Origin of the sequence: Empedobacter sp. UBA5036 (assembly GCF_002415215.1) — a bacterium.
Taxonomy (GTDB): domain Bacteria; phylum Bacteroidota; class Bacteroidia; order Flavobacteriales; family Weeksellaceae; genus Empedobacter; species Empedobacter falsenii_B.
In genome coordinates, this window is record NZ_DICC01000051.1 from 1 (window position 1) to 57,671 (window position 57,671).

The following is a 57,671-nucleotide window of genomic DNA, read 5'->3' on the forward strand; positions in this document are numbered from 1 at the left end:
AAGTTGTGAGACGGATTCTTTGCTTTATAATTCTTTAAAAATCTCAAAACTATCTTTGTGATCGCACCAAAATTCATCCAAATTAATCATTCGATCTTTTAGGAACGGAATAATTTGCGGCCAATCGGTTTCTCTAAAAATACTAATGTTTTCTAAACGTATTTTTATTGTCGAAATCATTTTTCCGTCTTCGTCATAATCTTCTTTTGTCCAAATCCATTTTTCGCCAAGATAATTTTCCAAAACATTTTCATATTCCTCAAACTGTTCATAGATCATCAGTTGAACTGACGGATCTGGATGCGAAATTTCAATCGAAACCTCTGCAAACTTGCGTTCGACATCCGTTCTAAAATAAACACCTTTTATATCCGTTTTGTAATTTATCCAATTAATACGCGTTCCTTCGGCATTCATCTGCAATTTCATATACGTTCCATACGAAATCCAAAAATCCTTTTTTATGCGATAAGCATCTTCTTTTGAAAACAAATTGATTATTTTTTTACAAAAATCGGTTTAATATTCTATTCAACAAAATTTCGAGAAAAATAGCTTGGATTGATTCTTGTTCTATTACATTTGAACAAATATTTTTAAAAAGTAAATATGAAACTATTTTCTTTCCTTGGTTTAATGGGAATTTTGGCTTTTTCTACTGTAAATGCACAATCTGTAGAAACTGTAAAATATGAAGCTTTGCACGAAAAAATAGCAAATTATAAAGATCAAATTGTGGTGGTTAACTTTTGGGCAACGTGGTGCGCACCTTGTGTAGAGGAGATTCCTGCGTTTATGGAAATTAATGAAAAATACAAAGACAATCCAAATTTCAAGATGTTGTTGGTTTCGTTGGATCGACCAAAAATTATCGATAAAGTAAAGAAATTTATGGTTGACAATAAGATAAATGCAGAAGTTGTTTTGTTGGATGATACCAAACGGATGAATGAATGGATTCCTTCTTTCGATTCCAAGTGGGGTGGAAATATTCCTGTTACAATTATTTACAATAAAGGAGAAAAAGTTGTTTTTCATGATCAAGCCATGACCAAATATGAACTGGAGGATGAAATCAATGAAATTCTTCCATAAAATCAGATGTGATATTTTTTCAATTTAACTTCCATTCTTGCAAACTATTATGTACCTGTAATTGTTTCTATTGTTAAAATATGATTTTATTCATGTTTTTAATAAATATTATTGTATTTTTAGTAGACACTAATTAAATAACACTAATTAAATAACAATAATATGAACAAACTTATCTTTACATTAGCTACACTTGCTGTATTCACAGCTTGTAGTGATGACACTAAAAACGAAATGGATCCTCAAGCAGAATCTGCTAATCAAAAAGTTGCAAGTCGAACGTGCGCTTCTGATGAAGTTTTAAAATTACAGCTATCAGAAAATCCTAATCTGGCCTCAAAAATGGCAGATATTGAAGCCCATGCCCAAAACTTTGAAAAAATGCAAGGAAAACTAGTCAATGGAACTATTGTTATCCCTGTTGTTGTAAATGTTTTGTATAAAACGGCCGCTGAAAATATTTCTTTAGCTCAGATTCAATCTCAAATTGATGTTTTAAATAAAGATTTCAATGCACAGAATGCTGATTTTTCACAGGTACCCGCTTTGTTTTCAAATGTAAAAGCAAATGTTGGGATTAAATTTGAATTAGAAACGGTGAACAGAAAACAAACAACAAAAACTTCTTGGGGAACAAATGATGCCATGAAGAAAAGTACAGGAATTCTGCCAACTTCCCCTACAACAAAACTTAATTTATGGGTTTGTACAATCGGAAGTGGTATTCTGGGTTATGCACAATTTCCCGGGGGTAGTTCTGCAACAGACGGAGTGGTAATTGATTCAAGATATTTTGGAAATACAGGAACAGCAACTTACCCGTTCAATTTAGGGAGAACAGCTACTCATGAAGTTGGGCACTGGATGAATTTACGTCACATTTGGGGAGATGGTGGTGGATGTCTAACAGATTATGTGAACGATACGCCTTATCATAATGCACCAAACTATGGTGTCCCTGCATACCCTCATTATAGTACATGTTCAGGATCTCCTGTCGAAATGACCATGAATTATATGGATTATAGTGACGATAGAGGATTATATATGTTCTCTGAAGGACAAAAAAGTAGAATGTTATCTATTTTCAGTCCGGGAGGTGCACGCTATAGCTTCGCTCAATAACATCAGGATAATTAAATATAGTAGTAAAAAACTCTTGAATGAATAGTTCAGGAGTTTTTTATTTTTTGTAAGTTTATCTAAACTTAAAACTACAAAAATGAATAAAAAACATATCAGAAAAGATGTCATTCAGCATCTTATTCAACTTAAACAAGATGAAATAAACGCCTTAAAAGAATCGGAGCGAATTTATACTGAAAGTGCTGATTTAGATGAAGAATCGAGTTTAGAGCTTGATGATTTTGCACAACAAAGTCAGTCGACAGATTCCGCCAGAAATTTACAAATAAGAATTAATCAAGCAACAGAAGATTTAAATAACTTCAGAGTACTTCGCCCTGAGTTGATTGATGAAATAACGGAAGGAAATGTTGTTTTGACTGACAAAGTTAATTTTGTTATTGGTTTATCTTTCAAAGATTTCGAATGGGAAAATAAAAAGTTTGTAGGAATTAGTACACAAGCACCTATTTTTGAAGCGTTGGTTGGAAAACGAGCCGGCGATAAAATAGAATTTAATGGAATAAAATATACCATAGAAGAAATATTATAGCATGCCAAAAATACATACAATAGACCTGAATTTTCAAAATGAAAAGGAAGCTATCGCAACTTATTTAATCGAAACAGAACAGGGACCGGTTTTAGTCGATCCGGGCCCATACTCCACTTTCGAAAATCTGAAAACAGGAATAGAAGCTTTAGGTTGGCGGGTAATCGATATTGAAAACATATTAATTACACATATTCATTTTGATCACGCTGGTGCTGCATGGAAATTTACAGAACATGGCGCAACAATTTTTTTAAATCCGATTGGTTTACCGCATCTGAAAAATCCTGAGAAATTGTGGGAATCTGCAAAAATGATTTATGGTGACGATATGGATCGTTTGTGGGGAGAAATGAAACCAATTGACGAAGAATATTTGGTTGGTTTGGCAGATGGACAAAGTGTGGAGTTTGGTGATGCTGTTTTTCAGACTGTTTATACGCCTGGACATGCTGTTCATCACAATGCTTATGTGTTGGACGATGTTATTTTTACAGGTGATGTAGCGGGGGTGAAGATAGAAAATGGACCTGTTTCGCCTCCTTGTCCGCCGCCAGATATTAATATTGAATTGTGGAAAGAATCGATTGCTAAATTGAGAAAAATTAATGCAAAAGGAATTTATCCGACGCATTATGGTTATCACGAAGATTTAGAAAATCATTTTGATCAATTAGAAAAAGCTTTAGATGATTGGTCAAATTATATCAAACCGATGTATGATGATAAAATTCCGACCGAAGAAATTGTCCCTGTTTTTGTCGATTATGTCACAAAAAACTATAAAGACTTAGGTTTAACAGAAGATCAAATTCAGGTGTATGAATATGCCAATCCATGCTGGATGTCTGTTAATGGACTAATGCGTTATTGGAAATTAAAAGAACAAGGAAGATTATAAAACGAAAAGCTGTCAAAAATTTTTGACAGCTTTTTTATAGTGTTTAAAACTGAACGATGATTATAATCGAATTAATTTATCTTTTGCAACTTGATAATCTACTAATAAATCGTCGAAAACTTCTGCAACTGTCGGAATAGAATCGATTAATGACGAAACTTGACCAATTTCTAATTCTCCATTTACCAAATCGCCTTCAAACATTCCTTTCTTAGAACGTCCTCTACCCAAAAGTTCTTTCAAATCTTCTGCGGTTGTGCCTTGTTGATATTTTTCTTGAACTTGATTATAAAACTCATTTTTAATCAATCGAACAGGAGCCAATTCTTTCAATGTAAGTTGCGTGTCACCTTCTTGCGCATTTACAATCACATCTTTGAAAGCTTGATTAGCAGAAGATTCCTGAGTTGCAGCAAAACGAGAACCAATTTGTACTCCATCTGCACCTAATGCAAATGCTGCTAAAATTTGAGAACCTGTTCCAATTCCTCCAGCAGCAATTAATGGAATATCGATTTGACGTTTCACATTCGGAATAAGACAAAGTGTAGTGGTTTCTTCTCTGCCATTATGTCCGCCAGCTTCAAAACCTTCTGCCACGACAGCATCCACTCCTGCATCTTGAGATTTTAATGCAAATTTGGCACTACTGACAACATGTGCAACAGTTATTCCTTCTTTTTTTAAAGTTTCTGTCCACGTTTTTGGATTTCCGGCAGAAGTAAAAACAACTTTTACACCTTCCTCCACAATAATTTGCATAATTTCTTCAATATTCGGATAAAGCATTGGAACATTAACGCCAAAAGAATGATTTGTAGCAGCTTTACACTTCTTTATATGCTCGCGTAAAACATCAGGATACATGCTTCCAGCACCTATTAAACCTAGTCCTCCAGCATTACTTACAGCTGACGCTAATCGCCAACCACTATTCCAAATCATACCACCTTGAATAATTGGATATTTTATTGCAAATAATTTTGTTATATTCGTGTCCATTTTCGTTATATTTAGGCATAAAATTAAATAAATATAGAGAACGAAAAAATTTAATTTTAACATAAATACTGACAGTTTGACTTTGGCAGATTATTTGATTTGCAAAAAATCAAATTTTAGAAAATAAATTAGAGTTTAATTGTCTCTACTAATAATAAAAAATATAAGCTATGTATTGGACTTTAGAATTAGCATCTTATTTAAGTGATGCACCTTGGCCAGCAACAAAAGATGAATTAATTGATTACGCAATTCGTACTGGTGCACCTTTGGAAGTTGTAGAAAACTTACAATCTATTGAGGATGAAGGAGATTCTTACGAAAGCATTGAAGAAATTTGGGCTGACTATCCAACGGATGACGATTTCCTTTGGAACGAGGACGAATATTAAAAATAAAAAAGCCCAAATTGGGGCTTTTTTCGATTCTATAATCTATAACTAACATAGTTAACGTATATTTGCATCTTAATTAGTCTCAAATATATTGTGGCTAATTTTGACGAAGAACGCAGAAAAATATGAATATTTTAAACAAAATTTTACAAGGTTTCTTAGGTGATAAGAATGCCAAAGATGTAAAAGAATTACGAAAATATGTTGACTTAGCGAATGAAGCTGGTCAAAAGCTTAGTTCATTATCAATTGATGAATTAAGAGGGCAAACTTTAGAGTTTAAAGCTAAATTAGCTGATGCGACTAAAGATTTCAAAACTCAAATTGAAGAGTTAAAAAAACAAGTTGAGGAAACAGAAGATTTTGGTGTAAAAGAAGATTTATACGCTAAAATTGATAAAATCAATAAAGAAGCATACGAAGTAGAAGAGAAGATTTTATTAGAAATCTTACCAGAAGCTTTTGCTGTAATGCGCGAAACAGGGAAACGTTTTACTGAAAACGAAACGTTAGAAGTGACAGCTTCTGAGTTTGATAAAGTTTTGGTAAATCGTGGACACGATTTCGTTTCTCTTAAAGATGATAACACTGCAATCTGGAAAAACTCTTGGGATGCAGCTGGTCGTCAAGTAACATGGGATATGTCTCATTACGATGTTCAGTTTATTGGTGGTACGGCTTTACACTTAGGTCGTATTGCGGAGATGCAAACAGGGGAAGGTAAAACGTTGGTTGCAACTTTACCAATTTACTTAAATGCATTAACTGGTCGTGGAGTTCACTTAGTAACGGTGAATGATTACTTGGCAAAACGAGATATGGCGTGGATGCGTCCAATTTTCTCTTTCCATGGTTTATCAGTAGATTGTATTGATAATCACCAACCAAACTCTCCAGGTCGTCGTGATGCGTATGCATCTGATATTGTTTATGGAACAAATAACGAATTTGGTTTCGATTATTTACGTGACAATATGGCAAACACGCCAGATGCTTTGGTGCAACGTGAATTAAATTTTGCGATTGTCGATGAGGTCGATTCAGTTTTAATTGATGATGCTCGTACACCATTGATTATTTCTGGTCCAGTTCCACAAGGAGATCGTCACGAATTTGATGTATTAAGACCAAAAATTGATCGTTTATATCAAATGCAACGTGAGATGTTAGGAAAAACATTAAACGAAGCAAAAACATTATTCAAACAAGGAGATTTAAAAGAAGGTGGTTTCAAATTATACCAAGTTTACCGTGGTTTACCAAAATATAAACCATTAATCAAATTCTTATCTCAAGATGGTATTCGTGCTCAATTACAAAAAACAGAAGCGCATTTTATTCAGGATAATAACCGTGAAATGCCAAAAGTTGACGAGCATTTATACTTTGTTATTGATGAAAAACAAAATCAATCAGATTTAACAGATAAAGGAATCGAGTATTTGTCTAAAGGAATGGAAGATGAAAATTTCTTCATTTTACCAGATGTTTCGACAAATATTGGAGCGATCGAAAATTCAGGAAAAACTAAAGAAGAAATTCTTCAAATGAAAGAAGAATTTTTCCGTGATTTCTCAATCAAATCTGAGCGTATCCATACTTTAAGCCAATTGTTAAAAGCATATACATTATTCGAAAAAGATATCGAGTATGTTGTGGTTGAAGGTGAAGTAAAAATCGTTGACGAATCGACAGGTCGTATTATGGATGGTCGTCGTTATTCGGATGGATTGCACCAAGCAATTGAAGCGAAAGAGAATGTAAAAATTGAAGCAGCTACACAAACGTTTGCGACAATTACATTACAAAACTATTTCCGTATGTACAATAAGTTAGGAGGTATGACTGGTACAGCGGAAACTGAGGCAGGTGAGTTCTGGGAAATTTACAAATTAGATGTTGTTTCTATTCCAACAAACCGCCCAATTTTACGTAACGATAAAAACGATATTGTTTTCAAAACAAATCGTGAAAAATATAAAGCAGTAATCGAGGAAATTGTTCGTTTATCTCAAGATGACAAACGTCCAGTTTTAGTTGGAACAACTAATGTTGAGATTTCTGAGTTATTATCAAAAGCATTAAAATTACGTGGAATTAATCACAATGTTTTAAATGCAAAATTACACAAAAGCGAGGCTGATATTGTAACAGAAGCTGGTAAACCAGGAGCTGTAACAATTGCAACGAATATGGCTGGTCGTGGTACCGATATTAAATTAACGAAAGAAGTAAAAGAATCTGGAGGTTTAGCAATTATTGGTACTGAACGTCACGATTCTCGTCGTGTAGACCGTCAGTTACGTGGTCGTGCTGGTCGTCAAGGAGATCCAGGATCATCTCAATTCTTCGTTTCATTAGAAGATTCATTAATGCGTTTATTCGGTTCAGAAAGAATTGCAAAATTAATGGACCGTATGGGACACAAAGATGGTGATGTGATTGAACATTCTATGATTACAAAATCTATCGAGCGTGCACAGAAAAAAGTAGAAGAAAATAACTTCGGTATTCGTAAACGTTTGTTAGAGTATGATGATGTAATGAATAAACAACGTGAAGTAATTTACAAACGTCGTCACAATGCATTGTTCGGAGATCGTTTGGAAGTTGATATTGCAAATATGATTTATGATGTTGCGGCTTCTGTTGTAAAATCTAACAAAGATTTCGAAGATTTTGATCAATATGAATTAGATTTAATTAAATTCTTTACAATGGGAACTCCTGTTACTGAAGATGAATTTAGATCTAAATCAATCAAAGATTTAACAAATATTACGTACGACGCAGCAATTGAAGATTACAAAGCACGTATGAAATATGTTGCAGAAACAGCTTTCCCAGTAATTTCGAATGTTTTCGAGAATCAAGGACATATGTTCTCTCGTATTCAAGTACCATTTACAGACGGAATTCGTCAAATGACAGTTGTTTGTGATTTGAAAGAAGCATACGAATCTCAAGGTAAAACTTTAATAAAAGATTTCGAAAAATCAGTTGTATTAAGTTTGATTGATGATAACTGGAAAGAGCATTTACGTGATGTTGATGATTTACGTAAAACGTCTCAAAATGCGGTTTACGAGCAAAAAGATCCGTTGGTTGTTTACAAACAAGAATCTTTCCATATTTTCCAAAGAATGTTGGATACAGTGAACAAAGAAATTATTTCGTTCTTGTTCAAAGGAGAATTACCAAATACTCAAAAAGAAGAATCTGTAGAGGAAACTGAATCAGTAAACTAAAAAGATTTTTTTATATAACTTTAACCCTTTCTGAAATTTTCTGAAAGGGTTTTTTAGTATTTTTACATTAACTACTGAAAGTTTTCAGTATCAAATTATTAAAATTTTAAACAAATGAAATTTGCATACTTACACGGCTACCAAGGTTTTGTAACAGATGAAAAGAGAGAATATTTAGATTCTTTGGGAGAATGTTATGCACCATCAATTGATTACGATAATGCTCCAACTTTGATTCAAGATTTGATTGAACATTTTACAAAGGAACCAATCGAATTTATTGCAGGGACAAGTTTAGGCGGAATGATAAGTTATTATTTGGGATTATTGTTAAATGTTCCAGTTTTGATGTTTAATCCTGCTGTAATAGCGGTAGAACGTTTAAAACCTTTTTTGCCAGAACAATTATTAAAAGGAGTTCCAACAAAATCAAATTTAATTTTTACAGGATTAAAAGATGATGTGATCGAACCAAAATTTCAGATTGAATTTGTAGAAAATCTTCAAAAACAAAACGGAAATATCGAACAGATTTTTGATGCTGAAATGACACATTTAATCACATTAGAAGAATTCGAAAAAGCTTTTGAAACTTTTTTGGAGAACAAAAAGTAGATAAAAAATCCCAATAAATTAATTTATTGGGATTTTTAAATTTTATTTATACAAACGCGCTAAATCCTGTGATAGATCGACCTACAATAAGCGAATTGATTTCTTTTGTGCCTTCGTAGCTGTAAATGGCTTCGGAGTCGGCAACAAAACGAGCGACGTCATGCTCTAATAATATTCCATTTCCGCCCATTACTTCTCGTGCTCGTGAAACGACATCGCGTGTTCTCATTGTACAAAAAACTTTAGCTAAAGATGCGTGTTCGTCTAGTAAAATTCCCTCGTCTTGCATTTCAGATAAGCGAAAAACTAAAGTTTGCATTGCTGTTAAATTAGATAACATTTCTACCAAATGTCCTTGTATCATTTGAAAAGAAGCAATTGGTTTTCCAAATTGTTTTCGATTTCGAGTGTAATCCAAAGCGCTTTCATATGCTCCACGAGCGCATCCAGTTGCCATCCAAGCAACTCCAGCTCTCGTCATTCGCAATACTTTTGCCGTGTCTTTAAATGAATTAGCATTTTGTAAACGATTTTCTTCTGTAATTAAACAATCTTTCAGAGTAATCAAGCCATTCTGAACAATTCGTAAAGCCATTTTTCCTTTAATTTTTTCTACAGAAAAGCCAGGATTATTATTCTCGACAATAAAACCTTTTACTTCACCATCATCTAAATCCCTTGCCCAAATAATCACTAAATCTGCAAAAGTCGCATTTCCAATCCATTTCTTTTGACCGTTTAAAATCCAACCTTCTTCTGTTTTTTTACACGTTGTTGTTAAACCTCCTGCCGCACTAGAACCAACTTCGGGTTCAGTTAATCCAAAAGCTCCAACTTTATCAAATTTTTGCATTTGTGGTAACCATTTTGCTTTTTGTTCTTCCGATCCACACATATAAATTGATCCCATAGACAAACCAGATTGTACGCCAAAAAAAGTTGCAATCGAAGCATCTACACGAGCCATTTCCATAGCCAAAACGCCTTCCATAATAAAAGGTAAATTTGGACAACCATAACCATCATAAGTGACGCCACAAATGTTGAGTTCTTTAAATTTTGGAATTAATTCAAAAGGAAATTGATCGCGAAGCCAATAATCATTAACAATTGGTTTAACTTCTTTTTCCATAAAAGCTCTTACTTTTAATTGTAATTCACGCTGTTCTGGAGTTAAAGTGTGAAAAACATCGTAGAAATCACCATCAATTGGAGGAAGTTCTTTGTGTTTTTTATTTGGATTTAACATTTTCATCATTCCTTGAAGTTGTTTATCATCAAGTTTAGAAAAGTTTTCCATTAAAAGAGGTAAATCTACTTTTTGAGAAATTTTATTTAATTGCTCTAAATTAACAGATTTTAGTAGATGGACGATATTTTTTAAATTAGAAAATGCTCCTGACATATTTTGTGGTTTTTTAACCAAAAATTATCAAAGAGCATTCCTAAAATATTGTATTGTAAGAAAAAATTAAGCTTTACCTAATTTTATTTTCAAATTGTCTAACATTGTAGTTGTCATTTTATCGATATCAAATTTTGGTTCAAATCCCCAATCTGCTTTTGCAACAGAATCATCGATAGAAGACGGCCAAGAATCTGCAATAGCTTGACGGAAATCTGGTGCATAATCGATTGTGAAATTTGGAATATGTTTTTTGATTTCTGCTGCTAAATGTTCTGGTGCGAAGCTTAAACCTCCTAAATTATAAGATTTAAATTCACCTAATTGTTTTGGATCAGCAGACATTAATTCAATAATGGCATTTATTGCATCATCCATATACAACATTGGTAAATAAGTTCCTTCTTTCAAGAAAGAAGTATATTTTCCATCTTCAATTGCTTTGTAATAAATATCAACTGCATAATCTGTAGTTCCACCTCCAGCAGGAGTTTTCCAAGAAATAAGACCAGGAAAGCGAACAGAACGAACGTCTACATTATGATTTTGTTGGTACCATTTGCACCAATATTCTCCTGACAATTTGGAAATGCCATAAACTGTAGAAGGAGTTTGAATTGTATTTTGTGGTGTATTGTCTTTTGGTGTATCTGGACCAAAAACACCAATAGAAGAAGGCCAAAAGATTTTATCGATTACTTTATCTTTCGCTAATTCAAGGAAAGTAAGCAAAGTGTCCATGTTTAATTTCCAACCAAACATTGGATTTTTTTCAGCTGTACCAGAAAGTAGAGCCGCTAAATGATAAACAGTTTTAATATTGTGTTTTGCAATGACTTCTTTTATTCGATCAGCATCCATTACGTCAATTACTTCGTAAATTCCGTCGTAATCAACATCTTTAGGATCACGTATATCAGAAATAATTACATTATTTTTTCCATGAATGGTTTTTAATTTCTCAGCCAATTCAGAACCAATTTGTCCTAAAGCGCCGGTGATCAAAATCGTATTGGTTTCCATCTTAAAAAGTTACTTTTGTTTGGTTCCAAATTTAAAGATTTTCTATTGAATATGGATATAGTAAAATAATATTTAGATATTAATAAAGAAATCGATTGTTTTTTGTTAAATATATAAATATGGAATGATATATATAGAAAAATTTTCTGTTTTAATAAGCTTTTTACAATATAAAATATCTTAAATGATAAAGAGTTTTGGTTTGAAAGTTTTAAAAATGTTAATCTTCCTCTTCAAAAGTGTCAAAAATTGCACGAATAATTAATACTTTATTTAGTAAATTTGTAACAAAGGTCGTATTAATTTCGACATATCATATCAAAAATACTTAGTAGAAATATGAAAAAACAACTATTTGTTGCTGCATTTGCATGTACTTCTGTTTTAGCAATTGCGCAAGAATCATATCAGGCTTTTAATCCAAATTATATGGATAAGTCTGTTCGTCCACAAGATGATTTATATAATTATGTAAATGGTAATTGGATGAAAATTACAGAAATTCCATCTGATAGAGCAAGATGGGGAAGTTTCGATGAATTGAGAGAGAATACAGATAAGGTTTCTTTGAAATTGGTAAAAGATTTATTGAATAATAAATATGCTCAAGATTCTAATGAACAAAAAATTTCTGACTTATACTCAGCTTACACAAACATGGAAGCTAGAAATAAAACAGGAATTGCTCCAATTCAGAAATATTTTAAGCAAATTGATGCAATCAAAAATTTGACAGATTTACAAGCGTATTTAACAGAAGTTACTCCAATTGGAGAGAATCCATTTTATGGTGTTTCTGTTTATACTGATATGAAAAATAGTACGCAAAATGCTGTTTATTTAGGAAGTGTTGGATTAACTTTAGGTAAAACATATTACCAAAAAGAGGATGCCAAAAATACTGAAACTTTAGCTAACTTAAATCAATATATCGATCAAGTTTTTCCTTTTACAGGATCTAAAACTCGTGATTTAAAAGGACCAAAAATTGTTGCTTTCGAGAAAATGATGGCAAAATATATCAAAACTGTTGAAGAAAGCCGTGATCCAAATAAATCTTATAATTTAGTAACATTATCGGAAGCAGGAGCTTTTTCTAAGAATGTTGATGTAGTGAAGTTTGTAAAGTCTTTCGGAATTAATCCTGACAAAGTAATCATCCGTGAATTAGATTATTACAAAAATTTAGATAAAATCATAAATCAAGAGAATTTACCAATCATCAAAGATTATTTGAAATTCAAATTGATTGATTCTTTTTCTAATTCTTCTACAACTGAATTAGAAAAAATTAATTTTGACTTCTATGGTAAAAAATTATCTGGTCAAAAAGAACAAAGAGCTTTAGATAAAAGAGGTTTGGCTTATGTAAATGGAACAGTTGGTGAGTTATTAGGACAAATTTATGTGAAAGATAATTTTCCACCAGAGGCAAAAGCAAAAGCGCAAGAATTGATTAGTTATTTATTTAAATCGTTTGATATGCACATCAATAATTTAGAGTGGATGTCAAAGGATACAAAAGTAAAAGCAATTGAAAAGTTAAATAAATTTACGGTTAAAATTGGTTACCCTGATAAATGGAAAGATTATTCAGGATTTGAAGTTAAATCAATTAAAAATGGAGGATCTTTAATTGAAAATAATTTAGCTTACAGTCAATGGAGATTCCAAGATAATTTGAAAGATTTTGGAAAACCAGTAGATAAAACACGTTGGGGAATGTCTCCACAAACAGTTAATGCTTATTTTAATCCAACAAATAACGAAATTGTATTCCCAGCAGCAATTTTACAAGCACCATTCTATGATTATAGAGCAGATGCAGCTGTAAACTTTGGAGGAATTGGAGCAGTTATTGGTCACGAAATTTCTCATGGATTTGATGATTCGGGAGCTAAATTTGACGGAGATGGAAATTTAGTGAACTGGTGGACACCTCAAGATGAAGAAAAATTTAAAGCAGCAACAGGTGCTTTAGCAAGACAATATGATGCTTACGAACCAGTAGCAGGAACACATGTAAATGGAATTTTTACATCTGGAGAAAATATTGGAGATTTAGGAGGAGCTTCTGTTGCTTTTGATGCTTTGCAAATGTATTTAAAAGATAAAGGAACTTACGGAAACATAGATGGATATACTCCGCAACAACGTTTCTTCTTATCTTGGGCAACTATTTGGAGAACAAAAGCGACTGACGAAGCTTTAGTAAATCAAGTGAAAACAGATCCACATTCTCCTGGATATTACCGTTCTTTTGGACCAATCGTTAATATTGATGCGTTCCACGATGCGTTTAAAACAAAACCAGGAGATAAATTGTACAAAGCACCAAAAGACCGTATTAGAATTTGGTAAGATGCTTGGCAAAATTATTGATTGGATAAAAAATAGAAATAGAATTATTAAAATGACAACAGTTGAAGCAATAAACAATGCTAATGTAACATTAGTGGATGTTCGTGAGCCTTTTGAATTGGATACAGATGGATTTGTTCCAAATGCAATCAATATTCCATTAGGAGAAGTTCCTACAAGAGTAGAGGAATTTAAAGCAATGTCAAGACCTATAGTAGTTTTTTGTAGAAGCGGTAACCGTTCAGGTCAAGCTGCACAATATTTGCAAGCGCAAGGTGTAGACGAAATTTTTAATGGAGGAGGTTTTCAAGATGTCTTAGATGTTTTGGAGAAATAATTCGTAATTAATTATTATTCATAAAAAACCGATAAATTTTTATTTGTCGGTTTTTTTTGTATATTATTGTATTTTAAATAGATATTCGATTAAATTAAAATTATTTAATTTTTTTTGATAAAAAAAGCTAAAAAAATGAGTGACCAAATAAGAATAGGTGTGTCATATTAAATGTAAGCAGTTAAAATGTCAAAAGATTCTATAGAAAATATTGCAGATGACATTTTGGTGTATAAGATTGTCGAAACAAAAAATCAGCATTTGTTCGGTATATTGTATGATAGGTATGCACATACGGTATATAATAAATGTTTGAGTTTTGTAGAGGATCAAGCTGAGGCACAAGATATGACGCACGATATATTTGTAAAGTTGTTTGTAAAACTGAAAACATATCAATCAAAATCTAAATTCTCTACTTGGTTATATTCTTTTACATATAATTTTTGTGTCAATCATGTGCAACGAAAGATAAAAGAAGAAAGAAAAAATTATTCGGTAACGGATGATTTGGTTGATAACTATAATGATGAAATTATTGATGACAAAGAAATTTTTGAATTAAAAATCGAAAAACTAACGCAGTCCCTAAAGGAGTTGGATGTCGAAGAGAAATCTATATTACTCATGAAATATCAAGATGAATTTTCAATCAAAGAAATTTCAGAAACTTTAGAGATTGGTGAAAGTGCAACTAAGATGAGATTGAATAGAGCAAAAAATCGTTTACTAAAAATTTATAACGCTTTGTAAAATGGAAAATCCTTTTAAGACTATACTAGCCAATGAAAAGCTTCCAGAAACAATAAAACAAAAAGTTATGGATGATGTTGCTTTAATAAAATTATCGTTGGAGGTAGCCGATTTGGTTTCAGTAAAATATCCAAGCACAATTGGAAATTTCTTCGGAATCGGAAAAAAATCAACTAACAAACCGAACAAAAAAGATAAAGAAGGTTAACTATAAATAGATTATATGAATATAGGTTTAAATTTTAGCTTGTTAGAAAGTTTATATCAAGAAATGGTACTCGTTTTTCCTAAAGTTGTAGGAGGTATTATATTCATTATCCTGTCATATATCTTGCTAAGATTGATTCTAATATTGACTAAGTGCATATTAAAATTATCTAAGATAGATAAATTAAAAAATGCTTTAAACAACAGTGAAGCGTTGAAAAACTCCTCTATTGAAATAGATCCTTCTAAGATTATTTTACAATTTGTACGATTGTTTATTATTTTGTTAATCATTATTATAGGATCTGATATTTTTGGATTAACAGTCGTTTCTAACCAAATAGGAAGAATTGTAGATTATCTGCCACAATTTTTTAGTGCAGTGTTAATATTTGCTGGAGGATTTTATTTGGCTAACTATATCAAAACTTTTTTAAGAAGTTTAATTAAATCAATTGATTTAAACGGAGCAAATATTATTAGTAATATCATTTTTTATATCATCCTTATTTTTACGATAATTACTTCATTAAATCAAGCAGGTGTTAATACAGAGCTAATTACAAATAATCTGTCATTAATTTTAGGATCAATATTTTTGACATTGGCAATTGCATTTGGATTAGGTTCTAAAGATATTATTTATAGATTATTATTGTCGTTTTACACAAATAGGAATTTTGAAATTGGACAAAAAGTAATCATAGAAGATGAGACAAAAGGCGTGATAATTGCAATTAATAATATATGTATGACAATACAAACAGAAAATGAAAAAATTGTGTATCCGATAAAAGTTATCACGAATAAAAAAATACGAATTATAGAAGATTAATCTTACCTACCCAAACCTATTTTTAATAATTATTAACCAACCTATTAATTACTTATTAAAAAACTAAGCCGACTTTTAACCTACCAACCAAAAATCGTGAAAGCAAGTCTTTTACAACTAACAAACCTATCTGATTTAGTAGAAAATTAAAACATCACTTTCTATTATCTATCTAAATCAAACTAAACCAAATTTTTAAAAAGTGACCGAATTAACCAATCGGTCACTTTTATTTTTGTACAAAGTTTATTATTTCATATAATAGTTGTACATTTGCACCTCATTACATAATAATTATTAAATAATATTGGCATGTACTTAACATCAGAAGTAAAAAGCGAATTATTCGCAAAGCATGGTAAATCTGCAACAGATACAGGATCTGCAGAAGGGCAAATCGCATTATTCACTTACAGAATTAACCACTTAACTGGTCATTTGAAAAAAAATCACAAAGATTTTAATACAGAAAGATCATTAGTTATGTTAGTTGGTAAGCGTAAAGCGTTATTAAACTACTTAAAGAAAAAAGATATCACAAGATACCGTGCGATTATCGCTGAATTAGGATTACGTAAGTAATTTTAAACACAATATAAAAGGGCAATTACGTAGAAATTGCCTTTTTTTTTGTTATAAATTAAAATAAGATATTTATCTTTATATAATGCAGTTAAAGCAAACGGCTTTAACTTTAGACGAATTAAATACTAAGAAGACGAATGATTCCACAGGCGATCACAGAAAAAATTACTCTTTCAGACGGAAGAGAAATTACAATCGAAACAGGGAAATTAGCAAAACAAGCTGACGGATCTGTGGTTGTACGCATGGGCGACACCATGTTATTAGCTACAGTTGTAGCAAACAAAGAAGCAAATCCAGGTGTAGATTTTTTACCTTTAACAGTAGATTATAGAGAAAAATTTTACGCTGCAGGACGCATCCCAGGGAATTTCTTCAGAAGAGAAGCAAAACCATCAGATGATGAAGTATTAACAATGCGTCTTGTAGACCGTGTTTTACGCCCAATGTTTCCAGAAGACTTTCATGCTGAGGTTCAGGTCATGATCTCACTTATTTCTTACGACAAAAATGTAATGCCAGAAGCTTTAGCTGGTTTAGCTGCATCAGCAGCCATTGCAATTACAGATATTCCTTTCACATTAATTTCAGAAGCTCGCGTTATTCGTTTGAATGGTGAGTTAATGATTAATCCTTCAAAAGAACAATTAGACCAAGCAGATATCGACATTATGGTTGGTGCTTCTAAAGATTCTGTTGTAATGGTAGAAGGGGAGATGAGCGAAATTTCTGAACGTGAAATGTTAGACGCAATTGAATTTGCTCATGCTGAGATTAAAAAACAAATTGAAGCACAAGAAAGTTTAGCAGCGAAAGTAGGTAAATCTTTACCAAAACGTGAATATAGCCACGAAACACACGACGAAGAAATTCGCGAAAAAGTATGGGCTTATGGATATGATAAATTTTATGATATCGCTAAACACCCATCTGATAAACACGAAAGAGGTGATAAATTTGCTCAAGTTGAAGCAGATTTCTTAGCTCAATACGAAGGAGATGAAGAAGAGTTAGCTCGTGTAACTCCTTTTGCTCACATTTACTTCCACGATGTACAAAAAGAAGCTGTACGTCAATTAATCTTAAACGAAGGAATTCGTTTAGATGGACGTGATCCAAAAACGATTCGTCCAATTTGGACAGAAGTTGATTATTTACCATCAACTCATGGTTCTGCAATCTTCACACGTGGGGAAACTCAAGCATTAGCTACAGTAACTTTAGGTTCTTCTAAAGATGCTAATATGGTTGATGGAGTTGTAACAAACTTCGACGAAAAATTCTTTTTACACTATAATTTCCCTCCATTCTCAACAGGTGAAGCTCGTCCATTAAGAGGAACTTCTCGTCGTGAAGTTGGTCACGGAAACTTAGCACAACGTGCTTTAGCGCAAATGTTACCTGACGATTGTCCTTATACAGTTCGTATTGTTTCTGAAGTATTAGAATCTAACGGTTCTTCTTCTATGGCAACAGTTTGTGCAGGAACATTAGCAATTATGGACTCTGGTTTACAAATGAAGAAACCAGTTTCAGGTATTGCAATGGGGTTAATCACAGATACTAAATCAGGGAAATTTACAGTATTGTCTGATATCTTAGGAGATGAAGATCACTTAGGAGATATGGACTTTAAAGTAACAGGAACTGCAGACGGTATCACAGCTTGTCAAATGGATATTAAAGTACAAGGTTTATCTATGGAAATCATGGAAACAGCTTTGTTACAAGCAAAAGAAGGTCGTGAGCACATTTTAGGTAAATTATTAGAAACTTTACCAGCACCTCGTCCACAATTGAAACCAAATGCACCAAAAGTTGTTGTAATTGAAATTCCTAAAGAATTCATTGGAGCAGTAATCGGACCTGGAGGAAAAGTAATTCAAGAAATGCAAAAAGAAACTGAAACAGTTATTGCAATTACTGAGTTAGATACAACAGGACGTGTAGAAATCAATGGTGTGATTCAAGAAAACATCGATCGTGTTGTAGAAAGAATCAAACAAATTGCTTTCGTTCCAGAAGTTGGTGAAACATATCATTCAGTTGTAAAATCTATCAAACCATTTGGAGCGTTTGTAGAGATTGCAAAAGGAGTTGAAGGTTTAGTTCACATTTCTGAATTAGAGCACAGACGTCTTGAAAAAGTTGAAGATTCTGTAAACATCGGTGATAAAATTGATGTTAAATTCTTAGGTTACGATGATAAAAAGAAAATGAAATTATCTCGTAAAGCTTTGTTGCCAAAACCAGAGAGAACAGAAAAACCTGCTAAATCAGCAGAGAAAAAAGAGGATAAACCTCAAGATAATAAAGAAGCTTAATTAAGTTTTGATATAAAGTAAAAAGTCCGAGATTTTCTCGGATTTTTTTGTTCTATAAAACCAATCATAACCTAAAGTAGATTAATGATTTTAATTTTTACTTTCACGATTCAAATTTTGTGTTAATTAAATAAAAATAATCTTTTTTTAACAATAAAACCTCAGTAAAACTTTATTAAATACTTAAAGATTAGGAGAACTTCAGATAATCAATTATTTTAGCAATTCGTAAAATTGAAGACAAACAAATAATGAAAAAATTTTTATTATCCACGCTTTTAGTGGTTATGCTTTTTCCTTTTAAAGTGAAAGCTGACGAAGGAATGTGGTTTTTGATGTTCATCGAGCGTCTGAATCACCGTGATATGCAAAAACAAGGTTTACAATTAACTTCAGAAGAAATTTATAGTATCAACAATAACTCTTTAAAAGATGCTATTGTACAATTTGGTGGTGGATGTACTGCTGAAATGGTTTCTGGACAAGGTTTAGTTTTGACAAATCACCACTGTGGTTATGGTGCTATTGCTGAATTATCTGCTCCAGAACATGATTACTTAAAAGATGGTTTTTGGGCGAAAGATAAAGCTGCTGAGTTAAAACCAAAAAGCTTAAAAGTACGTTTCTTCGTTCGTATGGATGATGTTTCTAAACGTATTTTAGGTGTTGTAAATGATAAAATGTCTGAGTTAGATCGTGAAAAAGCGATTAACCAAGAGATTGCAAAAATTGAAAAAGAGAACAGTGAAAACGGAAAATATGTTGTTTCTGTTCGTTCATTCTTCCAAGGAAATGAATATTACTATTTTGTTTACCAAGACTATGAGGATGTACGTTTAGTAGGAACACCTCCAAGTTCTATTGGAAAATATGGTGGAGATACAGATAACTGGGAATGGCCACGTCACACAGGAGATTTCTCTATGTTCCGCGTATATGGTGACAAAGATGGAAATCCTGCAGCTTATTCTACAAGCAATGTTCCGTTGCAACCAAAACATCATTTACCAGTTTCTTTAAAAGGATATCAACCAAATGATTTCGCTATGATTTTAGGTTATCCAGGTCGTACAAATCGTTGGATGCCAGCGCAAGGTGTTGCTCAAAATGTAGAGTACGCTTATCCTGCATGGGTTGAAGCTTCTAAAGTGACAATGGATCAAATGAAAAAATATATGGAGCAAAATCAAAAAGTAAATATTGATTATGCTTCTAAATATGCTGGAGTTGCGAACTATTGGAAAAATCGTGATGGAATGATCGAAGCTTTAAAACTTCACGGAACTGTTGCGAAGAAAACAAAAGAAGAAGAAAAATTCAATAAATGGGCTCTAAAAGGAGCAAACAAAGCCGAATATGGTGATGTTGTTTCGAATTTGAATAATTATTATGCGAAAACAAATTTAGATGCTCGTCATAACAATTACATCAACATTTTATTGCGTTACTCAACTTTAGCAAGTGCGCCATATTCTATTGGAAAAGCATTAGAAAACTATGCAGCAGCGAATGATGCAAAACGTGATGAAATGCGTCCGAAAATTCAGAATGCAATCAATGCATATTACGAAAAAATGTATTTACCTTTAGAAAAAGATTTATTGGCTGCTCAATTAAATCTTTATGCTTCTAAAGCGAGCGAAGCTGGTTTAGCGCCTTATGTTGCTGATTTAGCGAAGCAAAATAACAAGAACTTTACAGCTTATGTAAATGATGCTGTTGAAAGAAGTTTCTTCGCTGATCAAAAACAAGTTGAGAATTTCTTAATTTCTCCAGATGTAGAAGTCTTGAAAAAAGATCCTTTATATGTTTTGTCAAATGCTTTAGTAGAAAGAGCTTCTAAGCAAACTGATGAACAAGCAAAATTGAATGATGTTTATTCTAAAAACTTCCGTTTATTGGTAAAAGGTTTACGTGAGTCTAAAATCGGAAATATTTTATATCCAGATGCTAACTCTACGTTACGTTTAACTTACGGTTCTATTCAAAATTTACCAAAAAGTACAAATCCAAAACGTCAACCAGATGTTGCTTCTAACTATTTCACAACATTAGAAGGTACAGTTGCAAAACACATCGCAGGTGACGAAGAGTTCGAAAATCCACAACGTTTATTAGATTTAGCGAAAGCGAAAGATTATGGACAATATGGAGATAAAGATGGATATTTACACGTAAATTTCTTATCAAACAATGATATTACAGGAGGTAACTCTGGTTCTCCGGTAATGAATGGTAAAGGTGAATTAATCGGTATTGCATTCGACGGAAACATTGAAGCAATGGCTGGTGACGTTATCTTTGATCCTAAATTACAACGTACGATTTCTGTAGATATTCGTTATGTTTTATGGGTTGTTGATAAATTTGCTGGAGCAAAACACATCGTTGATGAAATGACAATTGTAAAATAAGATTTGAATCATAATAATTTTTAAGGCTTCCTATTTTGGAAGCCTTTTTTTGTAGAGAGAATCTAAACGAATTACCTTTGTAAAAAATAAAAGTAAATGAAAGTTATTCCTCTTTTAGAAGGTGTTTTTCATGTTGATGCAAAAAAAGAGTTTCATTATTTAGGTGATAATATTGATGTTAAAAATCCCGCTGACGGATATAATCTTATTGTTCGTCCATTTTTGATACAAATTGGAGATGAAAATATTTTGATTGATTGTGGTTTCGGAACTGAAGTAGATTGTGAACCTATCATTCTAAAAAAATTACGCGAATATAATATTAATCCAAATCAAATTACGAAAGTATTGATTTCGCATTTACATAAAGATCATATCAACGGAATTGGAAATTGGGTAGGGGATCAGTTTGTATGTAACTTTCCTGAAGCAAAAATTTATATTCAACAACGCGAGTATGATTATGCGGTTGTTCAAACAAATAATTCTTATAACTATGATCGTTTAGAAAAGTTGAAATCATTCAAAAATATTGTATGGATGAATGATGATAGTGGAAATATAACGGATAATATCAAATTCGAAGTAACAGGAGGACACGTTCCGTTTCAACAAGTTTTTTGGATCAAAGAAAATGATGAAATTGTATTTTATGGAGCTGACAATCTACCTCAATTAAATTATTTTAAATATCATGCTGCTTTCAAGAATGATGTAGATGGTGTAAAAGCGATGGAAGATCGTTTGCGGTGGGAAGTTGATGCGAAAACAGAACACTGGAAAATACTTTTCTATCACGGAAAAAGAACAGATATAAAACAATTTTAGAAATTATATTATAAATGAAAAGCTTTGTATTTGCAAGGTTTTTTGTATTTGAATTATATTTCAGTTTAACTTCGAGTACCTTTGTTGATTTTAAAATTAATTGACATAAACTATGCTAAAACTCTTAAAAAGATATTAACGTTTTATGATTTGTTTTTTATGGATTTAATAAAAACGTTTATTGAAAATACATTTTATATAAAAAATCCCCAACATGTGTTGAGGATTTCGTGTGTAGTTTTTTACATTTTTTCTTCGCTATATTCGCCGAGTAAAGCATAATATCCAAAAAGTGCCATTCCAATAACTATAATTGGTGTAAGGACAAATAGAATAATAATTCCGAATACTAAATCATCTTGCGAACCTGATGATAATTTTGGAATTCCAAATTCCATGATACAAAAGTAGGCTAAAACAAGTGATAATGCGATCCAAACGATTCCTAATATTTTTTTAATTGTTTCCATTTCTAATTAGTTTTTTAGTTAACATTTCTGTCTTTATTACTGATATAAATTGCTCCGATGATAAAACAAACAGCCGCAATTCCAATAGGATACCAAAGACCCTCTAAGTAAAACTGTGGATCTCCGTTGTTTTTGGCATTTGTTACCAAATAAGTAGAAACAGCAGGTAAAAGACCTCCAAAAATTCCGTTTCCTACGTGGTAAGGCAAAGACATTGATGTATATCTAATTTTAACAGGGAACATTTCTACTAAGAACGCAGCAATTGGACCATAAACCATTGTGATAAAAATAATTTGAATCCAAATTAATCCAACTAATTTCCATTTATCACCACTATTAATATGTGTCGATTTTTTTACAATTTCACTTACTTTTCCATCTACAATTTTTGCTTGACCATTTTCTAAATGAAGCGTTGTAACTTGTTTGTAAGTTGTACCATCTGTAAATGATTTTTGAATTGTATAAATAGAATCAGATTTTTCGTCAATATTTTTGATTTCAGTTTTTTCAATTGTTTGTGCTGCAATCACTTCCTTGTTTTCAAGATTTGTTGTTTGATACATTGATTCGTAAATTGGTCGATACGAGAATACTGCGACAATCATTCCGATTAACATCACCCATTTTCGACCAACTTTATCACTCAACCATCCAAAGAATACAAAGAAAGGTGTACCAAATAATAAAGCAATTCCTAACAAAGAATCTACTTGATCAGATTCTACATTCATCACCGTTTTCATGTAGCTCATCGAGTAAAACTGACCTGTATACCACACGACTCCTTGTCCCATTACAGCTCCAAAAAGTGCTAATAAAACGAATTTCATGTTGTAACGATTCCCGAAAGATTCTTTCAAAGGATTTTTAGAAGTTGTTCCTTCATCTTTTGCTTTTTTGAAAGCTGGCGATTCATCCATGTTTTTACGAATCAAATATGAGACGTAAACCATCAAAATTGATAAAATAAATGGAACTCGCCATCCCCATAGGTCAAATTGTTCTTCTGATAATAATGTTTTCGTTAATAAAATAACCAATAACGAAACAAATAAACCAACTGTAGCAGTCGTTTGTATCCAAGAAGTCCAATATCCTCTTTCTCCGTTTGGTGCGTGTTCTGCTACATATGTTGCAACACCTCCATATTCGCCTCCAAGTGCTAAACCTTGTAATAAACGTAAGATTAATACTAATAAAGGTGCGATAAACCCGATTGATTCGTAAGATGGAATACATCCTATTAAAAAAGTTGCTCCTCCCATTAATACTAAAGTTGCCATAAATGTATATTTACGACCAATAATATCTCCTAATCGACCAAAGAATAACGCGCCAAATGGACGTACAACAAATCCAGCAGCAAATGTTGCTAATGTTGATAAAAAGGCAGCTGTAGGATTGTCAGCAGGGAAAAATTTAGTAGAAATTACAACAGCTAAACTTCCAAAAATAAAGAAGTCATACCATTCAATTAGCGTTCCCATCGAGGAAGCACCAATCACTTTCCAGATTGTTTTTTTGTTAGCAGTTTCGCTCATAAATAATGTGTTTTTGTGTTAATTCTTGTGTGTTTTTTTATAATAATATCATTGCTTGTATTGTTATCATGTCGTCCATGTGTTTTGGTTGATCGAAAGATTTTTGATATTCTACAGAAATTTTAGCATTCTGACCATCAATGTACCAGTTTCCACCTAATTTTAATTCGTTTGCAGGTTTCACTAAACCTTTGAAATCTCTGTAAGAATACCCTACATACGGCTGAATTCTATTGCGGAATTTCCCTTCGCCTTCTTTGAGGTTTTTAGGTAGTAAATACCCAACATGTCCAGAAAATTGGTTTCCATCTCCTACAACATTACCTTGTACATAATTTTCGCCCATGTCCGAATTTTGATATTTCGCATAAGCTGTCATCGAAGATGATTTTCCAATTGGAGCATCGTAGAACGCATCAATAGCAAGATGAGTTACATTTTCTCCAATCAAATTATCATTTTCTTTTTTGACAATCGCATTGCTTTGATTAAAAAATCCTGCTCCGATATTGAATACTTTTTTAGTTCCTAAATAGGTTCCAACGCGATAAGGTAAAGCATTCGATTCTTGATCTAAGAATTGATAATCAAAATAACCTGAAACTGCATATTTACCTTCTCCAAGTATCGCTTTTCCCAAATATTTTTCTTGTCCGTTTTGTAAAACTGTCGAAGAGTTTCCGTCCAAAGTATTCGTAATAGCATCACTTAATGCTAAACGATAATTTAGTTTTCCAATTCGCCCTTTAGCAAACATTCCCAAATGATTTGAAAATTGATCAGACAAACCAAGTGTTGACCAGTCAGCTCTGTTATTATCTAAGGTCAACATATTGATAGAACCTTGACCATTTCCACGAGAAATTCCACCAAAATTGTGAACTCCAGCACCAATTGCTAAATTGTTTGTTACCTTATATTGTAAAAACATTTCATGCAAGAAAAACGATACATCTGTACTTTTTCCCATCGGAGAAAGATTATTATCATAGATTCCATTTGCACCAAAATGTGTTAAAATCATAAATCGATCATTGATTTGTGAATAAGCAAGAACGCGCGCTCGTTTGATAGAAAATCCATCATTGGCGTGTTTTCCTTCGTAATCCTGAAACCAAGTTTGTCCCCAAAGAATAAATCGGACATATTTACTTCCTTCTGGATTTAATTTAACGACCAAACCGCCGTCATATTCAGAAGCATATTGAGCCTTCAATTCCGTGGCTCCAAAAATGGATAGTAGAGCAATTGCGACAAAAATTTTTTTCATTTTTTAATAAATGGTGTTAGCTGTACATTATTTGTGATTTTGTATTGACTTAATTAATAGACTTAAGTTTATCTAAAATAATGTATTGAATAATAATAATGCTTTTTTTGATAAAGAATTTCTTTTTTATTTTATTAGTGTAAATAATACGCTAATATTTTTTTTAATTTCTTAAAAAAATGTCAAGAAAAGTTTTAAGTTGATAATCTGAGTTGGATTTATTTCAGAAAATTTATCAAAAAAAGATGCAATAATAATCTTATTATTTATTAAATCAAGAAATAATTATTGACTAATTGATAAAATATAGAAGTAATTTATTCTAAAATGTTATGATTTAGTAAAATATAATCTGAAATTATTTATTCTGATTAGAATAGTATAAGTAGAAAGCATAAAAAAGGTTTCGATTTTATTCGAAACCTTTTTTTAATTTATTGTAATTCTAAGATAATCTAATAATCCAACACAATTTTCTTTGGAAAACTGCGCGCCTTTCAATTGATTATCATTCGGATTTATCGTGAAATTATAAGCCGTTTTGAAGTAGGCTTGCTTTAAATTGGTCTGATAGAAAATGGTGTGAGCCAAATTACAATTCATAAAATAAGCTTGACTAAGATCTGCGAAAGAAAATTCTACATTTTGTAAAGAACAATTGCTAAACTTTGTCTTTTTTAGCGGTAATTCATAAAAAGATGAGTCGTTTAACGTACAATTTTCAAATGAAATGCTTAACCCAAATTTGTTCGAATTTTCGAGATTAAAACCTATCATTTTACAATTCATAAACTCAACTTGCTGAAAGCTTGTGTTTTCTAAAGTTACATTACTCAAATTACATTCGATAAATTGACATTGAATAAATTTGATATTGCTTAAATCTAATCCATTCAAATCACAATTTATAAACTCGCAATTCTCGTATTCACCAGCTATATTTTGATTTTCTGAGAAATTAATTTGTTCAAATTTTTCTTCGAAATGATAATCCATAAGCTATTTTTTTACGATCAAGTTTCTTAAGGCTAACCAGAAAATCATCACAATCATGTTAATGTAAATAGTAACTTTTAGTTGATCGATTTGCGAACAAAGATTTTTTCCTGTTACAGTAGAAATACAAGTGTCAACTCCGTCGGTTTCATATTTTATACTAACCATAGTGTTAATAATCATGTAAAAAACAATTGGAATAATAAGAATAATTATCGCTAAAATAATGTTGTAATATCGTTTTGAGATCATAATTAATCTTCGAATGTAACTTCTATTTCTTGTCCAAATTGTAAGATATAACCATTGTTGTCGTAGATCGCAAACTCGCGCATATCCCATTCAAAGGTCTCAATTTCATATACAACTTCGCAATCATCTTTTACTTGATTCCACAACTCGTCTACATTGTCTACAACAAAATAAAAAGAGCCTGTGAAATTTGCTCGTTCAAAATCTGCTCCTTCATTTGGATAAGCCAACATAATTTCTACATCGTCTTTTTGCAAGCAAGCCCAAATCCAATCTTCATTTTGATCAGCAATCTTAAATCCTAATTTTTTATAGAATTTTGTTGTTTTTTGTAAATCTTTCGTCCAAATAATTGGGCGCAAACTTTTAAAAGCCATGTTATATTATTTTGGATAAAATTACTTCAATTTTTCTTAACTCTCAATTCCATTTTTAATGAAAATTATGCTATTTATTCATATTATTTTACCGAAAGTTTATTCCATAAAAAAACTCCTAACACGTAGGAGTTTCGTACTATAAATCAATTTTGATTTACGGATTATATTTTTTGTTTAATGCTTTCAAGATTGCCCAAGTTTCAGCATCTACAACTCCATCGTATTTTTCTGGACGGAAATGCATCTGAAATGCCACAATTGCATTTTTTGTTTGCGCGTCTATCATTCCATTTGTAGGAACGTTGTACCCATATTTCTTAAGATCAGTTTGCACTTGTGTGATAAAAACGGAACTTGTTGTATCCCAAGGATATTGTTGCATAAATACATACTTGTCTGTATCATCGTACCAAGCACCAACACCGTAATCTGTATATAATTTTTTCCAAGGGAAAAGTGGACCCGGATCTGGTTTTCTTCCTGGCGCAACATCAGAATGCCCAATTACATTAAAAGGAGAAATATTATAACGTTTTACAATATCTTGTGTCAATTCACCTACTTTTTTGATTTGATAATCTGGATAAGGCGTGTAATTTGGATAAGCATCCGTTCCTTTGTTTCCAAGATTAACGATTTCGATACCAATAGAAGAAAAGTTTATATTATCCAATCCTTTCCAACTACTAACACCTGCATGCCATGCACGTTTTGTTTCGTCAACTAAAAGATTAATTGTTTTGTCATCATAATCATTTACCAAATAATGTGCACTTACATCTTTCTGAGTCAATACTTTTAACGATAACTCTGTGTTGATTGCTGTGTAGTGTAACACTAAAAATCGTACACGTTCATCTTGCGAAATAGATGGATAATAATCTGTTGTCACCTTGTACTTGTCGAGTTTTGCAGCTCGAGTCATTTCCGGTTGATCTGTTTTTGAATTGATAATGACTGTGTCACGAATTACTTTTGTAATTGTTTTTGGTGGAACTGTTTTAGTTGCACAACTAGCCAAAATAAAAAAACAAGAAATTGCCGAAAATACTAATCCTTTAAAATTCATTCTTTTAGTTCTAAATAGTCTTTTGAATAGCCAAAATTAAGCCAAATAATTTAATTTTTTTTCTAAAAAGACTTGTTTTGCAATAAAAGTCAATATATATTTGCAACCGCTTTATGAGACTAATCAGTCTTATTTTTAAAAGTTAGGAGAGGTGCCAGAGCGGTAATGGAGCAGATTGCTAATCTGTCATCGGGAAACCGATGCCAGGGTTCGAGTCCCTGTCTCTCCGCTTTTTTAAAGCTTGTAATAAAACACCATTCGGGGTGTAGCGTAGCCCGGTCATCGCGCCTGCTTTGGGAGCAGGAGGTCGCAGGTTCGAATCCTGCCACCCCGACGAATTTTAATAATAAAATTTTGGATTGGTCCAGTAGCTCAGCTGGATAGAGCAACTGCCTTCTAAGCAGTAGGTCTCAGGTTCGAATCCTGACTGGATCACAATCTAAAGAAAACCCACACTGGTTATCAGTGTGGGTTTTTTATTTATTTCTGATTTATTATAGTTTAATTTTCAAGTGAATTGTAAATCACTATTTTCAGTGAGATGCTTTATGTAATGTTTACTTATTTTTATTTTAAATAAATTGTATGAATCAACCAACTAGAATTAAAATATTAAGAATATTTTTAGGATTGACAATATTCTTTTTTTTCTGTTTTATAATTATGTTTAGTATTAATGGAACTGAAATAGCAAGAAGTCAAATTTTTTTGTTTGATTTTATAGCATTTACAGGAATTTTATCTTTTATTTTGTGTCCACTTTTTTCAATAATATCCATTATTTTTAACTATAAAAACTGGATATTATATCTTGTATTACTTCTAAGTTTTATTCCTTATTTTGGAATTTCAAAACTATTTGAACATGCTAATTTCGGAGGAAGTTTTTAATAAAATTTCGTCTTTCTAAATATGATTTTTCATTTTTATACTCAAACGTATTCATACATAAACTGATTATAAATTTTTATCTTTTCGTAACCAATGATAAAATGACTTATTTGGTATTTTGTTGATTTTTCAAAAAACGAAGACTTATAAAGATACTAAAAAAAGTTAGAATACTTACAAAAAAACATTTTTGTGTCCGCATTTGTCCACATTTGTCCGGTTTTGTCCACATCTGTCCTATTATTATTTATTCAATAAAGGTAACAAGAAAAATAAAATTCTTTTCTACGCCTCTATTTATCATGTTTTTGAGCAATATAGATTTTTAGTTGTTTTTTAGCTTGTTCGACTGTTGTTCGACCATCCTTCGACCGTTGTTCGACGAAACGGCATTTTCGTCGAACAACGGTCGAAGAAACCTCGAAGGAAAGTAGAAGAAAAAATGTAGAATTCTATTTTTTCAACAATGGATATTGTATTGTTATTTAATTGTGTTTTTAGGGGAAATTATTTTATCACATTATTGTAAAACATCTTTCCCTTTTTCACTCAACTGCTTAAAGTTAATTGCAGGAATAGTTGGATTCAATTCAGATTTGAAATTGGTAACACTTGGCGTTTCAAAAAAATCTAATTCGTATAAACCATCTTCCACGAATTGACAATCATCAGTTAAAATATAGATTTTAGGAAAACTTGGTTTTCGTTCTATTTTTACTTTTTTGATGTTATTTTGATCCGTAAAAACTTCTCCTTTCTTTGTGTTCGCCATTGTTTCTTATTTAGAGAACAAATTTCTTAATAAAATTGAATATTTAAAAAATCAATCCGTAATATTCAAAATATTTCTACCTTCGTTACAAATAAAACCACGTGAAATATACAATTCAAGCAATACTTTTGTTTTTTGTTTTAGGATTAACAAGTTGTTTACCAACCAAAACAGTTTCCGAAACTAAAGTTGTGACTTCAGAAATTAGCGATTTGTCGGGTAAATGGAATATAAATGATGGAGGAGATTACATTATTTTTGAAGATGCAACGAAAAAAATGGTAATGAAAACGGTTTGCGGAATTATTACGGCTGATTATACCAAAATAGATCAAGCTATAATTTTTAATCATTTAAAACAAGTGAATTCTGATTGCGAAATTCCTCAAAATTTGATTCAAAATTTGCAAAAAACTGCATATTTTAAAGTAAAATCATCAAATCAAATTACTTTTTATGATGAAGCTCATCAAGAAAAGCTAACTTTGAAATTAATAAAGTAAATCGCCTAGAAAAATATATTATGCTTAGCATAATTTTTTATTAAATTTGTCTAAATTTCTAATGTTGAAGAAAATTTTAAGTTATCCGTTATCTATAATCTTTTATATTTTTTATGGATTAACGTTGTTGGTAATGCATGTTGTGCAATGGTTGTGCTACAATTTGGGAGGTTATGCTGCTCATCACAAAAGTGTAAAAGTGATGAATGGTCTTTTGGTTTTTTGGACAAGAATTTTGGGTACAACGTATACCTATAAAGGAAGAGAAAATTTGAAACAAAATGTACCATTGATTTTTGTGAGTAATCACCAAAGTATGTATGATATTTCTCCGTTGGAATATGATTTGGCTGATTATCATCCTAAGTTTATTTCGAAAATAGAATTGGGAAAAGGAATTCCCAGTGTATCGTACAATTTAACGCATGGAGGTTCTGCATTAATCGATCGTAAGAACGGAAAACAAGCAATAGAGGAAATAAAAAAATTAGCGCAATACATTCAGAAAAATAATTATTCAGCTATTATTTTTCCAGAAGGTACAAGAAGCAAAAATGGAGTACCAAAGGCTTTCAAAGAGAATGGATTGAAAGTTTTGACGAAATATGCTAAAGACGCTTATGTTGTTCCCGTTACGTTAAATAATACGTGGGAAATTGAAAAGTGGGGTAAATTCCCGATGTATTTGGGCGCGAAAGTAACGATACAATACCATAACCCCTTAAAAGTGAGTGAATATAAGTTTGATGAAATATTCGAGCTTACCGAAAAAACTGTAAAAAGTAGTATAACCGCATAAAATAATTATATGTCAATAAAAAATGTTCGCCTGGAAGTAATGCAATTTCTTGAGAAAGATATTGATGCTTATATGGACAAATTCTTAGTTCCAGCCGATAAAATTTGGCAACCAACAGATTTTTTACCGAATTCTCAAACAGATTCTTTTTTTGATGAAATCAAAGAATTACAAGAGCTTTCGAAAGATTTGCCAGATGATTTCTGGATTACATTGATTGGAGATACCATTACCGAAGAAGCTTTGCCAACTTACGAATCTTGGTTGATGCAGATGGATGGAGTAGTAGCTGAAGAAGGAAATTACCTAGAAAATGGTTGGGCAAAATGGATTCGCCATTGGACTGGAGAAGAAAATCGTCACGGTGATGTTTTGAATAAATTTTTGTATTTATCAGGACGTATCAATATGCGCGAGGTTGAAGTAACAACGCAACATTTGATAAATGACGGTTTCGACATTGGAACAGCTCACGATCCTTACAAAAACTTTGTTTACACAAGTTTCCAAGAATTAGCAACTTATGTATCGCATAATAATGTATCAGCAATTGCAAAAAAATACGGAGCGAAAAAATTATCGCGCATGTGTAAAATCATTGCAGGAGATGAAATGCGTCACCATTTAGCTTATACTGAATTCGTTCGTCGTATTTTCGAAGCTGATCCTTCAGAAATGATGTTAGCTGTTCAACATATGTTCAAACTTAAAATTGTAATGCCAGCACATTTCTTAAGAGCTTCTGGAGAAGAAAGAGGAACTTTGTTTGATGCTTTCTCAGATGCAGCACAACGTATTGGCGTGTACACAGCATTTGATTATATCGATATTATGCGAAAATTAATTGAAGCTTGGCAATTGGATAAAATCTCTGGATTGAATGCCGAGGCTGAAAAAGCAAGAGATTATATCATGAAATTCCCAGATAGAATGGATAGAATTTCACAACGTATTGTGATTCCTGAAGATGGACCACAATTCAAATGGTTATTACCAGCTACGTCTAAATAGATTATTATAATCAAAATCATATAAAAAGAGGCAATTCAAAATCGAATTGCCTCTTTTTATTTAGTAACTTTAACCAACAAACAAATTATAAACAACTACTTATGGACGATTTTATTGCTGCCAGAAGTCAAATGGCGATGTCGCTTGCCTTTCACATTGTTTTTTCGTGTGTTGGAATGGTGATGCCGTTTATGATGGCAATCGCTCACTACAAATACCTCAAAACTAAAAACGAAATTTACAAAGGGTTAACCAAAGCTTGGAGTAAGGGAGTTGCAATTTTATTTGCTACGGGAGCAGTTTCTGGTACAATGCTTTCGTTTGAGTTAGGATTATTGTTTCCTAAATTTATGGAACACGCTGGACCAATTTTCGGAATGCCATTTTCGTTAGAAGGAACAGCTTTTTTTATTGAAGCCATTGCTTTAGGTTTTTTCCTTTATGGTTGGGACAAATTCAATAAATGGTTTCATTGGATTTGTGGTGTAATTGTAGGGATTAGTGGTTTAGCTTCAGGGATTTTGGTTGTTGCTGCAAATGCTTGGATGAATTCTCCGTCAGGTTTCGATTTTATAAATGGCGAATATTTAAACATAGATCCTGTAAAAGCTATGTTCAACGATGCGTGGTTTTCACAAGCGTTGCACATGACAATTGCAGCTTTTTGTGCGACTGGATTTGCGGTTGCGGGTTTACATGCTTATCTTATTTTGAAAGGTAAGAATGTAAATTTTCATCGCGAAGCATTCAAAATTAGTTCTGTTTTAGCGATTACAGCAGCAATGTTAGCACCTTTGAGTGGTGATATTTCGGCGAAAGATGTAGCAAAACGTCAACCGATTAAATTGGCTGCGATGGAAGCGCATTTCAAAACAGAAGAAAGTGCTTCATTTGTTTTGGGTGGAATAGTGGACGAATCAAAAGAAGAGATTAAATATGCGATAAAAGTTCCGGGTGTATTGAGTTTCTTGGTTCATTCAGATTTCAAAACACCTGTAAAAGGTCTAGAAGAATTTCCGAAAGATGAATGGCCGCCTGTGGCAGTTGTACATTATGCTTTTCAGATTATGATAACATTCGGAATGTTGATGATGGGAATAGCTGTTATTTATTTGATTGCGCAATTTTTTAAGAAAGATTGGCGAACAAAACGCTGGTTTTATAAATTGTTTATGATTGCGACACCTTTCGGATACATCGCTTTAGAAGCAGGTTGGACGGTAACAGAAGTCGGTCGTCAACCGTGGATTATTTACGGAATTATGCGAACGGTAGATTCCATCACGCCAATGCCAGGAATACAATATTCGTTTTACATTTTCACGTTTGTATTCATTACATTGTCCATTATTTTAGTGTTCTTAATGAATCGACAAATACAAATGGTTGCGAAGCTTTACGATCCAGAAGATCCAAATTATAAACCAGAAAAACATTAAGTATGATTTACGTAGTAATAGCATTTTTGTGGGTTGCCATCTGTTTATATTTAATTTTAGGTGGAGCAGATTTCGGTGCTGGAATTGTCGAATTATTCTCTGAAAAGAGTTACAAAAAACGTACGCAGAAGATTATGTACAATTCGATTGGACCTATTTGGGAAGCAAATCATATGTGGTTAATCATTGCCATTGTAATTTTGTTTGTCGGTTTTCCTAAGGTTTATGCAGATGTTTCTAATTATTTACATATTCCGTTAGTGATTATGTTGTTAGGAATCATAGCGCGTGGAACATCGTTTACGTTTAGAAATTATGATGCAATCAATGATAAATGGCACAATCTGTACGATGTCATTTTTACCTATTCAAGTGTTGTGACGCCTTTGTTTTTGGGAATAATTGCAGGATCTATCGTTTCAGGAAGTATTGATGATAATGCATTTTCGTTTCAAGATGCATATATATTTTCGTGGCTAAGTTGGTTTAATTTTTCAGTTGGAATTTTTACTGTTGTGATTTGTGCTTTCTTGGCTTCGGTTTATTCAATTCAAACTGTTAAAAACGAAGAAGATAAAGTGATTTTAAGAAAACGTGCGAAGCTTTATACAGCTTTAATTTTTGTTGCTGGTGCATTGGTATTTGCAGTTTCACTTTGGAAAAACATTCCATTATTTAGTTGGATAACATCAGAAATTTACGGTTATATCGCAATTGCAATTGCTTCAATTTCGATTGTATTATTACTTTCAGCCTTAAATAAAGCGAAGGATTCTTTGTTGAAAGTTTACGCAGGAATTATTGTGATGATGATTTTATTTGCGGCAACTTATTCGCATTTTCCAAATTTGGTATTATTTAAAGATGGTTCAACATTATCTTTATTAACAGATTACGGTGCGTTGAGTACGATAAATATGTTAGCTTGGGCATTATTACTCGGCTCGATATTTATTTTACCATTCTTGTTTTACTTGATTTATTCATTCAATCAAAAACAAAAAATATAAATATCCGTTCCAAATTTTATTACAAACATACTTGTTTGTAATGTTTGTCAAGAAGATTTTATTACAAACACATCTGTTTACAATCAACTGAGTCCTCGGGATAGGATAAACATAGCTGTTTGTAATTAACCGAGCCTTAGAAAAGAACAAGTGAATTTGATAAATGAAATAAATCTATTTAAATCTTTAGAACAAGGATGATAAGAGAAGAGCCTTATTTCAATTCGAAATAAGGCTCTTTTATTTTAATTATGTTTTGCTTGCCATTCAGCAATTTCTTGCTCATTCAGCAAACAAGAGTTTAATTCTTGTGTAACTTTTTCTTTATCCAAACCTTGTCCAATGAAAACAAGTTCTATCATTCGATCTCCCCATTCTTTCGACCATTTGGCTTCAATCGTTTTTTGATTAAATTGATACGCTGCAAACTGAATTCTTTCGTCATATGGCATCGAGCACCACCAAGCCCCCGCAGGATCAATTCGGATACTACCACCAGCTTGACTCAAGAAAATAGCTTCATCAGGACGATTTGCTAACCAAAATAAACCTTTTGAACGGTAAATTGTTGCTGGAAAATTATCATTCAAATAGGTTAAAAAACGTTCTGCATGAAATGGAATTTTTTGTCTGTAAACAAAAGAAGTCATTCCATATTTTTCTTCCAAATGATCGTGGTGTTCGTGTGTACAATGTTCGCCACATTCTTGATCATGGTCGTGATGATGGTGATGGTGATGTTCCTCTTTTTCTTGCTCTTCTAATAATTTTACCCAGGCGTCTATATCCTGAATTTTTTCGAAATCGAATAGATTGGTATTCAAAATTTCAGTTAATTCAACGTGAGAAAAACTTGCAGGAATTATTTTAGCAGAAGGATTTAATTTTGTCACAAACGCTTCAATATTCATCAACGTTTCTTCTTCAACCAAATCCATTTTATTTAGAATAATCACATTCGAAAATTCAATTTGATCGATTAAAAGATTTACAATCGGACGATTATCGTCTCTATTTTCTGTGAAACCACGATCAAAAACATCTTCATCAGTTCCTAAATTTTTGAAGAAATTATAAGCGTCAACTACAGTTACCAACGTATCTAAACGCGCAACTTTTGGCAAATCAATTTTACCATCTGGCGAAACAAAATCCAATGACTGCGCAATAGGACCTGGATCAGAAATACCAGAACTTTCGATAACCAAATAATCATATTTCCCTGATTGTGCCAACTTCTCTATTTCTACGATCAAATCTTCTCGTAATTCACAACAAACGCAACCGTTGCTTAATTCAACCAATTTTTCATCCGTTTGAATTAAATCATTTTCGCGAGAAACCATTTGCGCATCAATATTTACTGCGCCCATATCGTTCACGATAACTGCTACTTTTAGTCCTTTTTTATTGTGTAATATATGATTAAGAAGTGTCGTTTTTCCGCTTCCAAGAAATCCAGAAAGTACCGTTACAGGTAGTCTATTTTTCATAATTTATGCTTAAAAATATGCTACAAAGTTACGTTTTTATCACGCAAATTTTTGTGTAGAATCATCTATAAATTTTATAATGTTCTGTTAAGAATTTAATAATAAATCACTGTTAGAAAGATTTCTTTTATTTTTGTTCAAAATCAAATAAAATAATGTTTGTTTATAGTGTTATCACGTCAATAATTATTTCAATCGTACTTGAAATTTACCTGTATTATAATTTTAAAAAATTCATTCAAAATAAGTATATTCTTTTCGGGAATATGCTTTTGTGGTTACTTGTTTTGGGTAATTTTGGATATAATCTAATCTTTTTTGATCGTAATGTTGGTCAAACGCAAACGACAATGTGGGCAACAGGTTTGTTTATGTTGTTTGGTTTTCCTCGAATTATTTTGGTTCTATTTTTCTTGGTTCAAGATATTTTTAGAGGCTTTGGGTGGCTATTTAATCGTGCAACAAATCATCAAACAAAAGAAGATTCTTATTTACCTTCTCGTCGAAAATTTGTAATGATTTCTGGATTAATAGTAGCTTCAATACCTTTTTTTAGTTTGATTTATGGAATGACTTTAGGAAAATATAATTTCAAGGTAATCAAGAAAAAATTGGCATATCAACGTTTACCAAAATCGTTTGATGGTTTCAAGATTTTACATATAACGGATATTCATTCGGGAAGTTTGGACAATCGTGAGAAAATAGAATATGCAGTGGATTTAATTAATCAACAAGAGTTTGATATACTATTGTTTACGGGTGATATTGTGAATAATTTTCATTGGGAAATGGACAAATGGTACGATGTTTTTTCTAAAATAAAACAAGCGCCGCACGGAAATTTTGCAGTGCTAGGAAATCATGATTATGGAGAATATTCGGATTGGAAAACGGAGGAAGAAAAGCAAGATAATTTTGAGAAAATTAAAGCGATTTTCCCTAAGATTGGAATGAAATTATTATTGAATGAAAACCGATTTATTACAAAGAATGGTGAAAAAATTGCATTGATTGGCGTTCAGAATTGGGGAACACGATTTAAGAAATTAGGTGATATTGATGCAGCTTCGAATTATGTAAATACAGAAGATTTTAAAATTGTGATGTCTCATGATCCTTCGCATTGGAATGAGATATTGAAAAATCATCCGAAACATTTTGACTTGACTTTGTCTGGACATACGCATGGAATGCAATTAGGAATTGAAGTTCCGAAAATTGGTTTGCGTTGGAGTCCGGCGCAATATGTGTATCCGCAATGGGCAGGTTTTTATGATTTTGAAGGAAAGATTATCAATGTAAATCGCGGATTTGGTTATCATTTTTACCCAGGAAGAGTAGGTGTTTGGCCAGAAATAACATTAATAGAGTTGAAATCAGTATAAAGTATTAGGAAAAAGCAATCAAAGTTTTTGATTGCTTTTTTGATGTATATCAATTCTGAAAACAGATTTTTATCGGATTATTGTCATAAAAAAAGAAATAATATGAATGAAGAATTAATTCCTTTACAGGTTGTAAAAAATGAATCAGCTTTTCGTTTTGAGCTGAATGTAGACGGATACATCGCTTTTATAGATTATAAAGAAGAAGATGATATTATCAATTGATTCATACCGAAGTTCCTGAAGAATTAGGAGGAAAAGGCGTTGCTGCTGCTTTGGTTGAAAAAACATTGGTTTATTTGGAGGAACATAAAAATCCTTTGTTTCCGTATTGTCCTTATGTATATGCCTACATCAAGAAACATCCGGAATGGAAACGAATTGTTCATCCTAAATTCTCTAACTATAACGAATTGTAATCGGTTAACGAATGAGATTATTACAAGAAATGCGACCTTAATCAGGTCGCATTTCTTGTAATATTTTTGAAAAGCAATTTATTTAAGCTTTGTGATGATCATCATCGTGTGTATATGTTTGCTCAATTGCGACGTGTCCTTCCCATTTATCAACTGCAACAGTCGATAAAGCATTTCCAAGAACATTCGTCATCGAACGAGCCATATCACAGAAATGGTCGATTGGTAAAATCAATGCGATTCCTTCTGGTGGAATTCCAAACATCGAACAAGTTGCAACCACTACAATTAATGAAGCTCTTGGCACACCTGCAACACCTTTTGAAGTAAGCATTAAGACTAATAACATCAAAATTTGTTTCTCGATCGGCATGTGAATTCCATAAACCTGCGCGATAAATAGCGACGCGAACGTCATGTACATCATCGATCCATCTAAATTGAAGGAATATCCGAGCGGTAAAGTAAACGAAATAATTTTCTTTTGAGCCCCAAATTTTTCTAATTCTTCAACTAATTTTGGGAATACAGCTTCTGATGAAGTTGTAGAGAAAGCGATTAATAATGGCGCTTTGATGTGTCTTAATAAGTCGATTACTCGTTTTCCTAAGATGAAATATCCAACCAAAATTAAAACAGCCCAAAGAAGCAAAATACCAATTACAAAGGCGATTAAATATTTAACATAAAGTAAGAATATACCGAATCCGTACGTTGCAATAGCAGCAGAAATAGTTCCTAAAACTCCTAATGGCGCAGTCCACATTACATATCCAACCATGATTAAAACGATATGCGAAATTTTATCTAACGCTTTCGTAATCATTTCGCCTTCTTTTCCATAAGCTGCCATTGCGACACCAAAGAAAATAGAGAAAACAACGATTTGTAAGATTTCATTTGTTGCAAATGATTCGAAAACAGATTTAGGAATCATATGTGTAATGAAATGTTCTAATGTAAGCGAAGCTTGACCTTTTAATAAATCTTGAGCAGAACTTGAATCGATTTCAATATTCAATCCTTCTCCAGGTTTCATTACATTGATAACAATAGCACCAATCACCAAAGAAGTAAGTGAAGCTGTGATAAACCAACCCATTGCACGTCCACCAACACGTCCAACCATTTTCATATCACCCATTTTAGCAATACCAACTACTAATGTTGAGAAAACTAAAGGCGCAATAATCATCTGAATAAGACGAATAAAAATAGTACCAAGAAGTTTTATGTTAGTCGAAAATGTTTTAATAAATTCTGGCGAGGTATTATAATGTACATATCCTCCAAGCGCAACCCCGATAAGAAGGGCAATAATAATAGCTATAAAAAGTTTATTGTTTTTCATTATGCGATTTTAAACTTTTCCAAAACTACTATTTTTTAGCAAATTATTAAGAATATAAATCAATTTATACACCAAATAAAATATAAAACCCTTTGTATGTAGTATTTATAAAGGGTTTTCTTTATAGTGTATTGTGTACTATTCTGGCTGTTTGAACGGAATTTCTTGATTTAAAATCTCTTCAATTAATGTTGACATTGGCGCGTTAGAATTCTCGACAATCGAATAATCGATGGTTGTATTTTTATCAACCGAAAGTTTAATTAAATCTTTATTTGGAAATTTGATCGGATAAATACACAATTCAATGTCTTTATTTAGATTTTTTTTGTCTGCATAAAATAAATGAGCATAGAAAATTAATTGCAATTGTTTGGCTTTATCTTCTTTTTTGTAAACGGTTTCTATTTCTTCGGTTTTAACCGAAATATCTTTCGCATAACCAGTTTTGTAATCAATAATTCGAGTTTGATTATTGACAGAATCAATTCTATCAATCACCCCTTTCAGTTTTACAATTTTGCCATTTGTAAGTGTAAAATCAACTTCGAGCTTGCTCTCCAAAGCTCGAATAACAAATTCATTTTCTTTTGCAGTAGTTGTATCTTTAGACAAAACGCCATCTACAATTCGCTCTGCAATTTTATAAATCAAATAATTTGGTCCTTTATCTAAATGCCCATCTTTATATTCTTTGCTAAAATGTTTTTGTAAGGTTTTATCTTTTATTTTTTCGATATTTTTGAAATCATTTTCATGCAAAATATGTCCAATATAAGGCGTGTACAAATCCTCTAAAGCTCCGTGTACAATGTTTCCTAACGTTCTTGCACTTACAATTTCTTCGGCTTCTTCGACTTCATTTACATTAAAAATGCGTTGCTCATAAAAATCTAATGGATTGCGTAAATATGTCGAAAGTGAAGAAGGTGAAATTCCATATTCAGCCCAATTTTGAAGTTTAGCCATTGTTTCGTCAGTTTTAGGAACAATGATTTCTTTCAAAGGTTTTGTAACAAAACTTGGAGCAGCAAAAGTTTCTTTCACTTCGTGATTACTTTCAAATTTGATTTGAGCCAAAAAGCGAGATTTTTCTCCAGAACCCATTCCGTCAGCTTCGGTATCGTACACGAAATAAGCGTTTTTCGCACGCTGAATCAAACGATAAAAGTGATATGCATAAATCGAATCATTTTCGGTAAATGTATTCAATTTCATTTGTTTGCGAATATCGTACGGAATAAATGTATTGTTTTGTCGTCCCAAAGGCAAAATTTCGTCATTCACAGAAGTCATGATGATATTATCGAAATTCAATAAACGAGTTTCCAACAATCCCATCAATTGTAAACCTTTCAAAGGCTCTCCAATAAAGGAAATTGTCTCAGAAGATACGATTTTGTTGTATAATAAAAATAAGGTTCTATAATCTTTGATATCATCAACACTTAACAAATTTTCATGTAATTGATTGAAAACTTTTTTGAAAAAGAACAAATATTCTTTTGTCAACAAATCGTTCATCGAAGGATGATGCAGTAATTCGTCTGTCCAATTTTTTAGATGATGAATAAATTCAGTGATACTTTTTGGAATATGAAAAATAGATTTAAAGATTGATTCTCTTAAGGCATTTTGAATCGAATTTTGAGAATTAAATATTCTATTTTGTAAACGAATATCTCCAATTAATCTTCGACTTTCTTCTGTGCTAAAAAGAGATAATGTTTTATTTTCAAGAATTTGTAAGACATTTTTGAAATAAAACATGGTTCCTTTTCCTAACTTCTCCCGATTCATTTGCAACTCAAAAATTGATTTGAAAAATTGCGCTAACGGAACAGAACGTAACGGAATTCCCATCGAAATGTTGAGATGTGTGATATTTTCGGGCAACGAATTGAGAATTGCTGGTAAAATAGATTCATCAGCCAAAATCAACGCGGTATTTTTTATCTCATCTTCGTTGAGATTTCTAATTAAATCTGCAATATATTTTGCTTGTCCAACTTGTTTTGCAACACCAATTGTCTGTAAATTTTTTGGTCTCGAAAATTCATCAACCACCCAATTGATAGGTTTTATTTTTTCTTTGTATTTTCTTAGAAAAGAACCAGCTTCTTGATTCGGATTTTCGTAATAATATTTATCTGCATCCCAATATAAAGTGGCTAATTTTTCTTTTTCTAATCGAAAAATTAGTGCTTGTTCTGCTTTTGTCAAGGCATTAAAACCAGCAAAAACATAATGTGAAGTTCTGTTTTCGACAATCTCTTCAACCTTTTCACTTGCGATTCTAAAAACCATCCCAGCATAACCTTCTTTCGAATCCAACAGATCTTGTTGTAATTGAAAATATAATTTTGAAACAATTCCCCAAAACGTTAAGTGATTTTGAATGATTTCATTTTTCCCAATCTCAATTTTTCCATCTCCCCATTGACTAATTCGTTCTACCGAAATCAAATAGTCTAAAACTTTATGCGCAGGTTGCAAAGAAGCATCGATATCATCGAAATCTTTCAAAACAGTTGGTCCCCATTTGATAAAATCTTCGAAAGAATCAGGCTTGTCAACGATTTTTTTATAGGCTTGATACGCTTTGAACCATAGATTAATTCCAGAAATAATTTCTAAACCAGAAAGTTCGCTCATCAATTCTTCGATACTTTTCATTTGTGGAAGAATGATATTTTGCGCTTCACGCTGAAATTCTTGTTTGAAGAATAACATTGGACGTTTTCCTGGTAAAACTAAAGTGGTGTTGATAAAGTTTTTTTGATTTTGGACTAAATCTTTTACAACATTTTCTATGAATTGAGCCATTTTGAAATTTTCTTTCGTTGAATTGTTGTAAAAGTAAGGATTTTGAGAGACAATTCGTGGCGTTGAATTATTTTACTTCTTGAACTTTTTCTTGAAATAATTTTTCAAAAGTTTCAGTGATTTTATCCTCAGACATTTTTGTAGCAACAAAATATAATATGAATCCAAAAAATAACATCGGAATAGAAATTAAAGGTAAAAAATTATGAATTCCATTAGTAATAATTTGAAAAAGTGAGATTATAAAAAATAAAGTCACAATACTTATCCAAACAATGAAAAATATTGAAACAAAAGAGTTTAATTCTAAATTGTAAACAATAGTGGTTTTATTGTCGTTGGTATTGAAATGACCAATAATTTGAGGATTAAAACTATTTCGTCCGCTAATCGTTTTCATCAAATTGAAATGATCTTTATAAACTATCCCTTCAAATTCATATTTACTTTTAGAAAAACGAATTCTTTTTTCTTCTGTATTATCATTTAGTATTTTAAAAACTTCTTGTTCAGAAAGATTTGTCGTTATTTGATATGTTTTATTTTTGAAAAGCATAAGTTAAATATATAAAAAAAGCGACTAAAAATATTTAGTCGCTAATATAATATTGAAAAAACAAATTCTTATTTAATCACTCCTAATTCTTTACCAACTTTTGTAAAAGCAGCAATTGTATGATCTAATTGCTCTTTTGTATGTGCAGCTGATAATTGTACACGAATACGTGCTTTGTCGCGAGGAACAACAGGGAAAAAGAATCCGATTACATAAACACCTTCATCTAATAATTTGTCTGCCATAACTTGAGATAATTTCGCATCGTACAGCATAACAGGTACAATTGCAGCATCACCTTCTGGAATATCAAAACCAGCAGCAACCATTTCTTTGCGGAAATATTCAGCATTCCACATTACTTTATCGCGTAAAGAAGTATCTTTTTCTAACATTTCTAACACTTGTAAAGCTGCACCAACAATTCCAGGAGCTAAAGAGTTAGAGAATAAATATGGACGAGATTTTTGACGTAACATTTCGATTACTTCTTTTTTACCAGAAGTAAATCCACCCATTGCACCACCTAAAGCTTTTCCTAAAGTAGATGTAATGATGTCTACACGTCCCATTACTTCGTTGTGCTCATGTGTTCCACGTCCAGTTTTTCCAATAAAACCAGTTGCGTGAGAATCATCAACCATTACCAAAGCATCGTATTTATCAGCTAAATCACAAACACCTTTTAAGTCTGCAACGATACCATCCATAGAGAAAACTCCGTCTGTTACAATAATTTTGAAACGATGATTTTTTTCTGAAGCTACAATTAATTGAGCCTCTAAATCAGCCATATTATTGTTTTTATAACGATAACGAGCAGCTTTACATAAACGAACACCATCAATAATAGAAGCGTGGTTTAATTCATCAGAAATAATAGCATCTTCTTCTGTAAACAAAGGCTCAAAAACACCACCATTTGCGTCAAAAGCAGCAGCATATAAAATCGTATCTTCCATTCCTAAGAAATTAGCGATTTTTTTCTCTAATTGTTTGTGTACATCTTGCGTACCACAAATAAAACGAACCGAAGACATTCCGTATCCGCGGTCATCTAACATTTTTTGAGAAGCTGAGATAACGTCTTTATTATCAGATAATCCTAAATAGTTGTTCGCACAAAAATTAAGTAATGTTTTACCATTTTCTAATGTAATTTCTGCACTTTGAGGAGAAGCAATGATGCGTTCTTTTTTGAATAATCCTTGTTCTTCTAAATCATTCAATTGCGTTTGTAAGTAGTTTTGAAATTTATCGCTATACATAATAAATCACTTTTTGTTTTGATATGTTTCATACAAATATAAATGTTTGCGGGCATATTTTTCGTATTTTTGTGAGATATAAAAATTTAAATTAAGTGGATTTTATTATATTATTTTTGTTCTCGGTACAATATTATTTTTTAGCTAAGTTTTTTAAGAAGAACAAAGTTAAAACAATTCTAAGTGTTATTGGAATGTATTTTTTTGGAATTGTTCTATTAGTATTTGCATTAGTGGCTCTTAAAGTAACTAGTATAATTGATATTGATATCATGAATCCTGTTGAATTGAGTAAGTCAAAATTTGTTTGGATTGGAGAAACAATTATTTTTCTATTTATTGGTGTTTTCTATTACTATCATCTTAAACGTAAATGGACAATGGAAATGTTTTCTGCAGATATCGAAAAGCGTAAAGATGAAATTCTACAAAATTTAGAAGTTAATCAAAAAATAAATCCAGTAAAATTGGACGTTTATCCTCATTTTCATACGGTTAATGAAAAAAATATTCATTTGGTTCAACCTTTAGCAAATGAGATTTGGAACGAATGTTACAAAGATTTATTATCCCAAGATCAAATCAATTATATGATTGATATGATGTATAATACTGACAAAGTAAACGAAGGAATTGCAAATGAAGATGTTTGGGAAATCCTGAAAATTGATAATGTTCCGTCTGGTTATTTGCATTACAAATTAGATGAAAATAATACTGTTTTCTTATCCAAAATTTACTTGAAAGAGTCTAATCAAACCAAAGGAATTGGACAATTGATGTTGAATAGAGTTGTAGATTATGCGCGAGAAAAAGGAGCAAAAGCTGTTCATTTAACAGTGAATAAACACAATGCGAAAGCAATTCGTTTTTATGAGAAAAATGGTTTCAAGAATATGGAATCAAAAACATTTGACATTGGAAATGGATATATTATGGATGATTATATTTATCAGAAATCCATTTAAAAATAAGGTTTTAATCAAAATATAAAGTCATTACGGTTTGTAATGGCTTTTTTTATGTTGTAAACAAAGTGTCTAGAACCAAGCTGACTTAATTCGTAATGTCGTGAGGTTGATTTAGTTTTTAAAGTGATGAGAAGCTGAATTCAATTCAGCTTGACATTTTCCGCTAATTTATTATTGAAAATAGATCTTAATTTATCGGAGTCATATTGAACTTGTTTCAATATCGCATCCAGAGCTTAGAACTGTTAATTCTTAATGTAAAACAAAAAGGACTTCAATTAGAAGTCCTTTTGTTATTTTTCTCTTTCGATAACGTATTTCACCATTGTTTCCAATGAATTTCGAAATTCACTTTCTGGGAATTCGTATAGTATATCTAAAGCCTCTTGGCTATATTGTTTCATCATTTTTTGCGTGTACTCAATTCCGCCGTGATCTTTTACATACTGAATAATTTCTCGTACACGTTTTTTGTCATTGTTGTAACGTTTTACCGAATTAATCAACCATTTTTTGTCTTTTTCATTCGCTGTATTGATTGAATAAATCAACGGTAACGTCATTTTTTGTTCTTTGATGTCAATTCCGACAGGCTTTCCAATTGCATTAGAAGTGGTATAATCAAACAAATCATCTTTAATCTGAAAGGCAATTCCAACCAATTCACCAAAACGATGCATTTTTTTCGCTACTTCTTCCGAACAACCAACAGAACGTGCTCCAGCCTCACAACAAGCTGCGATAAGCGTTGCCGTTTTCATTCGAATAATCTCGAAGTATACATCTTCTGTAATATCAAGTTTTCGCGCTTTTTCGATTTGCAATAATTCACCTTCCGAAATTTCCTGTATCGCAACCGAAACAACTTCAAGTAAATCAAAATCTTTGTTTTTAGTCGAAATAATTAAGGTCTTTGACAAAAAATAATCTCCCACCAAAATAGCTACTTTGTTCTTCCAAATCGCATTAAGTGAAAAGAAACCACGACGCAATGTACTATCATCCACTACATCATCGTGTACTAAAGTTGCGGTGTGAATAAGCTCGATAAAAGAAGCTGCACGATAGGTACGTTCTTGTACTTCGCCATTTAATTTTGCAGTTAAAAATACAAACATCGGACGCATTTGTTTTCCTTTTCTACGCACGATATAATTGGAAATACGGTCAAGAAGCGAAACATTACTCTTCATCGATTCGAAGAATTTCTGTTCAAACAATTTCATTTCCTCCGCGATCGGAGCTTTAATCAAATCTACCGTGTTACCCAAAATTTAGTTTTTTAATTCGTAAAATTATTGATGCAATGTACAACCTGTTTTGCATAGAATCCTTTATAATTAAATTCCTCTCCGCTAAAACAAATTTTGTTTTCGGTTGGCAAAACTGAAATACCTTCCAATTGTCCCAACTGTGTCGTGAAGCCCAAAGGTAAACTTATTTTTTTAACTTGAGAAGTGAAGAATAACTGATTGTTATCTTTTGGCAAATCAAACCAACTGATAAACGTTAACGCTTCTTTTGTGTAGCCTAACAGATAAACTCCTTTGGTAGAACTATTTACATCAGCATCGATATAAGCAGCAGTTACAGCGTAATTTGTAGGAAAAGTTTCTAACTTTTTGGCTGCGTGTTTTTTAGAAGAGTCAATAGGAACAACATAATGAGACGTTGACATATTTGACCATTCTTTTGTAAAAATATGCAATTGATTTTGGTAGACAAAAAATGCTTCTGCGTCCCAATTTGTCGTCATATTTTTGAACTGAAAAGTTTCTTGATCTGGATAATAAAATTCTATTTTTTCAGCTTTTAATTGCTGATAAGATTTTGAATAATCGATGTTTGATTTCTGGATAAAATAAATGGCTAAATCTTTTCGTTTGCCCAAATTATTTCCAAAATCAGCAAAATAAATTCGATTATCATCCGAAGACATTTCTTCCCAATCGATATTTGGAGCATTTGTGATGAAAATAGTATTGATAATTTTACCTGTTTTTGCATCAAAACGATACAATTCTGGTTTGGAATCAGAATCGTTTAAACCCCAAAAAGAAGCCACATTTTTATCTTCTTTTTCATATTCTAAAGTCGAAATTTCGTTCAAAGTAGGCGGTAAGTTGATACTTTCCATTTTATAATCATCAATAGAAATTGTATCGATGTTTTCTACTATTTGCGCGAAAGAGAATTTAGTCAGAATCAAAAATAAAAATATGGCTAAATATTTCATTTGATTATGTTTTAATCATTTCCAGTTTTATTGGCTAATTGTCCGCAAGCTGCATCAATATCTTTTCCGCGACTACGACGTACATTTACCACAATATTGTTGGATTCTAAAGCTTTGATATAATTGTTAACTGCTTCTTCTGATGCTTGTTTGTAGATTCCGTCATCAATCGAATTATATTCGATAATATTCACTTTAGAAGGAATTTTTCGACAGAATTTTACCAATGCATCGATATCTTCTTTTTTATCATTAACACCGCCCCAAACAATATATTCGAACGTAATTCGTAAACCTGTTTGTTGGTACCAATATTGAAGACTATCCATTAAATCCGTCAACGGAAATTTAACAGAAAAAGGCATAATCACATTACGAACTTCTTCTCGAGCCGAATGTAAAGATACCGCAAGGTTAACACGTAAATCTTCGTCAGCCAGTTTTTCAATCATTTTAGGAATTCCCGAAGTAGAAACTGTAATTCGTCTTGGAGCCATTCCTAGTCCTTCTGGCAATGTGATTTTTTTGATGGCAGAAATTACTTCGTTATAATTTAACAAAGGTTCTCCCATTCCCATAAATACGATATTGCTTAAAGGACGATTGAAATAACGTTTACTTTCTTCATCGATAATCACAACTTGATCGACGATTTCGGCAGCTGTTAAGTTACGCATACGTTTTAATTGCGCTGTTGCACAAAAAGTACAATCCAAGCTACAACCAACTTGCGAAGAAACGCATGCAGTTGTGCGAGAATCAGTCGGAATTAAAACAGATTCCACAACGTTACCATCATGAAGTTTAACCGCATTCTTGATGGTTCCGTCGTTAGATTTTTGTAGAAGATCAACTTCAACAGGTTGAATTTGGAAAGATTCTCCCAATTGCTCACGTAGAGCTTTTGAGATATTCGTCATGTCATCAAATTGATGCGCATTCTTTTTCCATAACCATTCGTACACTTGTTTTGCGCGGAATGATTTTTCTCCAATCTCTTTGAAATAATCTTCAATCTCAGCTTGTGAAAGCTTTCGTATATCTTTTTTTGTTGTACTCAAACTTGTCTTATAAGATTAACATTGCATCTCCGTAAGAGTAGAATTTGTATCCTTCTTTTACAGCTTCGTTGTATGCTTTCATTGTTAAATCGTGTCCAGCAAACGCAGAAATCATCATGATTAATGTAGATTTTGGTGTGTGGAAGTTTGTAATCATACAATTTGCAATAGAGAAATCGTATGGTGGGTGAATAAATTTGTTCGTCCAACCATCAAATGCATTTAAATGACCATCTGCAGAAACAGAAGATTCGATAGAACGCATAGAAGTTGTACCAATAGCACAAACTTTTTTCTTCTCGTCAATTGCACGATTTACAAGATCAGCAGATTCTTGAGGAATAATAACTTGCTCAGACTCCATTTTGTGTTTAGATAAATCTTCAACCTCTACAGCTTGAAAAGTTCCTAAACCAATGTGTAATGTTAATTCAGCAAAATCAACACCTTTAATTTCTAAACGTTTTAATAAGTGTTTAGAAAAGTGTAAACCAGCTGTTGGTGCAGCAACAGCTCCTTCGTGTTTTGCATAAATTGTTTGGTAACGCTCTGCATCTTCTGGTTCAACATCACGTAAAATATATTTTGGAAGTGGAGTTTCTCCTAATTCTTTCAATTTTGCACGGAATTCTTCGTAAGATCCATCAAATAAGAAACGTAAAGTACGTCCACGAGAAGTTGTATTGTCAACAACCTCTGCAACTAATGTATCATCATTATCGAAGAATAATTTATTTCCGATACGAATTTTACGCGCTGGATCAACCAAAACATCCCATAAACGAGTCTCAGCATCTAATTCTCTTAGCAAGAAAACTTCGATTTGAGCACCAGTTTTCTCTTTGTTACCCATCAAACGAGCAGGGAAAACTTTCGTATTGTTACGAATCATTACATCTCCTTCGTCGAAATACTCGATAAGATCTTTAAATTGTCTATGTTCAATTTCTCCGGTGTCACGGTGAACAACCATTAAGCGAGCTTCGTCTCTGTTTTCAGAAGGGCGATCTGCTAAAAGTTCTTCAGGTAAAGTAAAGTCGAAATCGGAGGTTTTCATTTTCATAATTGTACAATTTTTTGCAAATATACGATGTCAGATACCCCTTTGTCAAGTGAATTGAGGTATTTTATGAAATTGCTAACGTTTAAATGTTTATTTTTGACGAAAGACTTATAGATATTATCAAGTTTTTTAATACTTATTTGAAAAATAAAATGAAAACGAAACTACTATTACTATCAATGTTTTTTACATTTTTTAGTTGTAATAAATCCGAACAAAAAATTGAAGAATCTGCTGAAATAGAAAAGATTGATTCTGTTGCAAAAAAAGAATCACCAGAATCAGAAATTCCGAAAGAATTGATAAAAGCACCAGATTTTTCTTTGGCTGATATCAATGGAAAACGATTTGACTTATCAGATTTCAAAGGAAAATATGTCTACATGGATATTTGGGCAACATGGTGTGGACCTTGCAAAGTTCAAATTCCTTTTATGAAAGAATTGGAAAAACAATTTCATAATGCACCAATTCATTTTGTAAGTGTTTCTTTGGATAAATTAGAAGATAAGCCAATTTGGGAAAAAATGGTGAGAGAAAATCAGATGTCTGGTGTACAGTTATTTGCAGGAAGAGAAGATAATTTTGGTTTTGATTATAAGATAGAATACATCCCGACTTTTATTATTTTAGATAAAGAAGGAAATATTATGATTGATCGCGCGCCTGCACCGATGGATTATCAAACAAGAGAAATCAATCAACAATTGGTTGATATTCTCAAAATGATGAAATAAAAAAAGCTTCCATTTGGAAGCTTTTTTTTATTATTGAGCTCATTATGCTCTAACTTTTGTTTTCAAATTAATACGTTGACCAATTTTAGGTTGTTCACCTGGTTCCATACGATTTAGTTTATATAGGTTGTTTACTTTTACACCAAAACGTTGCGAAATCGTGTACATATCATCACCTTCTTGTACTTTGTATGAATAATCAGAACCTTTTGTTTTCTTTTTTCCGAAAAATACAATTTGTCCATCTTTCAATTTAGAACCCATTTGTATTTCATTGAAATTCGCAATATCCGAAGGAACTTTGTTGTATGTTTTAGAAATAGTCGCAATTGTTTCTCCCGCTTGAGCAACAATATAAGGAATATTATTCTTGTGATTTTTAATGCGAGTTGTAGGATTTTGAGGACGAGTTTCGTAAGCAATTGTTTTGTTATTTACACTAGGCTCATTTTTCTCTATACTATTATTATTTGGTTGATAAGACGCTAATGCAATTTCTTCTTTGATTGTTTTAGATTCTTTTTTCGTTTTAGATTTTGACGAATTATTTGCCAACATCATATCATCCTGATTGTTGTATAAGGTATACAATTTTGCATAAACTTCTTCTGGAGAAATCTTATCAAATTGATCTAAATTATATTTTTCAATTCTCGAAATTAATTTTGAAGCATATTTTGGATCAGTTGCATAGCCAGATTTTTTCAGACCATTTGCCCAAGCATTATAATCTGTCGGATCTAAAATAAACAAAGCTTTGTAATATGGTCTTAACGCTAAAAATTTAGAATGATCTCTATAACTTTCTTCAACTGAAGTATATTTTCTAAAACATTCACCTTTCGCATCATCATCGTGATAAATACGAGGTTTATCCAACGACCATTCTTCAGGACCTTTACATTTTATTCCAAAATGATTATTGGCTTGATCGGCTAATTTACTTTGTCCGCCTCCAGTTTCCAATAATCCTTGTGCTAACGTAATACTTGCCGGAACTTTGTAAAGTTGCATTTCTTCAACAGCTAAAATAGCATGTTTTCGAATGTAAGTTATGTCTCTACTTTCTTGTGCTTGCGTCGAAATCGTCAACACTAAGCTAAAAACGTATAACAATTTTTTCATTCTATAATATTTTTGTTCTTCTTCTTTAAAAGTTTGTTCATTCCTTCAATTCCTTGCAATCCGCCTGTATGAACCAAAAGAATTTTAGAATTATCACTAAAATAATGATTTTTAATTAATTTAAAAATACCAAAAACCATTTTTCCAGTGTAAATAGGATCCAATTGAATATGGTTAATTCGCTTGAAATCATTTACAAAAGTAATTAATTCATCCGAAACTTTCCCATATCCGCCAAAATGATAATCATTAAAAATAGTAAAATTGGTTTTATTTGTCAATTTTTCGATTTCATTTTGGATAAAATCTCCCTTTAAACTCGGAAAACCTAAAATTTTTTGATGAGGTTTCGAACTTTCAATCAATCCAGCAATTGTTCCGCAAGTTCCGATTGCCGAAGCAATAAAATCATATTCGAAACAATCATCGTACAGAATTTCTTCGCAACCTTTTATAGCAAAATCATTTGTGCCTCCTTCTGGAATAACGTAAGTGTTTGGATATTTAGTGTTTAAATGATTAATAAATTCTACTTCATCTTTTTTTCGATAATCTTCTCTGGAAATAAAATGCAATTGCATTCCACATTTTTGAGCAAAACGTAACGTAGGATTTTCATCGATTTTATCACTTAATTCTTCTCCACGAATTATACCGATAGTTTCGAAATGATGAAGTTGACCAGCTGCCGCCGTTGCTGCAATATGATTGGAAAAAGCGCCACCAAATGTTATCAATTTCTTGAAACCAAGTTTTTCAGCTTCAATAAAATTATATTTCAGTTTTCGGTATTTGTTTCCAGAGATTTCTGGATGAATCAAATCTTCTCTTAATATAGAAAGTTGAATATTTTGAGAAGTTAAATGTTTGATGTCAATGTTTTGAATTTGAGCTTTAAAATCGTTCCAAATCATTTAGATATATTTTAGAAAATTATAAAATTTTCGTTTTTTTAAATAATTCAAATTGTGTTCGTTTGCATAAGCTTCACGCTCAAAACTAATATTGCGATATGCTTTGTGTTGATCGCGATATTGAATCAATCGAATGGCATATTCAATAAAATAAAAAGGATAGAAAAAAACGACCAAAAGTTCGAGTTGTTGAATGATATGAATGGTTTCGTGATTGATTAAAACTTCATCATTTTTCAGTTTTTTATCTCTCAAAAAAATGAAAGGAAAAATGGTAATTCCAATAAAATTCTTTCGGAATAAATGACGCAAAACAACTACAAACATGATTTAGGTAATTCGATTTTATTGCAAAATTAATCAATCTGAAAAGATATTGATTTAAAAAGCGTTAAAAAGCGTAAATTTAGAAGAAGTTTCGCAAATAATTATCATACCAAAATTAATGATAGTTTATAGATAAAAGTTGTAAATTCACAGCGTTAGAAATGAAAAAGTTTGAAGAAGGAGATTATTATTTATCTCCAGAAGGTTTCAGAATATTTACTGAACAATATCTAAAAAAAAGAGGGTATTGTTGTAAAAGTGGATGCAAACATTGTCCGTATGGATACGATAAAAAAACAGATAAAATAAAGAATAAGAAATAATTATATGAAAATAACATCAACAGTTTTAGCTTTGTTAATAGGAAGTTGTGCTTTTGCTCAAATGAAATTTCCCGCGGTAAGTTCTCATGCTGAAGTTGAACAAAAAGTAGGTTTAACAGAATTTGAAGTTGAATATAATCGACCAAATGTAAACGGAAGAAAAGTATTTGGAAAATTGGTACCGAATGGAGAAGTTTGGCGAACTGGTGCGAATGAAAATACGGTCATCAAATTCGATAAACCAATCAAAGTGAATGGACAAGAGTTGGCTGCTGGCGAATATGCGTTGTATAGCATTCCGAATAAAGAGGAGTGGGAGGTAATTTTTTACAAAGACACGAAAAACTGGGGAAATCCGAAAGAGTGGAAGGAGTCGAATATCGCTTTGAAAGTGAAAGCTCCGTCAACAAAATCGATGAACAAGACAGAAACGTTTGAGATTCGTTTTACAAATGTGACGCAAAAATCAGCGAATTTGGTATTAGCTTGGGATAACACAACGGTTGTTTTGGATATTGAAACGAATACAATTAACGAAGTTTTAAAAATGATTGGAGATCAATTGAATGAAAATTCTTCTGCAAGAGATTTTTACAATTCAGCAAACTTCTATTATTCGAATAAATTGGATCGAAATCAAGCGTTGAAATGGGTTAATACAGCTTTAGAAAAAGATGCAAATGCGCCAGATTATTACAAAGAATTGAAAGTTAATTTGGAAAAAAATAAATATTAATTAAAAATCCCTTCAAAAATTTTTGAAGGGATTTTTTTATTGAGTAATATTCTTCTTTAAGATAATTTGTAGGTAAGAAAACATCAACGCAGTTGACCAGCCTACCATCATAATTCCGTTTATAGCTTCTAATCCAGCCATAATTTTCCATTCGCTATCAATCACAACATCACCGTAACCAACGGTTGTAAAAGTGATTAATGAAAAATAGATTGCTTCTTGAAAACTATATAAATTGTCAATATTTGGATTGAAATAAAAAGTAGCCGCCCAAATTGTACATTGTGCACCGTGCAATAAAGTCAAGAAAGATACTGAAATTGCCATTTGCCAAAGCACTTCACTAAACGTTAATCGTTGTTTTTTGAGATTATATTTATGTAGATATTTTAGCGAATAAACCGTAACAGTTGATTGTAAAATAACATTTACACAAATAATCAATACGCCAAAACATATAATTAGAAACATATTTTTATCAATTATAGATGAGTACAAAAATGTAAAGAATAAAATTTATAGAACACTTTTTGAAGCGAAAAATTTTGTAAATTTAATAGAGAAGGAAAATCTAGATATCCTAAATATTTGATAAAATCTGGATTAATAAAGCTTTATTACTAATTTTGTAACGCTAAAAATACATATTTCAACGAATGAAAATTAATTTTAAATATATTTTGATGTGTTTCGGATTAGCTACAATTGGCTTATCTTCGTGTGCTTCAAATAAAAATTCGAAAAAAATAGTTTATAAAAAAGTAGAATCTAAGCAGCCTATAAAACCTGTCGAATCTACGAAGTCAACCATTGCTACTACGCCAAAAACTGAAATTCCGAACAAGAAAGATGAAGTTTTTACAGTAAAACTACCTGAAGTAAATCGTGAGTTTCGTGCAGCTTGGGTAGCTTCTGTTGCAAATATTAACTGGCCTTCTAAAAAAGATTTAACGACAACGCAACAAAAAGATGAAGCAATAAAGTTGTTGGATATGTTAGAAGCAAACAATTTTAATGCTGTTATTTTTCAGGTTCGCCCAGCGGCAGATGCTTTGTATAAAAGTAATTTCGAACCTTGGTCTTACTTTTTAACTGGAGAAGAAGGTAAGGCGCCTTCGCCATATTATGACCCGTTAGAATTTTGGGTGGAAGAAGCACACAAACGTGGAATTGAGTTGCATGTTTGGTTAAATCCTTACAGAGCGCATCACAGTAGTGGAGGTCCAGTGACAAACGAATCGATGGTGAAAAGATCGCCAAGTAATGTGGTGAGATTGAAAAATGGCATGTATTGGTTTGATCCTGCTGACAAAAAAACGCAAGATCACGTTTCGGAAGTTGTTCGTGATATCGTTTCGCGTTATGATATTGATGGTGTTCATTTTGATGATTATTTCTATCCATATGCATCGTATAATGGTGGTGCAGACTTTCCAGATAATTCAACTTGGAATGTTTACAAGAATAATGGAGGAATGTTGTCGAGAGCAGATTGGCGTCGTCAAAATGTGAATACAATTATTGAGCGTATTTATAAAGAAATCAAAGCAGAAAAACCTTTTGTAAAATTTGGTATTAGTCCTTTTGGAATTTGGAAACCAGGATATCCTGCTGGAATTACAGGTTCTTCGCAATATGATGAATTGTATGCAGATGCAAAATTATGGTTGAACAAAGGTTGGGTTGATTATTTTTCGCCACAATTGTATTGGCCAATTAATTCGACAGGACAAAGTTTTCCGAAATTATTAGAATGGTGGAAATCAGAAAACACACATAATCGTCATCTTTGGCCAGGTTTGAATACTGTAGAAGTGAAAGTTTCGGATAGAACAACTGAGATTACAAATCAGGTAAAAATGGCTGGAGAAATTTTACAAAACAATGTGGGTGTTATTCACTGGAGTATTGCTGGATTAACGAAAAATCCTTCGATGTTGAGTTATCTGAAAGAAGGTCCATACAAAGCTAAAGCTTTGGTGCCAACTATGAATTGGATAAAAGCAGATCGTTTGGTAAAACCAAGTTTGACTGTAAATATGAAAGCGTCAGAAGTTGTGATGAATTGGAATGATTATAAAATGAATTCAAATGTTTCGAAATGGATTTTATACACACGTTACAACAACGATTGGGAAACGTCTATTTTGGATAAAACCAAAACAAACCAAACAATTTTGAAACACAAAGATGGTAAAAGTTTAACAGCAGTTGCACTAAAAGCTGTCGATCGTTTAGGAAACGAAAGTGATTACGTTGCTCAAAAAATTAATTAAGAATTGAATTTCTCTCAATATAAATCCTCAACATAAGTTGAGGATTTTTTTATTTTTTTCTCTTTAAAATATAATAAAGCGCATCGTTATCATTTTCTTTTGATGTGTAGGCAAACTGAAATTCATATCCGTTTTCAGACATAAAATTCAACGCATCAATCATCGAATTGAATTTCACTGAAATTCCGCGTTCATCTTTTATTTTCAAACCATTTTTCAGTGAAAAAGATTTGGTTTCTTGTCCAAAATCCAATCGAATATTCATTTTTGTACTCAAACCTCGCCCAGTTCCAATAATCTGTACATAATCAACATTGATATCTTTAATCGGAACATCATTTACAGTTTGCGCAACCGAAAAATTACCGATGAATAATCCCAAAATAAGTGCTAATTTTTTCATAAGTTTTAAATTTTGATAAAGATATTTATTTTCGAATGAAAGAAAAAAGCTGTTTCAAAAGACTAAAATTAGTCATGTCATTTCGACGCATGGAGAAATCTGTAATTTAGATTTCTCATTTCACTACGTTTCATTCGAAATGACATTTTTGAAACAACTTTCTTAATTATATTATTTCAATCCCCAATCAACAGCAAAAACAGCTTGTAAAGCTGCAGTTTCAGTACGGAAACGTTGATGTCCAAGACTAATTCCTGTAAAATTATGATCTTCTGCAGCGAAAATTTCATCTCTCGAAAAATCACCTTCAGGACCAATCATAATCAAAATTTTCTGCGGATTATTTTCCAAAACTGTTCGTAAAGGCGTACGTTCAATATCCGCTTCGCAATGCGCAATACATTTCGTGAAACCTTCAAAATCCTGTTTGATAAATTCATTGAATTTTGTCAAATCATTTACTTTTGGCAAATACGCTTTCAACGATTGTTTGGTTGCAGATTGTACAATTTTTTCAATTCGCTCGATTTTAATATTTTTTCGTTCCGAATGAAAAGTCTGTAAAAAAGTAATTTCGTCAATACCAATTTCAGTTGCTTTTTCTAAGAAAAATTCCAAACGTTCCATTGTTTTTGTTGGTGCAATTGCAACATGTAAATAGTAATTTTTCTGCTCGAAATTTACTTTTAAGTCAACAACTTTTCCTTCAACTGCTTTTTTAGAAATTGATGTAATTTCAACTTCAGCCAAATTTCCTTTTCCATCTGTCACGTGCACCAAATCGCCTTCATTTCCGCGTAAAACTTTTGCAAAATGATGACTTTCTTCTTCGTTGAGAATAGCTGTGTCATGATGAATTTCTCCAAAAAATAATTTCATTAAATATGGTATTTAGCTACAGATTTCGCTGTGTTTTCTGTAAATAACTCTTGATCAAATTTTAAACTTCCAACCATTGCAATCATCGCTGCATTGTCTGTTGTATAAGCAAATTTTGGTATAAAAGTTTTCCAACCAAATTCAGTTTCTCCATCTTTTAATCGTTGACGAATTTCAGAATTTGCAGAAACTCCACCTGCAATTGCAATTTGTTTAATTCCAGTTTCGTCCGATGCTTTTTTTACTTTTTCCATCAAAATATTTACGATAGAACGTTGAATAGAAGCGCACAAATCATCAATATTTTCTTCTATAAAATTTGGATTTGCTTTGACCTCTTTCTGAATAAAATATAAAATTGACGTTTTGAAACCGCTAAAACTAAAGTTTAAACCATCAATTTTTGGTTTTGCAAATTTGAATTTTGTAGGATCTCCAATCTTAGATTTTTTGTCAATAATTGGACCTGCAGGATATGGTAAGTTTAAAATTTTACCTGCTTTATCAAAAGCTTCACCAGCTGCATCATCAATTGTTTCACCTAAAATTTCCATCTCAAAATAACTGTTGATTTTCACGATTTGTGTATGTCCACCAGAAACAGTCAAACATAAAAATGGAAAAGTTGGTTTTTCGTCGTTGGCATCTTCAATAAAATTTGCCAAAATATGTGCTTGCATGTGATTAACCTCAATCAACGGAATATCCAATGATTGACTGAAAGATTTCGCAAAACTTCCGCCAACCAAAAGCGAACCCATCAATCCTGGACCACGTGTATACGCGATTGCTTTAAGTTCTTCTTTGTTAATATTTGCCTGTTTTAAGGCTTGATCTACGACGGGAACAATATTTTGTTGATGTGCTCTCGAAGCTAATTCTGGTACTACGCCACCATATATTT

At 32.0% G+C, this 57,671-nt stretch carries 55 protein-coding genes, 3 tRNA genes and 1 pseudogene (1 of these 59 running past the window's edge); 31 read left to right on the forward strand and 28 right to left on the reverse strand.

Annotation, left to right across the window (positions count from 1 at the left end):
- Window positions 1-24 precede the first annotated feature (24 nt).
- On the reverse strand, window positions 25-492 hold the full coding sequence (locus B4J88_RS08885) for a DUF4268 domain-containing protein (RefSeq protein ID WP_125350185.1): 468 nt from the start codon (window positions 490-492) through the stop codon (window positions 25-27).
- A gap of 117 nt (window positions 493-609) precedes the next feature.
- Here B4J88_RS08885 and B4J88_RS08890 point away from each other — a divergent pair, with 117 nt between their 5' ends.
- From B4J88_RS08890 to B4J88_RS08905, 4 genes are all read left to right on the forward strand, one after another.
- The gene (locus B4J88_RS08890; protein ID WP_291067360.1) at window positions 610-1,095 is read left to right on the forward strand and encodes a TlpA family protein disulfide reductase; all 486 of its coding nucleotides are present in this window, start codon (window positions 610-612) and stop codon (window positions 1,093-1,095) included.
- 162 nt (window positions 1,096-1,257) lie between these two features.
- On the forward strand, window positions 1,258-2,220 hold the full coding sequence (locus tag B4J88_RS08895; RefSeq protein WP_219035149.1) for a zinc metalloprotease: 963 nt from the start codon (window positions 1,258-1,260) through the stop codon (window positions 2,218-2,220).
- A gap of 97 nt (window positions 2,221-2,317) precedes the next feature.
- Window positions 2,318-2,773 carry a GreA/GreB family elongation factor gene (locus B4J88_RS08900; protein ID WP_219035148.1) on the forward strand — a complete coding sequence of 152 codons (456 nt, stop codon included), beginning with the start codon at window positions 2,318-2,320 and terminating at the stop codon, window positions 2,771-2,773.
- A gap of 1 nt (window position 2,774) precedes the next feature.
- Window positions 2,775-3,674, forward strand: a complete 900-nt coding sequence (locus B4J88_RS08905; RefSeq protein WP_219035147.1) for an MBL fold metallo-hydrolase — start codon at window positions 2,775-2,777, stop codon at window positions 3,672-3,674.
- 60 nt (window positions 3,675-3,734) lie between these two features.
- Here the strand turns inward: B4J88_RS08905 and B4J88_RS08910 are convergent, their stop codons facing one another.
- Window positions 3,735-4,676, reverse strand: a complete 942-nt coding sequence (locus B4J88_RS08910; protein ID WP_219035146.1) for an NAD(P)H-dependent flavin oxidoreductase — start codon at window positions 4,674-4,676, stop codon at window positions 3,735-3,737.
- Window positions 4,677-4,846: 170 nt separating this feature from the next.
- Between B4J88_RS08910 and B4J88_RS08915 the strand changes: the two genes are divergently transcribed.
- The 3 genes from B4J88_RS08915 (at window position 4,847) to B4J88_RS08925 (ending at window position 8,934) form a co-directional block, all read left to right on the forward strand.
- Window positions 4,847-5,068, forward strand: coding sequence for a DUF2795 domain-containing protein (locus B4J88_RS08915; RefSeq protein WP_019976296.1), 222 nt, complete (start codon window positions 4,847-4,849; stop codon window positions 5,066-5,068).
- A gap of 128 nt (window positions 5,069-5,196) precedes the next feature.
- Window positions 5,197-8,319 carry a preprotein translocase subunit SecA gene (gene secA, locus B4J88_RS08920; protein ID WP_125350181.1) on the forward strand — a complete coding sequence of 1,041 codons (3,123 nt, stop codon included), beginning with the start codon at window positions 5,197-5,199 and terminating at the stop codon, window positions 8,317-8,319.
- A 114-nt stretch (window positions 8,320-8,433) separates the two neighbouring features.
- Window positions 8,434-8,934, forward strand: coding sequence for a YqiA/YcfP family alpha/beta fold hydrolase (locus tag B4J88_RS08925; RefSeq protein WP_280037347.1), 501 nt, complete (start codon window positions 8,434-8,436; stop codon window positions 8,932-8,934).
- Window positions 8,935-8,980: 46 nt separating this feature from the next.
- Here B4J88_RS08925 and B4J88_RS08930 read toward each other — a convergent pair whose 3' ends face one another.
- Entirely contained in the window at window positions 8,981-10,339 is a 1,359-nt protein-coding gene (locus B4J88_RS08930) for an acyl-CoA dehydrogenase family protein (protein WP_291067362.1), read from the reverse strand.
- 66 nt (window positions 10,340-10,405) lie between these two features.
- Window positions 10,406-11,362, reverse strand: a complete 957-nt coding sequence (locus B4J88_RS08935; RefSeq protein WP_219035143.1) for an NAD-dependent epimerase/dehydratase family protein — start codon at window positions 11,360-11,362, stop codon at window positions 10,406-10,408.
- 339 nt (window positions 11,363-11,701) lie between these two features.
- Here B4J88_RS08935 and B4J88_RS08940 point away from each other — a divergent pair, with 339 nt between their 5' ends.
- From B4J88_RS08940 to B4J88_RS08980, 9 genes are all read left to right on the forward strand, one after another.
- Entirely contained in the window at window positions 11,702-13,723 is a 2,022-nt protein-coding gene (locus tag B4J88_RS08940) for a M13 family metallopeptidase (RefSeq protein WP_291067364.1), read from the forward strand.
- A 52-nt stretch (window positions 13,724-13,775) separates the two neighbouring features.
- On the forward strand, window positions 13,776-14,060 hold the full coding sequence (locus tag B4J88_RS08945) for a rhodanese-like domain-containing protein (RefSeq protein WP_038333764.1): 285 nt from the start codon (window positions 13,776-13,778) through the stop codon (window positions 14,058-14,060).
- A 186-nt stretch (window positions 14,061-14,246) separates the two neighbouring features.
- Window positions 14,247-14,813, forward strand: a complete 567-nt coding sequence (locus B4J88_RS08950) for an RNA polymerase sigma factor (protein WP_038333651.1) — start codon at window positions 14,247-14,249, stop codon at window positions 14,811-14,813.
- A gap of 1 nt (window position 14,814) precedes the next feature.
- Entirely contained in the window at window positions 14,815-15,021 is a 207-nt protein-coding gene (locus B4J88_RS08955) for a hypothetical protein (protein WP_038333652.1), read from the forward strand.
- 15 nt (window positions 15,022-15,036) lie between these two features.
- Window positions 15,037-15,855, forward strand: a complete 819-nt coding sequence (locus B4J88_RS08960; RefSeq protein WP_291067366.1) for a mechanosensitive ion channel family protein — start codon at window positions 15,037-15,039, stop codon at window positions 15,853-15,855.
- Window positions 15,856-16,167: 312 nt separating this feature from the next.
- On the forward strand, window positions 16,168-16,437 hold the full coding sequence (gene rpsO / locus B4J88_RS08965) for a 30S ribosomal protein S15 (RefSeq protein ID WP_038333654.1): 270 nt from the start codon (window positions 16,168-16,170) through the stop codon (window positions 16,435-16,437).
- A gap of 140 nt (window positions 16,438-16,577) precedes the next feature.
- On the forward strand, window positions 16,578-18,764 hold the full coding sequence (locus B4J88_RS08970; RefSeq protein WP_038333655.1) for a polyribonucleotide nucleotidyltransferase: 2,187 nt from the start codon (window positions 16,578-16,580) through the stop codon (window positions 18,762-18,764).
- A gap of 251 nt (window positions 18,765-19,015) precedes the next feature.
- Window positions 19,016-21,178 carry a S46 family peptidase gene (locus B4J88_RS08975; RefSeq protein WP_180906340.1) on the forward strand — a complete coding sequence of 721 codons (2,163 nt, stop codon included), beginning with the start codon at window positions 19,016-19,018 and terminating at the stop codon, window positions 21,176-21,178.
- Between the two features lie 96 nt (window positions 21,179-21,274).
- Entirely contained in the window at window positions 21,275-22,006 is a 732-nt protein-coding gene (locus tag B4J88_RS08980) for an MBL fold metallo-hydrolase (protein ID WP_038333657.1), read from the forward strand.
- Window positions 22,007-22,248: 242 nt separating this feature from the next.
- On the opposite strand, the gene B4J88_RS08985 is transcribed toward B4J88_RS08980, so the two are convergent.
- The 7 genes from B4J88_RS08985 to B4J88_RS09015 all read right to left on the reverse strand — a co-directional run bounded on the left by B4J88_RS08985 (window position 22,249) and on the right by B4J88_RS09015 (window position 27,990).
- Window positions 22,249-22,476 carry a DUF6814 family protein gene (locus B4J88_RS08985; RefSeq protein WP_125350389.1) on the reverse strand — a complete coding sequence of 76 codons (228 nt, stop codon included), beginning with the start codon at window positions 22,474-22,476 and terminating at the stop codon, window positions 22,249-22,251.
- A 14-nt stretch (window positions 22,477-22,490) separates the two neighbouring features.
- Window positions 22,491-24,023 (reverse strand): MFS transporter, encoded by a 1,533-nt coding sequence (locus B4J88_RS08990; protein ID WP_291067369.1) that lies wholly within the window; start codon window positions 24,021-24,023, stop codon window positions 22,491-22,493.
- A 37-nt stretch (window positions 24,024-24,060) separates the two neighbouring features.
- Window positions 24,061-25,293 (reverse strand): hypothetical protein, encoded by a 1,233-nt coding sequence (locus B4J88_RS08995; protein WP_280051690.1) that lies wholly within the window; start codon window positions 25,291-25,293, stop codon window positions 24,061-24,063.
- 429 nt (window positions 25,294-25,722) lie between these two features.
- The gene (locus tag B4J88_RS09000) at window positions 25,723-26,289 is read right to left on the reverse strand and encodes a pentapeptide repeat-containing protein (RefSeq protein ID WP_114999952.1); all 567 of its coding nucleotides are present in this window, start codon (window positions 26,287-26,289) and stop codon (window positions 25,723-25,725) included.
- 3 nt (window positions 26,290-26,292) lie between these two features.
- The gene (locus B4J88_RS09005; RefSeq protein WP_114999954.1) at window positions 26,293-26,541 is read right to left on the reverse strand and encodes a hypothetical protein; all 249 of its coding nucleotides are present in this window, start codon (window positions 26,539-26,541) and stop codon (window positions 26,293-26,295) included.
- Window positions 26,542-26,543: 2 nt separating this feature from the next.
- Window positions 26,544-26,918 carry a VOC family protein gene (locus B4J88_RS09010; RefSeq protein WP_038333665.1) on the reverse strand — a complete coding sequence of 125 codons (375 nt, stop codon included), beginning with the start codon at window positions 26,916-26,918 and terminating at the stop codon, window positions 26,544-26,546.
- A 157-nt stretch (window positions 26,919-27,075) separates the two neighbouring features.
- Entirely contained in the window at window positions 27,076-27,990 is a 915-nt protein-coding gene (locus B4J88_RS09015) for an N-acetylmuramoyl-L-alanine amidase (protein WP_114999956.1), read from the reverse strand.
- Between the two features lie 145 nt (window positions 27,991-28,135).
- Here B4J88_RS09015 and B4J88_RS09020 point away from each other — a divergent pair.
- The 3 genes from B4J88_RS09020 (at window position 28,136) to B4J88_RS09030 (ending at window position 28,425) form a co-directional block, all read left to right on the forward strand.
- A tRNA-Ser gene (locus tag B4J88_RS09020) sits at window positions 28,136-28,219 on the forward strand.
- A gap of 30 nt (window positions 28,220-28,249) precedes the next feature.
- Window positions 28,250-28,324 (forward strand) — tRNA-Pro (locus tag B4J88_RS09025).
- A 27-nt stretch (window positions 28,325-28,351) separates the two neighbouring features.
- Window positions 28,352-28,425, forward strand: a tRNA-Arg gene (locus B4J88_RS09030).
- Window positions 28,426-29,401: 976 nt separating this feature from the next.
- Here the strand turns inward: B4J88_RS09030 and B4J88_RS09035 are convergent.
- Window positions 29,402-29,653, reverse strand: a complete 252-nt coding sequence (locus B4J88_RS09035; protein WP_291067372.1) for a hypothetical protein — start codon at window positions 29,651-29,653, stop codon at window positions 29,402-29,404.
- 101 nt (window positions 29,654-29,754) lie between these two features.
- On the opposite strand from B4J88_RS09035, the gene B4J88_RS09040 reads away from it, so the two are divergent.
- The 5 genes from B4J88_RS09040 (at window position 29,755) to B4J88_RS09060 (ending at window position 34,415) form a co-directional block, all read left to right on the forward strand.
- Window positions 29,755-30,156 (forward strand): hypothetical protein, encoded by a 402-nt coding sequence (locus B4J88_RS09040; RefSeq protein ID WP_221855789.1) that lies wholly within the window; start codon window positions 29,755-29,757, stop codon window positions 30,154-30,156.
- 61 nt (window positions 30,157-30,217) lie between these two features.
- A complete protein-coding gene (locus tag B4J88_RS09045; RefSeq protein ID WP_414646623.1) occupies window positions 30,218-30,955 on the forward strand; it encodes a lysophospholipid acyltransferase family protein in 738 nt (245 codons plus the stop codon).
- Window positions 30,956-30,964: 9 nt separating this feature from the next.
- Window positions 30,965-31,966, forward strand: coding sequence for an acyl-ACP desaturase (locus B4J88_RS09050; RefSeq protein ID WP_291067374.1), 1,002 nt, complete (start codon window positions 30,965-30,967; stop codon window positions 31,964-31,966).
- A gap of 101 nt (window positions 31,967-32,067) precedes the next feature.
- Complete coding sequence (locus B4J88_RS09055; protein WP_114999963.1) at window positions 32,068-33,405, forward strand: cytochrome ubiquinol oxidase subunit I; 1,338 nt, start codon at window positions 32,068-32,070, stop codon at window positions 33,403-33,405.
- Between the two features lie 2 nt (window positions 33,406-33,407).
- A complete protein-coding gene (locus B4J88_RS09060) occupies window positions 33,408-34,415 on the forward strand; it encodes a cytochrome d ubiquinol oxidase subunit II (protein WP_284583858.1) in 1,008 nt (335 codons plus the stop codon).
- 245 nt (window positions 34,416-34,660) lie between these two features.
- On the opposite strand, the gene B4J88_RS09065 is transcribed toward B4J88_RS09060, so the two are convergent.
- A complete protein-coding gene (locus B4J88_RS09065) occupies window positions 34,661-35,908 on the reverse strand; it encodes a GTP-binding protein (protein ID WP_284583857.1) in 1,248 nt (415 codons plus the stop codon).
- A gap of 266 nt (window positions 35,909-36,174) precedes the next feature.
- Between B4J88_RS09065 and B4J88_RS09070 the strand changes: the two genes are divergently transcribed.
- Window positions 36,175-37,296: a metallophosphoesterase gene (locus B4J88_RS09070; RefSeq protein WP_312066987.1), complete on the forward strand. Its 1,122-nt coding sequence runs from the start codon at window positions 36,175-36,177 to the stop codon at window positions 37,294-37,296.
- Between the two features lie 102 nt (window positions 37,297-37,398).
- A pseudogene (locus B4J88_RS09075) lies at window positions 37,399-37,715 on the forward strand (GNAT family N-acetyltransferase).
- An 82-nt stretch (window positions 37,716-37,797) separates the two neighbouring features.
- On the opposite strand, the gene B4J88_RS09080 reads toward B4J88_RS09075, so the two are convergent.
- The 4 genes from B4J88_RS09080 to kbl all read right to left on the reverse strand — a co-directional run bounded on the left by B4J88_RS09080 (window position 37,798) and on the right by kbl (window position 43,716).
- Entirely contained in the window at window positions 37,798-39,066 is a 1,269-nt protein-coding gene (locus B4J88_RS09080) for a dicarboxylate/amino acid:cation symporter (protein ID WP_280037926.1), read from the reverse strand.
- Window positions 39,067-39,204: 138 nt separating this feature from the next.
- Complete coding sequence (locus B4J88_RS09085) at window positions 39,205-41,892, reverse strand: PD-(D/E)XK nuclease family protein (RefSeq protein ID WP_291067376.1); 2,688 nt, start codon at window positions 41,890-41,892, stop codon at window positions 39,205-39,207.
- Window positions 41,893-41,959: 67 nt separating this feature from the next.
- The gene (locus tag B4J88_RS09090; RefSeq protein WP_219034190.1) at window positions 41,960-42,448 is read right to left on the reverse strand and encodes a hypothetical protein; all 489 of its coding nucleotides are present in this window, start codon (window positions 42,446-42,448) and stop codon (window positions 41,960-41,962) included.
- Between the two features lie 68 nt (window positions 42,449-42,516).
- Window positions 42,517-43,716 (reverse strand): glycine C-acetyltransferase, encoded by a 1,200-nt coding sequence (gene kbl / locus B4J88_RS09095; RefSeq protein WP_125350209.1) that lies wholly within the window; start codon window positions 43,714-43,716, stop codon window positions 42,517-42,519.
- A gap of 95 nt (window positions 43,717-43,811) precedes the next feature.
- On the opposite strand from kbl, the gene B4J88_RS09100 reads away from it, so the two are divergent.
- Complete coding sequence (locus tag B4J88_RS09100) at window positions 43,812-44,684, forward strand: GNAT family N-acetyltransferase (protein ID WP_260392015.1); 873 nt, start codon at window positions 43,812-43,814, stop codon at window positions 44,682-44,684.
- Between the two features lie 296 nt (window positions 44,685-44,980).
- Here the strand turns inward: B4J88_RS09100 and B4J88_RS09105 are convergent, their stop codons facing one another.
- Genes B4J88_RS09105 through queA form a run of 4 tightly spaced genes read right to left on the reverse strand, consistent with a single transcriptional unit; the run spans window position 44,981 to window position 49,041 of the window.
- Window positions 44,981-45,913: a polyprenyl synthetase family protein gene (locus tag B4J88_RS09105; protein WP_180906365.1), complete on the reverse strand. Its 933-nt coding sequence runs from the start codon at window positions 45,911-45,913 to the stop codon at window positions 44,981-44,983.
- A 56-nt stretch (window positions 45,914-45,969) separates the two neighbouring features.
- Window positions 45,970-46,923 carry a hypothetical protein gene (locus B4J88_RS09110; RefSeq protein WP_286495588.1) on the reverse strand — a complete coding sequence of 318 codons (954 nt, stop codon included), beginning with the start codon at window positions 46,921-46,923 and terminating at the stop codon, window positions 45,970-45,972.
- Between the two features lie 11 nt (window positions 46,924-46,934).
- Window positions 46,935-47,984: a 23S rRNA (adenine(2503)-C(2))-methyltransferase RlmN gene (gene rlmN, locus B4J88_RS09115; protein ID WP_038336309.1), complete on the reverse strand. Its 1,050-nt coding sequence runs from the start codon at window positions 47,982-47,984 to the stop codon at window positions 46,935-46,937.
- Window positions 47,985-47,991: 7 nt separating this feature from the next.
- A complete protein-coding gene (gene queA / locus B4J88_RS09120) occupies window positions 47,992-49,041 on the reverse strand; it encodes a tRNA preQ1(34) S-adenosylmethionine ribosyltransferase-isomerase QueA (protein WP_038336356.1) in 1,050 nt (349 codons plus the stop codon).
- 158 nt (window positions 49,042-49,199) lie between these two features.
- Between queA and B4J88_RS09125 the strand changes: the two genes are divergently transcribed.
- Window positions 49,200-49,784, forward strand: a complete 585-nt coding sequence (locus tag B4J88_RS09125; RefSeq protein ID WP_291067380.1) for a TlpA family protein disulfide reductase — start codon at window positions 49,200-49,202, stop codon at window positions 49,782-49,784.
- 42 nt (window positions 49,785-49,826) lie between these two features.
- Here the strand turns inward: B4J88_RS09125 and B4J88_RS09130 are convergent, their stop codons facing one another.
- The 3 genes from B4J88_RS09130 to B4J88_RS09140 are packed head-to-tail and all read right to left on the reverse strand — an operon-like array spanning window position 49,827 to window position 52,150.
- Window positions 49,827-50,909, reverse strand: coding sequence for a glucosaminidase domain-containing protein (locus B4J88_RS09130; protein ID WP_291067382.1), 1,083 nt, complete (start codon window positions 50,907-50,909; stop codon window positions 49,827-49,829).
- Window positions 50,906-51,823, reverse strand: coding sequence for a 1-aminocyclopropane-1-carboxylate deaminase/D-cysteine desulfhydrase (locus B4J88_RS09135; protein WP_038336312.1), 918 nt, complete (start codon window positions 51,821-51,823; stop codon window positions 50,906-50,908). Before B4J88_RS09135 ends, B4J88_RS09130 begins: the two co-directional genes overlap by 4 nt.
- A complete protein-coding gene (locus tag B4J88_RS09140; protein ID WP_038336313.1) occupies window positions 51,824-52,150 on the reverse strand; it encodes a hypothetical protein in 327 nt (108 codons plus the stop codon).
- A gap of 161 nt (window positions 52,151-52,311) precedes the next feature.
- On the opposite strand from B4J88_RS09140, the gene B4J88_RS09145 reads away from it, so the two are divergent.
- Window positions 52,312-52,473, forward strand: a complete 162-nt coding sequence (locus tag B4J88_RS09145; protein ID WP_160279602.1) for a DUF5522 domain-containing protein — start codon at window positions 52,312-52,314, stop codon at window positions 52,471-52,473.
- 4 nt (window positions 52,474-52,477) lie between these two features.
- Window positions 52,478-53,209 (forward strand): DUF2911 domain-containing protein, encoded by a 732-nt coding sequence (locus B4J88_RS09150; protein WP_084106931.1) that lies wholly within the window; start codon window positions 52,478-52,480, stop codon window positions 53,207-53,209.
- A 36-nt stretch (window positions 53,210-53,245) separates the two neighbouring features.
- On the opposite strand, the gene B4J88_RS09155 is transcribed toward B4J88_RS09150, so the two are convergent.
- Window positions 53,246-53,680, reverse strand: a complete 435-nt coding sequence (locus B4J88_RS09155) for a potassium channel family protein (protein WP_280049537.1) — start codon at window positions 53,678-53,680, stop codon at window positions 53,246-53,248.
- Between the two features lie 185 nt (window positions 53,681-53,865).
- Between B4J88_RS09155 and B4J88_RS09160 the strand changes: the two genes are divergently transcribed.
- Window positions 53,866-55,485 (forward strand): glycoside hydrolase family 10 protein, encoded by a 1,620-nt coding sequence (locus tag B4J88_RS09160; RefSeq protein ID WP_125350215.1) that lies wholly within the window; start codon window positions 53,866-53,868, stop codon window positions 55,483-55,485.
- A 49-nt stretch (window positions 55,486-55,534) separates the two neighbouring features.
- On the opposite strand, the gene B4J88_RS09165 is transcribed toward B4J88_RS09160, so the two are convergent.
- The 3 genes from B4J88_RS09165 to tsaD form a co-directional block, all read right to left on the reverse strand.
- Window positions 55,535-55,888, reverse strand: coding sequence for a hypothetical protein (locus B4J88_RS09165; protein ID WP_038336316.1), 354 nt, complete (start codon window positions 55,886-55,888; stop codon window positions 55,535-55,537).
- Between the two features lie 171 nt (window positions 55,889-56,059).
- Window positions 56,060-56,767 carry an RsmE family RNA methyltransferase gene (locus tag B4J88_RS09170; protein WP_125350218.1) on the reverse strand — a complete coding sequence of 236 codons (708 nt, stop codon included), beginning with the start codon at window positions 56,765-56,767 and terminating at the stop codon, window positions 56,060-56,062.
- On the reverse strand, window positions 56,767-57,671 hold the 3' portion of the coding sequence (gene tsaD / locus B4J88_RS09175; protein WP_038336318.1) for a tRNA (adenosine(37)-N6)-threonylcarbamoyltransferase complex transferase subunit TsaD. The gene runs 115 nt beyond the window's last position; 905 of the gene's 1,020 nt are visible here — the last part of the coding sequence; the start codon falls outside the window, past its right edge — the gene reads right to left on this strand; its stop codon occupies window positions 56,767-56,769. Before tsaD ends, B4J88_RS09170 begins: the two co-directional genes overlap by 1 nt.

Bases quoted from the DNA above. Each gene is read 5' to 3' on its own strand.
- B4J88_RS08890 (WP_291067360.1), top strand. From the start codon at position 610: ATGAAACTATTTTCTTTCCTTGGTTTAATGGGAATTTTGGCTTTTTCT.
- B4J88_RS08895 (WP_219035149.1), top strand. From the start codon at position 1,258: ATGAACAAACTTATCTTTACATTAGCTACACTTGCTGTATTCACAGCT.
- B4J88_RS08900 (WP_219035148.1), top strand. From the start codon at position 2,318: ATGAATAAAAAACATATCAGAAAAGATGTCATTCAGCATCTTATTCAA.
- B4J88_RS08905 (WP_219035147.1), top strand. From the start codon at position 2,775: ATGCCAAAAATACATACAATAGACCTGAATTTTCAAAATGAAAAGGAA.
- B4J88_RS08910 (WP_219035146.1), bottom strand. From the start codon at position 4,676: ATGGACACGAATATAACAAAATTATTTGCAATAAAATATCCAATTATT.
- B4J88_RS08915 (WP_019976296.1), top strand. From the start codon at position 4,847: ATGTATTGGACTTTAGAATTAGCATCTTATTTAAGTGATGCACCTTGG.
- secA (WP_125350181.1), top strand. From the start codon at position 5,197: ATGAATATTTTAAACAAAATTTTACAAGGTTTCTTAGGTGATAAGAAT.
- B4J88_RS08925 (WP_280037347.1), top strand. From the start codon at position 8,434: ATGAAATTTGCATACTTACACGGCTACCAAGGTTTTGTAACAGATGAA.
- B4J88_RS08930 (WP_291067362.1), bottom strand. From the start codon at position 10,339: ATGTCAGGAGCATTTTCTAATTTAAAAAATATCGTCCATCTACTAAAA.
- B4J88_RS08935 (WP_219035143.1), bottom strand. From the start codon at position 11,362: ATGGAAACCAATACGATTTTGATCACCGGCGCTTTAGGACAAATTGGT.
- B4J88_RS08940 (WP_291067364.1), top strand. From the start codon at position 11,702: ATGAAAAAACAACTATTTGTTGCTGCATTTGCATGTACTTCTGTTTTA.
- B4J88_RS08945 (WP_038333764.1), top strand. From the start codon at position 13,776: ATGACAACAGTTGAAGCAATAAACAATGCTAATGTAACATTAGTGGAT.
- B4J88_RS08950 (WP_038333651.1), top strand. From the start codon at position 14,247: ATGTCAAAAGATTCTATAGAAAATATTGCAGATGACATTTTGGTGTAT.
- B4J88_RS08955 (WP_038333652.1), top strand. From the start codon at position 14,815: ATGGAAAATCCTTTTAAGACTATACTAGCCAATGAAAAGCTTCCAGAA.
- B4J88_RS08960 (WP_291067366.1), top strand. From the start codon at position 15,037: ATGAATATAGGTTTAAATTTTAGCTTGTTAGAAAGTTTATATCAAGAA.
- rpsO (WP_038333654.1), top strand. From the start codon at position 16,168: ATGTACTTAACATCAGAAGTAAAAAGCGAATTATTCGCAAAGCATGGT.
- B4J88_RS08970 (WP_038333655.1), top strand. From the start codon at position 16,578: ATGATTCCACAGGCGATCACAGAAAAAATTACTCTTTCAGACGGAAGA.
- B4J88_RS08975 (WP_180906340.1), top strand. From the start codon at position 19,016: ATGAAAAAATTTTTATTATCCACGCTTTTAGTGGTTATGCTTTTTCCT.
- B4J88_RS08980 (WP_038333657.1), top strand. From the start codon at position 21,275: ATGAAAGTTATTCCTCTTTTAGAAGGTGTTTTTCATGTTGATGCAAAA.
- B4J88_RS08985 (WP_125350389.1), bottom strand. From the start codon at position 22,476: ATGGAAACAATTAAAAAAATATTAGGAATCGTTTGGATCGCATTATCA.
- B4J88_RS08990 (WP_291067369.1), bottom strand. From the start codon at position 24,023: ATGAGCGAAACTGCTAACAAAAAAACAATCTGGAAAGTGATTGGTGCT.
- B4J88_RS08995 (WP_280051690.1), bottom strand. From the start codon at position 25,293: ATGAAAAAAATTTTTGTCGCAATTGCTCTACTATCCATTTTTGGAGCC.
- B4J88_RS09000 (WP_114999952.1), bottom strand. From the start codon at position 26,289: ATGGATTATCATTTCGAAGAAAAATTTGAACAAATTAATTTCTCAGAA.
- B4J88_RS09005 (WP_114999954.1), bottom strand. From the start codon at position 26,541: ATGATCTCAAAACGATATTACAACATTATTTTAGCGATAATTATTCTT.
- B4J88_RS09010 (WP_038333665.1), bottom strand. From the start codon at position 26,918: ATGGCTTTTAAAAGTTTGCGCCCAATTATTTGGACGAAAGATTTACAA.
- B4J88_RS09015 (WP_114999956.1), bottom strand. From the start codon at position 27,990: ATGAATTTTAAAGGATTAGTATTTTCGGCAATTTCTTGTTTTTTTATT.
- B4J88_RS09035 (WP_291067372.1), bottom strand. From the start codon at position 29,653: ATGGCGAACACAAAGAAAGGAGAAGTTTTTACGGATCAAAATAACATC.
- B4J88_RS09045 (WP_414646623.1), top strand. From the start codon at position 30,218: ATGTTGAAGAAAATTTTAAGTTATCCGTTATCTATAATCTTTTATATT.
- B4J88_RS09050 (WP_291067374.1), top strand. From the start codon at position 30,965: ATGTCAATAAAAAATGTTCGCCTGGAAGTAATGCAATTTCTTGAGAAA.
- B4J88_RS09055 (WP_114999963.1), top strand. From the start codon at position 32,068: ATGGACGATTTTATTGCTGCCAGAAGTCAAATGGCGATGTCGCTTGCC.
- B4J88_RS09060 (WP_284583858.1), top strand. From the start codon at position 33,408: ATGATTTACGTAGTAATAGCATTTTTGTGGGTTGCCATCTGTTTATAT.
- B4J88_RS09065 (WP_284583857.1), bottom strand. From the start codon at position 35,908: ATGAAAAATAGACTACCTGTAACGGTACTTTCTGGATTTCTTGGAAGC.
- B4J88_RS09070 (WP_312066987.1), top strand. From the start codon at position 36,175: ATGCTTTTGTGGTTACTTGTTTTGGGTAATTTTGGATATAATCTAATC.
- B4J88_RS09080 (WP_280037926.1), bottom strand. From the start codon at position 39,066: ATGAAAAACAATAAACTTTTTATAGCTATTATTATTGCCCTTCTTATC.
- B4J88_RS09085 (WP_291067376.1), bottom strand. From the start codon at position 41,892: ATGGCTCAATTCATAGAAAATGTTGTAAAAGATTTAGTCCAAAATCAA.
- B4J88_RS09090 (WP_219034190.1), bottom strand. From the start codon at position 42,448: ATGCTTTTCAAAAATAAAACATATCAAATAACGACAAATCTTTCTGAA.
- kbl (WP_125350209.1), bottom strand. From the start codon at position 43,716: ATGTATAGCGATAAATTTCAAAACTACTTACAAACGCAATTGAATGAT.
- B4J88_RS09105 (WP_180906365.1), bottom strand. From the start codon at position 45,913: ATGAAATTGTTTGAACAGAAATTCTTCGAATCGATGAAGAGTAATGTT.
- B4J88_RS09110 (WP_286495588.1), bottom strand. From the start codon at position 46,923: ATGAAATATTTAGCCATATTTTTATTTTTGATTCTGACTAAATTCTCT.
- queA (WP_038336356.1), bottom strand. From the start codon at position 49,041: ATGAAAACCTCCGATTTCGACTTTACTTTACCTGAAGAACTTTTAGCA.
- B4J88_RS09125 (WP_291067380.1), top strand. From the start codon at position 49,200: ATGAAAACGAAACTACTATTACTATCAATGTTTTTTACATTTTTTAGT.
- B4J88_RS09130 (WP_291067382.1), bottom strand. From the start codon at position 50,909: ATGAAAAAATTGTTATACGTTTTTAGCTTAGTGTTGACGATTTCGACG.
- B4J88_RS09135 (WP_038336312.1), bottom strand. From the start codon at position 51,823: ATGATTTGGAACGATTTTAAAGCTCAAATTCAAAACATTGACATCAAA.
- B4J88_RS09140 (WP_038336313.1), bottom strand. From the start codon at position 52,150: ATGTTTGTAGTTGTTTTGCGTCATTTATTCCGAAAGAATTTTATTGGA.
- B4J88_RS09145 (WP_160279602.1), top strand. From the start codon at position 52,312: ATGAAAAAGTTTGAAGAAGGAGATTATTATTTATCTCCAGAAGGTTTC.
- B4J88_RS09150 (WP_084106931.1), top strand. From the start codon at position 52,478: ATGAAAATAACATCAACAGTTTTAGCTTTGTTAATAGGAAGTTGTGCT.
- B4J88_RS09155 (WP_280049537.1), bottom strand. From the start codon at position 53,680: ATGTTTCTAATTATATGTTTTGGCGTATTGATTATTTGTGTAAATGTT.
- B4J88_RS09160 (WP_125350215.1), top strand. From the start codon at position 53,866: ATGAAAATTAATTTTAAATATATTTTGATGTGTTTCGGATTAGCTACA.
- B4J88_RS09165 (WP_038336316.1), bottom strand. From the start codon at position 55,888: ATGAAAAAATTAGCACTTATTTTGGGATTATTCATCGGTAATTTTTCG.
- B4J88_RS09170 (WP_125350218.1), bottom strand. From the start codon at position 56,767: ATGAAATTATTTTTTGGAGAAATTCATCATGACACAGCTATTCTCAAC.